Genomic DNA, 56527 nt, shown 5'->3' with positions numbered 1-56527 from the left:
CCGGCGTCGCGCAGCCATTCCTGCGTGGCGTCGTACTGGGCACGCACGAACGCTTCCACGAATGGGCGCACGCGCTCCAGGATCTCCTCCGCCATCACCAGCCTGTCGTTGTCAACGCCGTCCAGCGTCGTGCTGTCGAGGCCGAACATGTCCCGGGCCACAAGCTGAAGGGCCAACGATCTGGGTGCGACGGCATTGAACGCCCACGCGTTGACCAGGCCGGCCACCGCTTGTTCCCTGTGTATGGCGCGGTAGCGGTCGGCGTCGATGACCTCGAACTCGCTCATGTCCATCGATTGCTGGGCGTCTTCGAATTCCTCGGGAAGGATCTCCTGGTAGTGCCAGTCGGCCAGTTCGTTGGGCAGGTCCGGTGAGTTGGGCTGCTGGTGAAGCGCCACGTAAGGGGTCGGAGAGCGCACCATGACGGCCTCTCCCGATCGGAGCCGGCCGAGCGCTGCCCGGACGGGCTCGTCGAGCACGTAGCGGTCGTCAACGTGCTCGATCCGGCGGGTTAGGTCCTGGCTGATCTGCCGCTTGGCGAGCGCCCGGTTTCGCATGAACAGGTCGTGATCTCGGGCGTCCAGCTCGGTCAACTTGCGACGTCCGGCGGGATCGAGGCCGTCCCACAGCCGCTCATCCAGCGCCGCCAGGTCCGCGGCGTTCGCGGCTCGGCCTGGCTGAACCCCCCTGGGCGGGAGGCGCTCGTCGTTGCGGGGATGCGTAGGCGAGCTCACCACCTCAGCGATCTGCCTGCTGTGGACGCGAGACACATGCCCGCTGTTGTGACGGACCCGATACCAGTCGCCGACGCTATCCACGACGGTCGCCCGACCTCCACCGTGGAGTCGCACGACGCTGCCGATCCGGATCCACCTGCCGTGCCAGCCCCGCGGCTGGTCGGGGTCGAATGTCTTCACGTCCAGGACGGCGGCCTCGTACTGCACGCCGAACCGGCTCCACTGCCACACGGCCACGAGGGCAGGCTCCCGTCTTGTCGGCTGGTCAGGCGTACGTGAAGCCGCCGGTCGCGGTCGCGGCCGCAGAGTCGTTCGTCACGACCACATCCGCTGCGCCGACCGCCTTGGCAGGTGTCCGGCAGGTGATGGTGGTCTCGTTGATGACGGTGATGCTGGTCGCGGCCGTACCGCCGAAGGTGACAGTGGCGCCCGGAGTCGCGTTGGCGCACTTGATGGTGACCAAGGTGTTGCCCGCCGCTGGCCCGGCCGCCGGGGACACGCTGATGATCGTCGGTGCCGGGAAGCACGCGTTCAGCTCCGACAGGCGGATCACCTGCCCCGCCACAAACTTGAGCCGCCGCCGCACGTTCGGGAAGTTCGACCCCTCCGCCCGCACACCCTCGTAGATGCGCTCGCTGACCTTCACAAGCGGATCGGTCACCGGCACGTTGGTGACCAGGGTCGCGGCGGTCGTCTTGTTGATCTGCGTGCCATTGGCGCGGTACATCGTCACGGCATCCCCCTGATGCTGGTGGCCAGAAGCGGAGGGCCGTCGTCGAAATACATGTCTGCGGGTGGCGGTTCAGGCGCGCTGACCAGCAACAGGACCAACCCCACAATCAGCCCCATCGCGATCCCTATGGCGAGCCCGAACCGCCACCCCAACCCCCGCACGGCCATCACGATGTCGTGGCTCGGAGCGTACTGTCCTGCTCCGGTTTCGAGAGGCGGTGAAGTGATCTCTGGGGCAGCAAGCCGGAATCCGCAGCTTCACGGCTCCCTAGCCTCTTTGTCGCCCGCCTAACCCATATTGCAAGCCGCTCCCACGCCACCGGCTCTTCGGTTCACCGAGGACGCAGCCTAGATAGAGCGTTGGCTGCGAGCTATTGTTGTCTAGTGACATTAGCCGAGATTTTAACCTTGGCCGTAGCCGCATGTGGAGTACTGGCGGGAATGTGGGCAACACTTCGAGCGCGCCGCTCAGTGAACTCCCGACTCGAATTGGTTGATGTTGCGCTCACTGACCCTCACTCGATAGGTGAACTTCGAGAGGAATACGAAGCTGCGCGCAAACTCGCCAGCTGGAATGAAGGAGTCGAATACGTAGATCAAATCCTCGACGTCAAGGTCCGTAATACTGGTGGACAGCCTGCAGTAGTTAAGAGAGTGCACCTGTGCATTGACGCGGCTGCCGAATACGACGAGGATATAAGTCTTACTCCGCCCGTTTGGGAGGAGAGGGAGCGCGAGGTGTCGGCACTCCACCCTTCTCAAGCATACAAGGCGGCACTGCCTCCGGCTAAACATGCATCAGGTGTACGCCTTGCTGTGAATGTCTCCCAGGCAATAGCGGCAAACGAGGTAGACCGCTTCTTGGTGCAATTTGGGCCACCCGATTTGCGTGAAGAACGTTGGGTGCTCTATCTGCTTAGGGTCGAAGTGCACGTCAACAGGAAAAACCGTGCTTTAACCTCCCCGCGTATTGCTGTGGCGTTCCCTGACCGACATGCAGTGCACGGAGTGGACCAGTGTGAGAGGCGTATTCGTCACTTCTGGAGCAGGGTGGCGATGGGAAGAGCCGCCATAGACGCAGCATTGCGCGCCTACGCGGCACCGGCCGTCAAGTGGGATGGAGATGATCCGCCACGGTCCTTCTCTCAGATTGAAGGCGCCGAACGTATTTCCAAAGAGAAATTTGACCCCGCATCAAGAGAGGCGCGGCTATTGTCTCGTCGGCCAACTGAGATGAAGTCTCAACGTCGAGATGAGCGTTTCGACGTGATGAATCTCAATCAGAATGACTTTTTTCCAAGCTTCTGGCATCCGGAGGATGCGGTGGCACGATACCTCCACGCAGTGGAGGCTGATCTCCGCCAGCAGTCTACGCTGATGGGTTCGGCAGAAGTTCGGAGTGAACTATCGGAGCTGAATCTGCGTGGAGCGGAACAGCTCTTATCTCAAATTCCTAGGCTTCGCCAATTGCGGGGCTAAATATGTTCACTGTGTGCAGTGGCGCACAAGTTGCTGACTTCAGGAGGATCTAGGTGAGCTTGTGATATGGCACGAGACCATGCCAAATTATTCAACTTAGACTGGCTTGATACGGATGACATCGGTCAGCTCCTGAAGAGCCGTCACGACCAAGTCTGGCTCCTTCACGTCTAGCACAATCCCGGAGTGGGGCAAGCGCATTCCATTGTGAAACTCCAACAGGCGGCAAGCGCGCGCTGACCCCGACGCAGCACCGATGGACGCAGCCGCGTCCGGCGGAGCCTGGCCCACCGTGACGGCATAGTAGATACCGTCGATGTAGCCTTCCACGACGCGATCCATGGGCTATGCCTCTTCCTGGCCGGCGGCGGCCGTTTCGTCTGGGAGCGCATCGGCGTAGGTTCCCACCCACACTGCGGCCAGCGCCTGCTCATCGGCTTTGCGTGGATCGTAGGGGCACACCCCGGGTGGCGCGCCGAGCCCCGCCGCTCGCCTGGCTGAGCGCCGCGCGTCGGCCAGTTCCTCCATGGTGGGGGTGCGCCCCTGGCCAGTGCTCATCCGAAGTCCCTCCCGTTGCCCGCGGTCTGGCGCCGCTCTTGTGCTTGCCTGCGGTCGCGGGAATCGCCGAGCCATTGGGCGCGCCACTCGTTGAACGTCATCCTGCCGGTTGGCTGATCTGCCCACCATCGCTTGAGTTCCTCCGACGCGTACGCGTGTGCGTGATCGGCATTGCCTCCCCACAGTCGCGCCGGGTCAACGCCGGCCTTCCGGCCGAGAGGTGACAGCATGTAGCCGTTCGTCGCCTTCTCTGCCGCAAGGGCCTGTTCGTACACCCACTTCCGGTACATGCGGCGCACCACCTGCTCGCGCCGTTCCCCGGCGCCGCGCTCGGCGTCGATGATCGCGTTCCGCTCCTGCCTGTCCATCTCTTCCTCCGACAGGCCGTACGCCTCGGCGTACGCTTCGCGCGGATCCCAACCGTGGGCGATCAGTTCGTCCACCTGGAGCTCTTCCGGGGTTCGCTCGTCCTCGGTCGAGCGCTGCCGGTCGCGGTCGTCGAGCTCGGCGAAGATCCGCCGTACGAGCACTCCAGACCACGGATCGGAGTGGTAGAGCGGCTGGTGCCGTCCCAGCAGTTCGACGAGCTTCTCATCGCTCATCACCGCGAGGTCGAGGTCCGCGTGCGGGTTGGCGCCGGTGTCGCGTCGCCGGTCTCGCTCCTCCAACTCGGCGCTGATCTGGTCGAGCAGCGCTGTGAGCGCCGGGTCCATGCCGTACCGGCCCAGGTTCCGGCCGTACAGGGCAGCGAGGTCATCGGTGTCCATGGACAGCAGGTCGGACGCGGCCAGGTCACCGAGGTCGTCGCCGCGGCGGCGCCGCTCTGCCTCGCGCGCCTCCGTTTCGGCGATGACACGATCCTGCAAGGCCGTCTTCGCAGGATCCTCGCCGTACCCGTCCCATCCAGCCAGCAGCATCGATTCCAGCTCCGCATCCGACAGTTCGGCCAGGTCGGTCTCGTCGCTACCGGTGCGCTGCTGTTCGCGCCGGTTGAGTTCGGCGCGCAGCCTCTCCACTGCCTGCGGGTCGTCGATCCGGGCGAGGAGCGACCGCAACTGGTCATCCGACAAGGCGAGCAGGTTGATGCCGTCGAGCGGGCCCCGCTGCGCGGCGACCTCGCGGCGGCTACCTCCTTGCGGGCCGGTCGCGTCGGTGGCCAGCAGGGCGAGCACGCCGAGTCCCCAATGCCGCAGGTCGTCATCGGCGTAGTCTCCGTGCCCCGCCAGCGACTCCAGCACGTTGGCGAAGATCTCCTGGGTTCCGTCGCCGTTGACGCGGCCAGTGCGGGCGTCCGGGAAGTCTCCTGGATAGATCTCGAACGGGCGGCCGCGGTCCTCGCCGAACATGGGCTCCGGTCGCGTACGGTCGCCCACGTCGCCGTGGCTGGTGCGATCCCACAGCAGCGCCTGCCCCGCCGCTCGCAGACCGGGCACGGTCGCCTCCAGATGGTGGCCGAGCTCGTGCGCTGCCACCGTCGCCTTCGCCACTCCGCCAGGCTGCGCGGATGGCACCGGAACGCGGCCCGGCAGCCCCTCCCGGATCGCCGGGGCGATCTCGGTGTTGTCGTCGGCGGGCAGGCTGATCCGCGTGCTGCCGTCCGCCCGGACGTGCACGTGCTGGCCAGGCCCCGTCACCACCTCGACAGGCCCGGCCTCGCGCGCCGACTGGAGCCAGTCGGACGGGAGGACCTCCTCCACGTAGCGGAGTGCTGCGGCGTTCGAACCTGCCTGCCCGGTCAGGAGGCGGCCCTGCCGGTCGGTGTAGGCGAGCCCGTCGCCGCCCACCCGGCGCACCTCGGCAAGGGTGGTGGCGAGCGCCTCTCGGCGCGCCTCGGCGAGCATGCGCCGCAGTTCCTGCTCGCGCACGGCGGCCGCCTGCCAGCGCGCGGCGGCGTCGTCGCGCTGCCACAGTAGACCTCCGTCAGGGGTGCCGACGCTGTAGCGGATGCGGGAGATCTCCGCATCGACGTCGTCGGCTGCCTTCCACGCCTGCCCGCGCTCCCGCGTGACGGCGTCGAGTTCCGCGCTGAGCGCCACTTCCCGCCCGGCAAGGTGCTGCCGGAACCGGACGTCCAGGTCGGCGCCTGCCGTACGTATCACGGCGAGCTGCCTCATTGCCTCCGGGCCGGGGCCGTCGTCGTCCGCGATGTCGGGCGCCCACAGCATCGCCTGGCGCACGGCGGGAACCCGCCCGGCCTCAAGGTCCTCCAGAGTCGTCGGCTCGAAAACCGTCCGCATGACGGGCTGCTTGCCGAGATCGGCCAGGTTGTCCGGGAGCTGAGCCCGGTATGTGGCCAGGCGGCCGGGAAGGTTGGTGTCCTGCGGTACGTCGGGCATGCGCGGTGCTGGCTGGGCGGGCGTCCCGTTGATGCGGTCGCGCAGCTTGGCGAGGGACACACCGGCGGGCAGCACGCCCGGCGCGGGCGGATGGTCGCGGTACGCGGCCACGACGCGCGACAGAGCGCGCGGCCAGGTCTCGCTGCCGAGCAGGTCCGCGCCCTCCAGCGCGGCCCGGATCCGGCTGGTGGCGCGGGCCTGCGCCGCCCGGGTGACGGCGCTGGTGGCCGGGGCCATGGCAGCGGTCTGGGCGTCGTCACGGGCGCCGAGCCGGAACGCGAGCGTCGCTGCGGACAGGTCGCGCGTAGCCTCGATGCGGTCGAGATGCTCGAACGCCGCGGCAAGCGCCACCTCTCGCTCCGTGCTGGCCGGGAGTTCGCGCAGCGCCTCGGCGACGTCCGTTGCCGCCCACCGGGAGCGCACGGTCTCCAGGTTGGCGAGGAACGCGGTGAATTCCCGCTCGCGCGAGATGCGTTCCCGCTCACGCCGTACGGAGGAGATGCGCGCGGCCGCGTTGTCGTCCGCGGGAATGAGCCGCATCACGCTGGGGTCGATGTAGTCGTCCGGAGCATCGGGGTCGTCGAACACCGACACGGACCTCTGTTCGCCGCTGTCGGCCATGATTTGGACGGTGATGCCTTCGGGCACGTCGTTACTCGCCGGGTGGCGGATGACCCCGGTGACGGTGCCGGTCGCCATTGACACCGTGGCTCGGTCACCCACGCGCAGGTCGCGCCAGCCCACATACTCGGCCGTCTCCGGCTGCATGAGCGAGTCGTACGGCTGGCCGCTGGCGGCGGGCCCGCGCTCCAGTCGCTCCACCGAGGGCCAACCCCGGTCGGTGACGGTGATCGTCTGCTGATCGTCGTCCCCGTCCAGGATCGTCATCTCATACAGGCGGGTCTCGGCGAACTCGCCGCCGCGCCGCTCCACCGCCAGGACGTGGCCCACAACGGGGTCGGTGAAGTCGTTGCCGTCCCAGCGGATGGTGTCGCCGACGCCGATCCGGTCGGCGGTGACGTGCTCGCGCGTGAACTCAGCGGGCGGCGCGGGCACGTCGTCGGGCAGGTCGGGCGCCAGCCACAGGTCCACGCCGTCCGGCAGGACCCGCTGCTCCACGCTGCCGTCCTCATGCCGGACATGCACCTGGTGCAGCCCGAACCCCTTCACGGGGCGGGTCGCCGTGACGGTACCGAACCGGACGGTGCCGTCCTCGCTGGGCAAGCCGATCACGTCGCCCATGACCAGGTTGCGCGCATAGACGCGTTCGGGGGCGGGCCGGCCGGGGTCGTGTGGCGGTGGCGGGAACCCCTCCAGGCGGGCGTTCGCGGCGTCGATCCAACCCGCCGTACGGCCCAGCGCGCGCCGCCGCGCCGCTGGCGTGTTCTCGTCGCGGGCCAGCGTGCGCACGTGGGCGGCCAATGCCTGGATCTGCTCGGCGGACAGTTCCCGGCGTGTGCGCAGTCTCGCCAGGGCCTGCGCCGCCGCCGGGGATGCGCCCGAACTGGTGGCGTCCAGGTTGAGATCCAGGAGACGACGCCGCTGGTCGGTGCGGAGCCGCACTCTGCCGGTGGGTGTCCCATCCGGCAGGTCCGCTGCGGTGATGCGCTCGGGCTCCGCCGGCGGCGCGGCTGCGGCTTCGGGTTCGCGGGTCGGCGCGCCGGTGACCCGATTGAGCAGGAGCCGCTCGTCCAGTTCCACCTCCGACAGGCGGCCGTCCTGGTCGCGCACGTCGAACCGAGCCCGCCCGTGGTCCACCTCCGGCACGGACGCGACCTGCATGGGGCGGTCGTCGATGACCACCCAGTCGCCCACGGCCAGGCCGGACGCCTCGGTCTCATCTATCGAGTCCGAGTCCTGTGCGGGCGCAAGCTGGACAGGCCGCTCGGCGGCGATCAGGTGACGTTCGCGCCGGTCGTCGTCGTCGCGCACGAGCGCAGACACGAGCCTGTCGTCGAGCCGATCCACCCGCTCCACAGCCACGTCGCCGGTCGGGCCCGTGATCCGGTCGCCGTCGCGCAAGCTGGCGCCGCGCACCTGCTCAGGCGCCGGGGCGGGCTCGCTGTCGTCGAGCCGCAGCACGCGACGCGGCACGGAGAATCGCGTCCCGGACGGCGCCGGCACGGTGGTGCCATCCGCCCGGGTGATGGCGATGTCGTCAAGCACAACAGACGGCAAGCCAGGCTGGCGGCGCGAGATCTTGCCCGCCACCGTGACCTTGTCGAACCGGCCGATGCCGAGCGCTTCCCGGTCCAGGGCGGCGGGCAGGTTCGGCCCGGCGGCGCCGAACTGGATCCGGTCGCCAACCTGGGCGTTCGCCTGCGGGATGTCCTCGCCGCCCTCGACGTCGGCCGGTGTGCCGCGGATAAGGAGCGTGTCGGGGAGGCGGCTGATCCGGGTGCCGTCGTCGAACGTGAACGTGAGGCGGCCGCCCGTCTCCTGGATGTCTGTGACGCGGCGGCTGTCCCGGATGGGCTCGCTGAGCCGGGCCGGGCCCGCCGCGTTCGCGTAAGCGGCCTGGCCTTCGCGTAGTAGGCCCGCATCGGGGCCGGCCATTCGCCACTGCGCCTCCGCGAGTGTGTCGCCCACGCGGACCTGGTCGGCGTACGCCTGCCCCTCAGGGGCTGGCTCTCGGGACGGCTCGGCGTCTGGCTCAGGGCCGCGCGAGGCGGCCGCGCGCAGAGCGTCCCAGTCTCGGGCCGGCTGGCCGTCCGGGAACGCCAGCTGCCAACTCTCCGCCAGATCCATGGACCGCAGCGCACGCTCGACGTCGCCCCCAGCCTGGGCCGCTTTCGCGTCGGCAAGGAACCCCTCGATCTTCTCGGTCATGCCCTGGATGGAGTCGCGTGCGATCTGCTCGCGGGAGGCGCGGCTCCACGCCCTGCCCAGCACATCCGCCACCTGGAGGAGGCGCTCCCGTTCGGCAGCCGCCCTGTCGGTGTCGGGCGCGTCGGCCGCCGCGCGATCCAACGCAGCCCTCAAGTCTGCGCGGGCGGAGTAGAGGTTGCTCAGTGGCAGGATGTCCAGCTTTGCGAACATGCCCTGGACAGCCGCGTTCACGGCGGCCTGCCCGTCAGGGGCGAACGCGTCCGCCGCCGGGACGAGGTCATCGCGGGTGGTTTCGCGCGCTGGCGGCGCTGCCTCTTGACGAATCACGCCGTACGCCGCGACCAACTCGTTGACGCTTTCGCGTTCGGAGCGGATGTGATGGCCGTTGACGTCGGTCTCGTACGACAGGCTGAATCCGCCGCCCCTGCGTGGCTCCACCTGCCCGACCACCATCGGGCTGCTCCACTCCAGCACGAAGCCGCCGCGGATCCGCCTCGGCACGCGTACGACGTCCTCCGGCTGGATCTGACTCCACCCGGCAGGCTGGTACCCGTCTGGCATCGCCCGGCGGGCGTGCGCGGCTGGCGAGTCGTCGGTGTCGTCCAGGTGCTGCTGCCACACCGCGTCCGCCTGCGCGCTGTCGCGCTCCTTGCGCATCACCTGCGCCCGCTCACCGGACACGACCGTGATGTCGGTAGTGCCGTCCATGCGGACGAACCGGATGACGGAGCCGGTCTCACCGAACGGCTGCACCTGGCTCACCAGCACGGGCTCCGCCCAGTACTCCAGGTTGGTGGACCCGGCGAGGTGGCGCACCATGTCGCCGGGCTGCAACTCCGAGCTCAGGGTGCCGGTGTACCCCTCGGCCTCGATCTCCAGCACCCGGGCCTCGCGCGCCGCGTTCCTGCGCTCGTCGGACGCCGCAAGTTCGAGCCGTGTCTGGACCGCGAACGCGATCCTCTCTGCGGCCGCCTTGCGCGTGGCCTCCGACACGGGCGTGTAGTTCTCGTCGCCGACGACCCGCCAGTACCAGGAGGTGCGGCCGCGCTTCACGACATCGCCGAGTACCTCGCCGTCACGAACCACGTCCACGCCGCCTCTGGCGTTGGGCCGGTAGGTGAGGGGAGAGGGAGGGGTGCCGTCCGCCGTAGGGGGCTGCGCGGACTCGCTGATCGTGTTGCGGATCATGCCGAGTCGCGGATCGCCCGGGGCAAGTTGCTCGGCCTCGTCCAGCAGTCGAGAAGCCTGCTCAACGTCGCCGGCGTCATACGCTCCGCGTGCCCGCTTGGCCAGCGCGGTCACCTGCTGGCGGCTGGCGGCGCGCTCCCGCACGGCCTGGTCGCCCTCGGCCTGCTGTTGCGCTGCCTGCTCGCGGGCTGCGGCACGCTCCTCGGCTTCCTCGCGCCGCTGCCGCTGCTGAGCGCCCAGTTCGCTCTCGCCGTCTCGGTTAGGGTTGCTCTCGGGGGCTGTGAACAGCACGTGCTCGGCGTTGCGGGCGAAGATGACCCGTTCCTTCGTGCGCCGCTCGTTGTCGCCGCGCACCTTTAGCAATTGGTGGCCGTCCTCGTTCACCTCCTCGGCCGACACGACGGTGTACGGCTGGGAGAACCCGCTCACCTCTAGCCCCTGGTGAGTGAAGGCGGGCAGCCGCACGCGGTCGCCCTTCTTCGGCGCCTGCCCGGGTCGGGGCTCCCACCCCGCTGGCGGGGTCAGATCCGGGGGAGGGGTGGCGGCCTTCCCTGTGACGACCTGGTAGAGCGCTTCGGCGGCTTCCTTGCGGCTGCCGTAGTCGCCGCTGGACAGGATGGGCTTGCCATGCGCGGACATGTACCGGCCGGTGGCGGCCTCGCCGCCCTCCCTCGACCACATCCAGCGACGGCCCTTGCCGTTGGCGTTGTAGCGGGTGTCGGGCACGCGTCGGACGGAGCCGATCGGCTTGTCCTGGTCACTGGCGTGGACGTCGAAGACGCCGCCACCGGTCTGCTCGAAGGTGAGGGTGGGTGCCCCGACCGGCTGCGCTTCCGGGGCGGCCGGCGCAGGCGACGGTGTCTCCCCCTCTTCGGCGCCGCCTGGGTCGCTTCCCGGCTCCGCGGTACGGTTCTCGACGGGCTCCGCTGTACGGTCTGGGGTCGGGTCGGGCTGCGCGGGCGCTGCCTCGGCCTGGGCTTCGCGGATGATGCGGCGGATGTTGTCCCACCGCTCCTGGGTGGGTTCGAGCTCCTCGGCCTGGTCGATCAGTTCCAGCGCTCGGTCAAAGTCTCCGTCGTCGAACGCACGCTTGGCCTGGTTGGACCGGGCGGTCGCTTCCTTCTTCCGGTCCACCCGCTCCCGTTCCTGCTGGCGGGTGCGCCGGACGATCTCCTTACCCGTAAACGTCAGGACCTCGGGGTGAGCGGCGATGTAGGTGTCAACCCACTCCTTCTCTCCAGGCCGCGGTGAACCGCCCTTGCCGGCGCCCTCGGCGATGTACCGGCCGGGGTCGCCCGTCCACCGGTAGCCAGCGGCCATGCGCTCGATCGCCGCGACCAGCACCGCCCGGCGGGTATCGCTCATCCCTTCGGGGGACGGCGGGGTGCCGTCGTCGGTGGAGGGGAGCGGGGTCGGGTCTACCCACTTGTCGCGCACCTCAGCGCGCGCGGCATCCCATCCTTCGACGTCCGGGTACTCAGCGGCGATCTCGTCGATGATGGCCAGCCCGCCGTCAAGGTCGCCCTCGTCGGCCCGCTTTCCGGCCTGGTCGAGCGCCTTCAGGATCCGGTCCACGCGGCGCCGGTTCTCTCGGATGACCTCGGCGTGCGCCTTGTCCCAAGCGTCCCGCAGTTCCGTGCCGGCCCGAGTGAGCCGCTGCCCTTCCTCGTACTGGGGGCTGTTCACGCCGCCGCTGCGACCGTGCTCGTCCACTAGGTCGCGGAACTCCGACCAGGCGCGCAGCATGGCCATCTCGTCGTCCCCAACCAGCGCCTGCCGGTACGCGGCCGCCGCCGCGGTGATCCGCTCGGCGGTCGAGTCGTCGAGGACGCCTGGCCGGGGGGCGAGCTCGTCGGCCTCCGGCTCCTCTGGGGCGTCGGTGGACTCGGTGCCGCGCTGGTAGGGTTCCTCGCCGAGCATCTCGAACGCGGACATGAGGTCACGGCGTGCGTCCTCGTCCTTGTCGCCGCTACGAGAGGCAGCCCGAACTGCCCGATGCACACGCGATGCGGCGGCCCTACCTTCCGGTGACTCTTCAGCGCTGGGGCGGGCGACGACCCGCAGCACGTTCTCGGCCCAGTCCGGGATGCGGCCGCCGTCCGCGCGGAGCGCACGCCGGTACCACTTGCTGGAAGACGGGCTCCGCGTGAGCTCCGCGTGCAGAAGTTCCCGGGCGGTGTCGGTGAGCCCGAGCTCGCTGGCAAGATCGGAGACGAGGCGCTTGGTGCTCTCCTGCTGTTCCTGCTGCGCGAGCGCCCGCAACGCCTCGATGTTGCCCGGCTCGGCCGACGTTGCCGGCGTGCGGCTTTGCCCGGTCGCGGCGCGCCGCTCCCGCTCCTCCAGGCCCATCCTCAGCGCCTCGTAGTAGGCGTGGCTGTTGAGGTCCTCCCGGATCGTGGCGAGGCTGGCCATGTCGGTGAAGCCGCGTAGCTGCTCATCGTTCAGCGCCGCGAGCTGCTCGGCGAGGTTGTCCGGCACTTCCCACGAAAACGTGCCGCGGTCCATGGCTTCGCTCGCGTCGGGGTACTGCTCGTCGAGCTGCTGGAAGACGCGGGTGCCTGCGACGTAGTCCAGACTCGGCCCGGGGTAGCCGCGCCGGCGCATCTCCTGCTGTACGGCCACGGACTTGCCGATGACGCCGGAGATCCCCCACACGCTGCCCGGGTAGATCGCCGAGCTGTAGATGCCGGCGATGGCGCGGGAGGCGGCGTGGTCGAACGCGACCTGGTCCTCGACGGGAATCTCGGCGAGCTTCTCGCGTGTGCTGTCGCGGCTCTCTCGGTAGGCGGCGTCGCCTCCCGGGCCGCCGTAGTTGATCACAGAGGTGACCGCGGCCCGTCCATCGGCGCCGATGTCGCGCCCGAAGTAGGCGAGCTGGGTCTCGTCCACTGCTTCGAGCCGGGCATCAACGTCTTCGAGTTCGGCCGGCTCCGGGGCGGGGGCGGGCTGGTCGTCCTCGTCATCCAGCGCCATGAACAGGTCGCGGTTGCCGTCCTTGTCGGTGCCCATGTCGGCGAACAGGCCCTCCTGAGGGCGTGTCGTCGGCTGGACGGGGGCACCGTCCGCGCGGTGGTTCGGCGGCTCGTCTGCGGGCTGCCAGTCGCCGAGCTCCTCCTCCGCCAAGGTGCGCCGGTCACCGCGGATGGTGACGACCTCGACCTCGGCGCCGTTGAGGGTGTCCTGGATCTGCTCGACCCGCACGGGGTCGTTGAACGTGGGCGTGGTGATCCACTGACGGGCGGCCAGTTCGGGCCGCTCCCCGCCGCTCTCGGCCGGGGCGGTCGGGGTGTCGATGACCTCGACGTCGGAGGCGTGCGCGTTGACCTGGCTGCTGGAGTCAAGCCGCACGAGGAGTGCGCCATCCTCGCGCGTCTTGGCCACCGCGCCCTCGGCGCCGTTCGACAGCCGGACCCGAGAGTCCACCGCAGGGACCTCGACGGCTGGGGCGGCTTCCGGCTGCGTGGATGCTTCCGCCTCGTCGATCGCGTTGACCTGGTCGCGAATCTCGCGCGCGATCCGGTCGGCCTGCTCCTGGTCGTTCTCCCGCTCGGCCTCGACCAGGTGGGCGAAGTCCTCGTCCGGCACGACGCGCGCCATCGCGTCGTCGGTCGTATACATCGTCCAGTGCCGGTTCGTGTTGTCCACGAAGGACACCGCCCAGCCGCTGCCGGGCTTGGTGTCGGCGTCCTCGGGCGGGCCCGCCGGCGAGACGCCGGAGATGCGGCCCAAGTTGCTGGTGTTGTCGCCGAAGGAGTCCCAGCCGTGCACGTACGCGAGCTGGCCAGGCCGGAGCTCAGAGACGGGGACTCGGGTGTCCTGCCCGGACGGCGTGAACTCCTCGACGCCCTTGGACGGCTTGTCGGCACGCTGCGGCCGGGGCCGGTCCGCCGGGTTACCAGACGGCTTCTTCCCGCCGGGGGCGGCGGTGACGGTCAGGTAGTTGCGGTGGACGGAGATCTTGCGCCCGTCCGCGGTGTGCACCTCCAGGCGGCCGCCGCCCAGGTTCCGGGCTACGGTGCCGGTGCCGCCGCCCCAGATGGAGACGGACGCACCGGTCTCAATCCAGCGCCCTCTTCTGTCACGCGGCTGGTCGGGGTCGAAGGCGTTCCGCAGCCGGCGGGCTTTCTCCTCCAGGCTGGCGGTGTAGGTGACTCCGCCTATGGTCCACGTCCGCTGGTTGGTCACCCGTGCCCCCTGTTTTGCCCCGTGCTGGTGGAGGGCAGGGAACAGGGCGGGACGGCATAGTGTCCCGGTCCGCCGATCACGTCAGCGCGGTCACGCGCCGCGCTGGACGCCGACCAAGACCCAACCAGTGATACGGAGGCGGCCAGTGCGGGCTGACAACTCCCACCACCTCGTCGCCGCGGCCAAGCAGCGCAGCCGCTCGACTCGGGAGAAGGCAACGCGGGCTCTCCGGCGCCTCGACGCCACCGGCCGACCGATAACCATCGAGACAGTCGCCCGTGAAGCAGGCGTCTCCCGATCCTGGCTATACGCACGGGCCGATCTGCGGGCCGAGATCGAACGATTGCGCTCCAGCAACACCAACAACCCCGTCCAGATCCCCGTGCGCCAACGCGCATCAGACGCCCCGCTGCGCCGAAGACTCGAAGCGGTCAACGAACGCCTCCGCGATCTCACCGCGGAGAACCGCGAGCTACGCGAGCAACTCGCCGCTCTGCTCGGGGAACTCCGCTTGCAGTGATCTTTGGCAGGATCGGGCGATTCGCTCTGCTCATCTGAAGTCAACGAGTAACCTGCCGGGGCATGACAATCGAGTCTTCGGACCGGCCCGCTTCGAGGTGGAAGCGGGTCGGCTGGGCCACGATGGGGCTGGTCACTGCAGTAGTTCTGTTCTGGCCGGTCACCGACTGGCTCGCTCACCATGACGTGCCGGTCGTGCCAGGCGTGTCGGCACGGGATCAGGCCGAACAGTTGCGCCAGGCCCGTGATGCTGCTCGTGGCCGGATTCTCCAAGTCGGGGCTGGCTTGCTGGCTGCCGGCGCGCTGATCTACACCGCACGCAACTTCAGCCTGGCCCGAAACCAAAACGAGCTGAACCGCCAGAGTCTTGAGCTGTCGCGTGAGCAGGCCAATAAGCAGGCTGAGGCGAGTCGCCGCACACTGGAGCTGACCGAGCAAGGCCAGATCACGGACCGCTACATCAAGGGTATTGAGCAGCTTGGTTCTGACACCCTCGATATTCGACTGGGCGGCATTTACGCGCTGGAACGCCTCGCTCGAGACTCCGCCCGCGATCGTCCCACGATTGTCAAGGTGTTGTCCGCCTTTGCCCGCGAACATGCACATGAGCCATGGCCGCCACCTGTACCTATCAAAGCTGCGTCCCAGGGGCGGACGGCATCCAAGCCGACCGAACAAAGACAACTGCGTCCCGACGTCACGGCTGCACTTGCCATGGTCGGGCGCCGAGAGCACCGCGGCCTGGACCCGGTCGATCTCGCTGGCGCGGACTTCTCCCACGCCGACCTGCGCGGCGTGCACCTCCCCGGAGTAGTGCTGATCGATGCGAACTTCTCGCGTGCGAACCTCGCCCTTGCCAACCTCTCCGGCGCACTCCTGACCGACGCGGACCTGTCCGGCGCGGACCTGTCTGGCACGATCCTGCAGCGGGCGAACCTCTGGCGTGCGGATCTCTCCGAGGCAACCTTTCGGGTCACCAATCTCGCTGAAGCGGATCTGACAGGCGCGATCTTCGATCCCGCAACTCTTGACGCGGAACTCGATGGTGCTCGGGTCGATGCAGGCGTTCCCCTCACGTCCAGCTGGTACGTGGACGAGAAGTCGGGTTATGTGAGGCCTGTCATAGATTTCAAGGAGTAGTAAGACGGCGCCCGCGCAAGGAGCGCGTCGATCCCGTTCGCGAGAGGCCCGCCGCGTCAGCCAGGACCAACAGGTCCAGCGTCCACGATCGCCAATCGCAACGGTTTCATAACATCCCGCCGCACGCTTGGGGAGCTGCACTCCTTGCGACCTTCTTCGTCATAGACGATGGCTGCAATGTAAAGGGCCTGGTCACGGAGGTATGACCGGCTGCGGCTCCAGATAATGACGGGCTCGCACATCCAGTCCTGCGGCGCGGCCCAGTCCAGCACGGTGAGCTCGTCGTCGTAGCGGGCGAGTGCGGCGAGGTATTCCTCCGGTGTGGTCACGAACTGGTGGTAGAGGGAGAGTTCGGTGAAGGCGCCGGAGTCGATGGCGACGTGTCGGAGGGGGATGCCCGATCGCCAGAACGGCCAGCGGGGCGGGGCGGGCAGCCGCTTGTACTTGCGCAGCACGCGGTGGGAGATGAATAGGGACACGTCGATCGGCGCCGTGGTGAGCCAGGAGGCGCGGTGGGTGCCGAGATAGAAGTGCAGGTCCCGTGTGTCGTCGCAGATGAGCATGGGTGGCTTTCGGGCGTGCGTGAGGGCCGGGGCGGCGCCGGCGGGGTGCCGCCCCGGTGGGTTGGTGGAGCGTCAGGGGCAGCTCAGCGGTGGGTGGTGCGGTGGGGGTGGCCGCACCAGTGCGAGCAGGACAGGTCCTGGCTGCCGCCGCAGCGGCCGGACGTGCACGGCCGGTGGGGGCGGCCGCTGCCCGCCGCTCGGGCGTCGGCCACCGTGAGGGTTAGGCAGCGTGCTGGACGTCGAACCGCTTTACCTCGACGGCGAGCAGCTCGTCCGGGGTGAGCTGGTCCTTGAAGAGGTCCACCCAGTGCTCGGCCTGCTCGTCCGTGGTGGTACCCGGGTCGTAGGGCTGCTCTTCGAGGAAGTCGAGGTAGCGGTGGGGGATGTACGGCGTGTCGCCGTCCGTGATGAGGTCGTGCAACGTCTCGGCGGCCCGCTTGTAGGCCCGGCCAGGCGTGGCGGTGACGTGTTGGAAGCGCCGCCCGTCGCTCCAGACGACGGTGGCGAGGTAGACGTGCTTGGGAATGTCGGTCATGGGGTTTCCTTCCGGTGGGGTGCTCCCGCCCGCCGCTCGGGCGGGAGCCTGATGGGGGTCAGACGAAGGAGAGTTGGGAGGGTCCCTTCAGCGCCGCCTCCCACGCCTCGGCGAAGCTGTCGTTGACCTTGTCGATGGCCAGCGCCGGACCGGTCACGAACGCCTGCTCAGGGCACGGGTAGTAGATGTTGCGCTCGTGGATCCACACCCGCTGGTGGCGGCCGTTCTCGTAGCGGACGCCGGACGGCAGGTGGTGGGTAACCATGTAGTCGAGCAGCCGCACCATGTCGGCGCGGTCGCCGGTGGCGATCCGGGTCATGGAGCGGACGGCGTTGGCGGGCTTCATCATGTCGTCGGTCTTGGCGCGGAACGCGCGCCGAACGTCGTAGATGGCCCACGGCATGCAGTTCAGGTGCTCCTGGAAGTCGGCCAGCAGGCTGGGCCCACCCTCGAAGTCGAGTAACGCGTCAAAGAGTTGCGCTCCGCCGATCAATCCCTGGCGCGGGTTGGCGGCGACAGCGAGATACTCCATCGTGAGTGTCTTGAACGCCTCGTACGGGGAGGCGATGTACCGGGGAAGGGTGCGGGCGAGCCCGGCCCGGCTTGCGAGGGCGTATGGGCACTCCACGCACGCACTCTTGATCCACTGGACCTTGAACTTCTTCCACAGCACGTCCTCGCAGAAGGCACGGTCCCAGCCCCACTCCGTCAGCGGGTAGAAGGGGATGCGGCCGGGCAGTCCGAGCGGCATGTCGCGCATCATGCGGGTGAGCTCATCGACCTCGAACCCGATGATGTGCACGAACGATTCGCCGCCGGTCAGGTCGGCGATAAGCGTGTCGAGAGCCCAGCCCTTCGCTTTCAGCGAGCATTTGCGGATGCCGCCGGTCTGGGGGACCGTCGCGACCTCGACCATCTCGTCCGACAGGCGGTAGGCGCCCTGGATATAGCAGGTGGTGGGCCGGGTGGTGTCGTCCAGGATGACGATGCCGTCCCGCTGGCTGTTGCTGGCGCGCGCGACCTGGATGGTGCGGATGCTGTGCTGGTGGAGCAATGGGAAGATGTAGGCCTCGACCAGGTGCGCGGTCTCCAGCCACTCGTCGCCGGTCTGGGCGATGACTACGATCAGGTCCTTCAGCGCGAAGGTGCGGGAGGCCGGGTTGTCGAGCCACTCGACGAGAATCGCGGCGCTGTCCACGCCCATCCCGAAACCGAAGACGACTTTCACGATCTGACCTCGACTTGCTCCAGCGTGATGATCGGGTACCAGACCTCTACGCCGAATCGGTCCACCCAGGCTTTGGTCTGCTCGGGGGTGGCGGCGTCGGGGTCGTATGGGTGGGCCGTGACGAAGTCGTCGTACGCCTCCTGGTCGCCGCCGGGCTCCAGGGAATCCCGGGCATGCTGACGGAGGTAGCGAGCCGTGTGCGCGTATGCGGTGGGTTCGTCAGGGGCGGCCATGATCACGGACTCGAATGCGCTGAGCGATCCCCAGTCGAGGTGGATGACGTGCACACACATGTTGCTGGTCATGCGGAGGTGTTCCTTCCGGCAGTCCCATGTGGCGCCCGCCGCTCGGACGGCACACGGAACCTGGAGAGATGAGCTAACGTCCCGCCCCGATGCGGGCAGGACCGAAGAGGTGGACGCCGCCAGGGCTGTGGATGGAGGGGGCTGAGGCTGGCCCGGTGCGGCGCTTGTGCGCTTGGCGCTGACTAGTCCCGCGCCCAACTCTCTAGCGGGCCAACCCAGCCATCGGCCACGAGGTCGGCGCGCCGGGCCTGCCAGGAGTCGATCGCTCGCCGGTAGGCGGGCCCATCGTAGAAGCGTGAGAGACCGTGATGGCGGGCGTGATACCGCCAGGAGGCGCGCACGCTCTCGTACGCCTCCGCCGAGTAGTCGTGCCCGCTTGCCGGGTCAATGTCCTGCTCGGCGATGCCCAGCGCCAGGCACAGCGCGGTGCGTGCGTCGTTCATCGACGTGCGCCGGTCGGCCTCCATCACCGGGTCGAGGTCGCGATACGCGTAGCGGCTCATCACCCGTCTAGCCTGCAAACGGATTGCCCGCTTCTCATCGACTACACCGCGCAGCGTGATGTTGCTTCCCATGGTGTTCCTTCCGGTGGGTTCCGTGTGCCGCCCGCCGCTCGGGCGGCACACGGAACCTGAAAAGGTGAGCTAAGGTCTCTCCCGGTGCCGGGGCGAGACCGAAAAGAGAGGCGTCAGTCCCGGTTCTCATCGAGAGCGTGGATCATGTTGAACGCCTCGTCCTCCGTGAACCGGAACGCGTCACCGGGAAAACCCGGGCTGCCGGGGAGGGAGTCGGGCAGGGTCCACTCCTGCGAGTGGTTGGCATGCCGCCCGCCGGGTCGGGTGATAATCCACGTGTCGCTGCCGATGAGCCGCATGATGATGGCCTCGGGGCTGTAGCAGTGGCCATCGTCCCGGGGATCGCAGGGCCCATCACAGTCGTGCGTGTAGAGCTTGTTGGCGAAGGTGTACTCCGTGGCGTTCTCTGCGTACTGGTGCCGGTAACTGCCGTTGGCCAGGACCGCGGCGGGGATCGTGAACTCCCTCAGCAGGGTGTCGGCGCGCTCTTTCGCCTGGTCCGAGGTCTCGAAGTACGGCTCCCGGTCGGCCCGGTAGCCCGGGTTCGGGAGTGGGTTGTCCAGCCGGTAGGCCACGCCGCCCACGATGGGGACGATGCGGAACTGCCAGGCGACCGAGGCCGACCAGAAGAAGCCGGTCCAGCCGTCCCTGTCGTTCCCGCTCCAGGAGAGGCGTTTCTCGCTCATCGCATGCCCTCCGGCGCGTCGATGTCCATGTGGCTCTTGGCTCCGACCGCTGCCAGTCCAGTCGCCACCTGGAGCGCGAAGGCGGTCTCGGCGTCGTAGTCGAGGTAGAAAACGGCGTCCACCAGGTGGCCGCCGACCATGACCTTGCCCTGCACCCTGAACTTGACCTTGTCGCGGACGTGGATGACCTGGGCTGTGCTGCCGTCCTCGGCCGTGTAGATGCCGAAGTCCCGACGCGAGGCGCCGGTGATGGGGATGACGTCGGCGATCTTGCCGTTGTGCATGGGTTTCCTTCCGGATACACCGGCGGCACCGCTCGGCGCCGGTTAACACTTATAATATTAGCAAGCTTCTTTAGTGGTGTCTATATGGGAAGTTCTATGGTGGCAGCAGTTGCCCAATCCGACAGGTCCACCTCGCGCACCGCCTGCACGATCTCCTCCATCGGCGCGCCTGCCTGGTCCAACTCCTCCACGGCGCCGCGAACGGCCTCGACCACCCGGCCGAACTCTTCCCCGACCGCCGCAGCAGCTGTCATCGCGGTGTCATGCGCCTCCATGCCGCCTCCAGCCATGGCCGCAGCCGCCACCGCGAGCACCGGGAGAACCACCTGCTCGGCCTCGGCCTGCCACGCCTGCACGGGCATGATCCGCGCAACGTCCAGCGCATTCGTACCGACGCGGGTGTCTACCTTGTACTGGGCGACGAAGTGGCGGGTGCCCTTGCGGTGCTTCGGTGACTCCAGCCGGGCCACCGTCCGGCCGACGAACCTCCCTCCGAGTTGGAGGAGCGCCTCCACCAGCTCGGAGGGAGTGGCGCCCAGGGAACCCTTTGTCTGCCGCCGCCCCCGCGGGCGCTTCGCTTCCACCTGGACGCCCTCGTCCTCGGACTGGTCCCCGGCGGCCGTGGGGCCGGCGTCCGCCGCCTCCGCGCTGTTCTCTTCTTCACCGGTGTCGCTGAATAGGTTCCGCAGGCGCGTCAGCGCGTTCTCCTCGGCGCCGTCGTCGTCGCCCGCTGCGGCCGCACTGCGTCCAGTCGGCGGCCGCTCGCCGAGCTCTCCCTCCGGAATTCCGCCCGCCGCCGGGTCCTCCGGCGGGGCGATGCCGAGCGCAACCGCGTCCTCGTCACGCGTCGGGATCGGGGTCTTGCCCTGCGCCACGTACAGCGCCCTGGTGTGCGGCAGATCCACGGGGTCGTATCCGGCGATGGCCCGGTACTCGTCCAGTGAGATGAGCCCGGCATCGACCTCCTCCCGCGCCTCCTCACGACGCTGTTTCTTCGCGCGCTGGAGCACCTCGATCGAGTCGGTGTTGAATTCGTAGACCGCGTTGTCTTCGTGGTCGGTATCCCAGCCGGTCGCCAGCAGCGACAGGTGCGGCAGCATGGTGTGCGTCCAGAACTGGTGCTCTTCCTGGGCCGCGTTGTCGAATGTCCGGCCGGAAGCGTTGCCCAGGATGCTCTCTGGCACGCCGAACGCTGCGAGGATCTCCTCCTTGGAGATGCGTGCCAGGTCGGCGTACGCCATGTCGCGTGGTTTTGCGGCCAAGTCGATGAACGACAGGTCGCCCTGGAGCACGGTCAGCTTGCCGGCCTCATGCGCGCCCTTGCCGAAGATGCCCTGGATGCGCTCCATCTCTTCGTCTTCGACTTCGCCATCAATACCGATCACGCCGCCTGGCCTGCCGTCGTTCCTCAGGAACGTCGCGTTGTAGAGGCGGGCGAGGAAGTCCAAGTCCACGCTGAGTCCGGCGGCCTCCATGGGGGTGATGCCGCGGAACGGGTCCAAGGGATGGGGGTCGCGAAACCAGATGACCTTCTCGGGGTCGATCGTGCGGCGCCGGCCGTCCGGGGTGATTGTTTCGAAGTGCGACAAGAGGTTGCCGCCGAACCCTGGCACTGGGCGGGTACGGCCCGGGGGAAGCAGATCCAGCCCGATTGGGTGCCCGCGTCGGCTGGTGCTCACCTCGACGAACGTCCCGGCCGGGGACAGCAGCACCTGGCCAGACAGCCGCTTTCGTAACTGTGGGCCCTTCTCCAGCTTGTTGGCCACGCCCACGTTGAGCAGCCTGGCCAGAGGGTCGTCCGCGATGACTTCGCGCTCACCGTCCGACTGGATGAGCACCCTCTCGATCGGCAGCCGTGACGCGTGCCCAGCGATGGCGTTCACGCTCTTGAACACCCATACGACGCGCTCCATCCCCTCCAGGACGGCCCGTTCTACGGGCCATGCGCGGCGCGGGTCGCGCAGCCGGGCGAGCATGCCCGACCACGAGGTGTGGCCGGCGTCGAGCTCAAGCGACTTCGTCTCCAGCGGAGCCGACTTCGCCGTAAGTCCGAGGGCGCCCCGCAGGGCGGGGAGGAAGGCCACCGCGCCTACTTCCCGCGGCCCAGCAGCACGCCCCCGATAAAGGCTGAGGCGGATAGGCCAAGCCAGAACAGCAGCGGACTGACCTGGTAGGCGACGGTGAGCGTGCCAGCGATCCCGGCAGCTATCAGGAGGAGGGCGATGAGGTCGCGGCGCAGACGTGCCTCACGCGCGTACGGGTCTTGAGGGTTCAACCTGCTTCTCCTGCCTGCCCGGGACGACGACGGTCGCCGGGCAGGCTAGGAAGAGGCGTTGGTTTGTGTACGGCTCCAGCTACTCGGCCGGTTCAGCCGTACAGGTCGCCGAGGCTGGAGCGCTGGCGCAGGGCGACCTCTTCGGCGCTGGTGCCGGGGGCTGGCCTCTTGCGCTTGCGTCGTACGGCGGGGCCGTTGCCGCCCTGGAGGAGTTCGGTGTGTGGTCCCGAGCACGGCACAGTGATGGCGTCGGCCCAGCGCAACTTGCATTGGTCGCAGTAGGTGTCCTGGCCTACTACCCAAGTTTTTTCATGCAGCATGAAGTTGCGGCGGCTTGTCTCTATGCGGCGAGCCTGCTCCGAGGTGACTGGCACAGTGACTGCCGAAACGAACTCGTGGATGCCGGTGCCGGTATCGGTTGTTTCTGTTTCGTCTTGGGTGGTCTCGGAGACTTCTGTCGTCATACGATCTATCAACCCCTTTGGCGACGTGGGGGTGCCCTAGCAGCCAACCGGCGGGTACAGTTCCGGCAGGTCGATCCCCCGTAACTGATGTGACTTCAGTGGCACACGTGGCCTTAGCCAGCGGAGAGACCATAACTATCGAGACCGGCTCACGTAAATGGCCAGAGGGCCTTTTGGGGCAGCTTGTTTTCCGTCGTTCCGGACAGAATCTTTGTAACGATCCGTGGGTCCTGTAAACCGATCCAAACCCCTGAGCGTCGATCGGTGCATTTCGGTGGTCACGCTGCGTTAACCCGAGATGAGGCGGCCACGCTTCTTCGCCTGCTTCACCGCCGGTTCGTATGGAGCCAGGAGCAACGCCTCAGCCTGGTCGGGACTGTTGACCCCGCGCTTGAGCATGTCCTTCTTCGACTCCACGTACGTGAATCCCTGGCTGTTGTCGAACTTCTTCGGCGCGCTGAGCTGCCCCCTCGTGCGACTGCTGACGCGCAACCGCAGCCGCGTCACCCCTTCAGCGTTGGGCCGGAGCAGGGTCCTCCCAGCGATCCACAGCTCGTCCCGCTTCCGGTACGGCCGCAGCACCTCCGAATCGGCCGGCCGGTCCGTGGCCTCGGCCACGTTCACCGGCACGATCTCCGCCTGGTGCTTCTTCTCCTTGCCCCATCGCTGAAGAAGACCAACGACGCCCCATCCGACCCCGATCGTGTCTATCTTGACGCGCACTCTGGCCTTGGTGCCGAGACGACGTCGCAACAGCTCGGCGCGCCGGATCTCTTCGAGAATGCGATTCGCCACGGCGACTGCGTCGCTGTTCTCGGCGCCCGAACTGGTGTGCTCGATCGTCGCCAGGTCCTCCACCACCCTGCTGATCACAAATTCATCGCCACCGTCCGCTGCGATGTCCACGCCGAGCCGCACCCAGCCGCCGAGCCGCACCATCCACTCGTCGGTCTCGTCATCCAGGTCCAGGTCGCACAGCCGTATCCAGCCTGGCCCGTCCGGCTCCTCCTGCTCCGCGGCCGCGTCCACCCAATCGGAGGGGATGATCTGGTCCTTGGTGCCCTTCGGGAACCTCGCGTGCACCTTGGCGATGACGTATGGCGATTTCTCGCCGTGGTCACGGACCGCCTCCTCGATCCACTCCTTGTTGACCAGGTGGGAGGACACCATGTGGCCAGGGTCACCAGCCGGGCAGGCACACGCCTTGTCCGCGGTGCGCTCGCCGGTCACGGCCGGCGAGTCGGTCGCGGCGAGCTTGATGGTGGTCGTCTGCGGATAGTGGTCGCTGTAGCCGTCATTGCAGAGCTTCTCGAACCACGACCGCTCCGTGTCGGTGGGCGGGTTGCCGATGGCGATCATCCGCGCGTTGGAGCCGGTCAGCAGGTTGCGGGTAGAGCGGCCGATCACGGGGCCGATGCCCCCGGCCTCGTCCACGATCAACAGGAGGTTGCTCGCGTGGATACCCTGCATGCCGGATTCGTCATGCTCAGTCGCCGTGAACCCGTAGGCGACCACCACGGAGACGCCGGCGGAGTCGGTCATCTTCCACTGCACCTGGTCGCACTCGCCGGGCAGGGCGCCGTGCGCGACCGCGTGCCGGATATGTGGCCACATCTGCCGATGCACCTGCCGCATACGCGTCGCCGTGGTGATCGACAAGGCGGTCCCGACCGGATAGACGCACGCCCAGTACGCCACAGCGCGCGCAGAAAGGTGGGTCTTGCCGAGCCCGAACCCGGCGGGGACGGCCACGTTCTTGTGCGTTGTGATCGCGCTCAAGATCTGTCGCTGCTTCGACCAGAGCGATTCACCGAGGACTTGTTCGACGAAGCCCACCGGGTCGCCCAGCCAGACGCCGTACGGGGTGCCGAGTTCGCGTCCTGCGACCGCCAGAATCTGGACCAGGTCAGGTGGGGCGAGCATGCCGAGGGTGCGGCGCCGTAGGGCTGGCGCGAGCGCCATCAAGTCCGACAGCATCCCGGACGCGATCCGGGAGTCGCCGCGGGGTAGGTCGTGAGGACGGGGGACGGCGAGCGCCGTCATCCGTCACACCCGTACAGCAGGTGCAGCCGCAGCGCTTCGGCCGCCTCGTCGTCGTCCTGTGCGCTCAGCAGTATGACGCGCGTGCAGAGCGGGCAGGTCTCCGCCCGCTGGAACATCGCCGCGTACTCCACGGCGGGAACGATGCCGGAGCAGGGCAGTTAGCGTCTTACCTTCGTGGCTACGACGCCTTCATGAAGATCGCGCACAGACAGTAACGACATGCTAAGGTGATCGCAGGCCACACGTGCTGGCCCGACTCCGAGTCGTTTGCGCCCATGCCGCAAACGACACAGAGGACAAGTGGCTCGGCCACGCGCGACCCGACGCTCGATGTGCGCGACATCTGATCGTTCACGGCGAGGTGGCATGGGGACTTCGCTGGAAGGATCTGACTTGTCCAGCAAGCGCAAGCGCAACATTCGTAGGATCATGGCTTCGACCGGCCTCAACTACACGCGGGCTGCCGAGATCGATCGGCAGAACCGAGTCAACCTCAGGCGCCGCCGGAACCTCACCATCGGCGAAATCATCGAAGCAATCTCACCCGGCTGGTACGACAGTCTGATGCCGCGGGTGCGCGTCGCCAACCTGATGAAGGACCTCGTCCCGGCCATGCCGGACTACTCCAAGCTTCTGGGGCAGGCCGTGGCCGATCAGATGAAGGCCGCCATGCCGCAGGTGCGCGTCGCCAACCTGATGAAGGACCTCGTCCCGGCCATGCCGGACTACTCCAAGCTTCTGGGGCAGGCCGTGGCCGATCAGATGAAGGCCGCCATGCCGCAGGTGCGCGTCGCCAACCTGATGAACGACCTCGTCCCGGCCATGCCGGACTACCCCAAGCTCCTTGGGCACGATCCTCAGGTCTAACTCAAGGTGTCGCCAAACCGGATGGCTGCCCACCGTCGGTTGGGGGCAGCCATTCGCAACGCATTAGATCCGGCTACAGCCCGAGCGACTTCAGCCAATTCAGGCCAGCCTGCTTGTTGAACCGGCCGCTGTCGAGCCGGACGCCCTCGGGAAGGGTGCCCGCTTCCTCGGCCTTGCGCACCTGGTAGCGAACCTGGTCCACTTTGAGCCCGGCTGTCTCAGCGAGGTCCTTCATGGTGGTGCCGGCGCTCGCCACCGCCTCGGGTGAGGTCTTCCTCCGCCACCACGCGAGTAGAAGATCCTCGTCGTAGCGGCGGTCGCTGACCTTGGCCTCCTTCAGGAGTTCGCCCGCCTCCTCTGCTTCGTGGACCGCGGTGCGGAACGTCTTCTCGTTCACGCCGACCTTCTCGGCCGCGTCAACGAGTGTGGTGCCGGCCGTCAGCCGTTCCTTCCGCTCCCTCCACCACGCGACGAAGCGGTCCTCGTTGACCGCGCCGTTCGCGTAGACGATGTCAGGCGGAAGGGTTCCAGCCTCGGCCGCCGCCGTGATCGCACTCTTGACAGTCGGGTACGGCTCGCCCACCAGCGCCGCGGCTCGATGGAGACTCAACCCGGTGGGCGCTGCCGCCATCGCGGGAAGCCTCTCGAACCACGGCTTCACCTTGCCCGGCCAGTACTTGCCCTCCCCAGCGACTGCCTCGGAAGGAAACGCGTTCGGCTTCTCGGCTCGGGCTGGGTCGCTCCAGTATCGGACGCAGGCCTGAAGGTAGAGGCGGGACGTGCCAAGCATCCTGGCGATGGGGCCCAGTCCCGTGGGCTGATCGCTGGCCTCGCTGGCCACCTTGCGTCGCTGCGATGGCCGCAGGGTGACCCCCACTGCCTTGATGTCGCCCGCCACCATGGTCAGGTCGAGTTCGAACTCGGCTCCGATCTCGGAGATCTCCCACTGCCTGCCGTCGAGGTGCCCCTGATACAGGGCGGCGATGTCCGTCCGGCGGATCTCCCGAGCGCCGTCTGCGAAGGCGCGGTGCTTCGCGAGGTCGGCTGCGGCCGCGTCCCGCGCGGTCAGAGCCGCTCCGACCTCCCAAACAGGAAGCAGTTCAAGGATCTGGTCCTCGCTGGGTGCGACTGGTGAGCCGGTTGGGAACAAGGACGTGGCACCGACGCCGGTGCCCTTGGACGCCTTCTGCTTGCTCCAACCCTTGTCCCGATGCCGATAGTGGAGCGTCCAAGCCGCCGTCGCGAGCGCCTCGCGGGCCGTCTTCGCGCTGTCGTTGGCGGCCGCGGCTGCGGCCGCGGCCGCGCGGATGCGGTCCGGTCCAGCTGGCATGGCGCGCAATTCGTCCAGGGTCGGTACGGGAGTGGAGCTCATCGCCCTATCCTTGCGGTTGTTGGGGGTGCCCTCCTTCATGTGTCGGCTGGTGGGCACACGGGTCGGTCTACCCGGTGTTCAAAAGATTACCTTGAGTTCTGTGATGTAGCACAGGCGCCCGAGGGGCAAAACGGTGTGATGTTGGTCTGATCATGCCGTACGGCCGGCGCCTCGGAGGAGTTCGTCGCGGATCAGACCAGAGAACCAGTCCTCGTTCGTCCACACCTTGGCATCGAGTCCGGCCACGCCGAACGCGTCGAGCCACGCCTGCTGGGCTTCGGTCGGCTGGTACTGCTTGGCGCTGCTGCGCCGCCTCTTTAGTTCGCGGATGATGACGGCGCCGGTGACGGGGTGGAGCAGGAACACGTCGGGGTAGCCCGCCGGACTGTGCTTGCTGTTGTGGGTCCAGTAGACGAGGTACCCGAGGATCTTGGCCAGCGGCACGATGTGGCTGTCGCGGAGCTCCGCCTCCTTCATCGTTGTGATGAGCTTCTGCTTGGTGGCCTCGTCTAGGCGGTCTAGGCGGTCGATCATGGAGTGGAGCAGGTTCACGGGTTCCTCCGGGAGTTGGAACGCCCAGGGCGGCGGGCCTCGTGCACCGCGCCGCCTTGGGCGGGATCGGGGGCTGCTGCTATCGAGGGGCAGCGGCGTCGCAGGTGGGGCACCAGTCGCCGGACTCGTCGCACCGCCACCGCTCGCGGCGCAGGCTGACCCGGGCCACCTCAAACCGGTCCTGCCCCGTCGCCGAGGCACGCTGGTAGACGGTCATGGGACCGTCAGTCATGCCTGGCCAGCCTCGTTGTCGTAGGCGCGGATCTCGTACACAGGCTCTCCTTCGTGGGGCGAATAGGCGGGCGTGGCCGTCTCCTGGCGGAGGGCCAAGAGACGGGGTTCAGCGTCAGGACAGGACGGCGCGGGCGCGGGCGGCGACCCAGTGAGCGACGTTGACAGGGACGGCGTTGCCGATCTGGACGCGTTGCTCGGCGATGTTGCCGAATATGCGGTAGTCGCGACGGAACCGCTGGACCTGCTTGGTCTCGTCCGGGCCGAGCATCCGCAATTCGGAGTTGTCCACGGACAGCGCGGGTGCGATGAGCGCGTGGTGCGGATGGGTGGCCACAGTGGTGAGCGGCTGGTCGGTAGTGCGGGCGGCGCTGTCGCGGCCGATGTGGGCGATCAGCGCGAAGTGGTTGCCGCCAGCGGTGACGGTGGGCAGCGGCGCATCGAGCCCCTGCACGGTGAGGTTCTTGCGCAGGAGCGCCATGAACGGCTCGTTGCCGAACTGCTCCAGCCCGATGCCCACCTTGACGCGCGTGCTCTCGGCGTACGGCCTGAACTTCTTGCCCTTCTTGCCATCACCGATCCGCCGCATGGGCAGGTCCCAGTCGATGACCGGGGCGACCGGCCACACGACGGGCTCGACGATGAGGTGGCCGCACCGCCGGTTCGGGCAGACGTAGTCGTACTGCTCACCATGCTTGCCGACCCGTAGAACGCGCGGCCGGGGGTCGCGCCAGCGCTGCACGCCTTGGACGGGCCCACACTCAGGGCACATGGCGTCGGGGCGCGGCCGCAGGTCGGGCTGCCTAATGTCCTTCCTCGTAAAGACGAAGACGAGCCGGTGGCGGTGCTGCGGCGCGGGCTGGTTGCCGAGGCCGGAGATGTGGGCGGCATCAACAGACACGAGTTGCACCTGGTAGCCGAGGACCCGCCAGCAGCGCAGCCACTCCGGGAACAGCATCCAGCGGGTGGCGAACTCGGGCACGTTCTCGCCGATCACCATGTCGTAGCGGTGTGCTTCGGCGGCGCGGAGCAGGCACCAGGCGGTGACGCGGGTCCGCTCCCATGTGGACTTGGCGACGTGCCCTTCGTCCTCGAACAGTGCTGTCTGCGCTTTTGGGGCGGTGCTGCCGCCCGCTTGGGCGATCTCGGTGCAGATGGGAGAGCCCACCAGCACCTGGCTGGGCTTCAGGGACGACATGTTGTAGTGGTCGAGGTTCACGCAGCGTGGATCTACGTGCTTGTAGTGGTAGGAGACGGTCTCGATCGACTTCTCGTCGTGGTTGGCCATTTCCACGGGCTGGAACCCGGCCTCGTAGAAGCCGCGCACGTCGCCACCTGCGCCGCAGAACAGGTGCGTGGTGGTGGGCCCGTCCCCGGGCATGATGCTGGGCTGAAGGGCCGTCCGCATGTCGGCCTGGTCGATAGTTAGCATGCGAAGTCCGCCTCATCTGCGCACGAGCCGTACAGGGCGTCGCGGTCGAACCCTTCGAGTAACCGCTCGGTTTCCTCGTCGGTCTGGATGCGGTCGAGTTCGGCGGCGACTACGCCGGGCTGCTCGGGGAGATGGCGCATCGGGGCGTCGCCCTCTTTCGGGTGGGTTGGCGCGGAAGGGTCGCCGAGTCGGCGCACGGCGGTGTGGACCTCGCGCAGCGCGGATGTGCGGTCGGCCGAATCGCCGTGGTCGGCCAGGTTGACGATGAGGGCAGCGATCTCGCGAAGGATGGTGTGCTCGGCGTGCTGCTTGCCGAGCTGGTAGGCACACGCGGTGTGATGGCGCTCGCAGTTACGCCAGTGCGGCCCGCCCTGAGGAAGGGCGGGGTCGGCGGGCGGCAGAAAGCTTGTGAGGCTGCCGGGAATCATGCGGCTCTCTGCTTGCGCTTGCGGTTGCGCTGGTAGATCCGCTCGCCGAGCTTGCACGCGTCGTCGAGTTCCTCACCTCGCGCCTTGTGTCGGTTGAACGCGGTGTGTGTGCCGCACGCTGCGAGCCCGCGGCGGCGCCGATTGGCGCGCTTGCGGGTGTCGGCAACGAGCCGGACCTGACCGTGCGGAGATAGCGAGACACCGGTGTGCCAGGCGAGCAGGTCCCCCACGGACAGGTCCACGGGGATCATGGCGGCCATGATGATGGGCAGCGTGTCGCGGTCCTCGGTGCTCAAGGTGGCGAGGAGCCTGGCGGCCGCGTCGGGCCCGTCGTCGCGTACAGCGCAGGCGAGTTCGCAGGCGATCTCGACGAGCGTGTCGGCGTAGGTGTCGTTGTTACGCATCGTTTGCCTGGCGGTTGAGCAGGGAGCGTGCGCGCCTGGTGTAGGCATCGTGCTGGGCCTGGGTGACGGCGACGCGCTGCGACGCGACCTTGATCACCTCGTCGGCCACGCGGAGCCGGTCGTCGTCCTCTCGGGTGGCGCGCAGTGCGGCGAGCACGAGGTGTTCGCTCCATGGGCAGCCGATCAGCTCTGCGGTGATCTGCTCGATGCGCCAGTCCGGGCGCATTTCAGCGATGAGCGCGATCAGCCCGACGAAGGCGGGCTGGCGCTGTTCGCGCTGCTCCTTCGGGGTTTCGTTCATGGTGTCCTTCCGGTTGGCCATCCGCCCAATGCCGCTCATCGGCCAGTAGCTCATTAGAGAATAATGCAAACTCTTTAACAGTGTCTAGCGAGCCGGATGGTGGTCGCATCGAGTGAGTGATCACGCGAAGGGGGACGGTAGAGATTGGCCATCGCTTGTGTCCTGCTTCGCCGGAGTGCGGCCCTGCGCCCGCCCCCGTGATGCAGTTCTCGGTCACCCCTCCTCAAGCCCTGACCGCGTCGCTAAAGTGATCAAGCTCGGGGAGGTGGAACGATCGAAACCGGGAGAATGCATGCATCGCGTCGCCGTACTGCCCGCCGCGCTACTCGCTCTGGCCTGTCTCGCCGCGCCCGCGGGAGCAACCGCCAACCATCGGCCCACGGCGCTGGAGCCGGCCGCCTCCGCAGCCGCGCCGAAACTGCTCAGGTTCGGCCAAGCCGTCCGGGTCAAAGGAGACAAGGGAGGCATGCTGAGGATCGCCCCTGTCGGCATCTACTATCACCGGCCAACATGGGGGCCTGCGACGAAGCCGCGCAACAAGTTCTTCGTGGCCCTCGCCATCCGGGTCACCGCGGTCTCCAAGTCAGACCAGATGCCCCTTCCCTACGGAAGCCAGTGGCGCATCAAGCAAGGGGCGAAGGTCTTCACGACCTCATCCGGCAAGGCCGGCGATGCACCTTGGGTGGGGCGGGCGCAGGGCGCACACGTCACGGTCCATCGCGGATCACCCGAGGTGGTCTACGAGGCGTTCGACGTGCCCGCCACGGGAGGCGTCCTTGAATGGTCCGACCCGAGTGGCCTCTACCGCTGGCGGATCCCGACGAGCAACGCAGGCAAGTCCACCCACGAAGCTGTCCTCGACGCCATCGCGGACTACGAAGGCAGATGACCGGCGGCCGGCCTGTTCCGGCCGGCCATGGCGTCAGGCGTGGTTTCCTGGGGGGTTGCCGAGGCCGAGCATCTCCCGCAGTACGGCGGTGGGCACGAGCTTGCGCCGGCCGAACGAGAGTGTAGGTATCTCTCCTCGGGCGGCCGCCTCGTATGCGGTGCATCGTGCGAGCCCAAGGAACGTTCCCGCCTCGGGAATCGTCATCGTGGGCTGCTCGTCGGGATTGGGCAGCGGCTTCCGGAGGCGTCGTGGTGGCCTTAGTGCGGTTCTCTGCGCTCTGGTCATGACGCGGATGCTGCTGTCTGGGCCTGCTTAGCGTCAGTGTCCGATTGGTGGCGAGCCTTCCGGCTCTCCGTCAAGATCGTGTGTGCCCCCAGTGGGGACACCGGGTGGTCTGTTGCGTGATCTTGCGTACGGTTGCGTCTGGTCTAGTACGGGCTTAACTGCCACTATGGGTAAAACCGCAGGTGAGAGCATGTGGAAGGGCGGGTTCGATTCCCGCCACCTCCACAAGCATGGTCTTGCCCTCTGCGCCCTTCGGGCGTGGGGGGCAAGGCTGTTTTCTGGGGTTACGAGCATGGTGCTTCGCTTCGCTCCGCGCGTTCTTCCAGTCGGGGCGCGGCCCCGACCCCTGGTCGTGCTTCGCGCGCTCTTTTTGGGCCCGCCCGTTGCCCGGTTGGGTGGTTGGGCGGTTGGAGCCCGCCCCTGATCATCGGTCCTCGCTTCGCTCGGGCGTCTTGATCGTGCGCGCCTTCGGCGCGCGGCTTGCGCGTGGGGTGAGGGGATCAGGTGGAGCAGGTCCAGGCAGGCGTGTCGTCACTGGAGGCCGGTTCTTCACGTCACCCGCGTCCAGCGTCGACCGGTCGACCTTGAAGAGGTGGTGGTGTGTGGGATGCGCGGGAGGTCGTCTACACCCTCATCGCGTCGAAATCGGGGACCCTGGATCATCAGTGGGGTGTCCTGAACTTCACAGTCTTCAGACGAGCGTAGGTGCATGCTCTGAGGTACATGCCGTACAGGGTGTGGGCCGCGTATATGTCCAGGCGTCCAGCCGGGTCAAGAGCTCGTCCTGAAAGCCGAAGTGATCGTCGATTCGAGCGCGATCATTACCGCGGAGCCTGACGCGGCTGTCTTCGCTGAGGCGATAGCGGGTGCGCGCTCGGCTCGTATGTCGGCGGCCAGCTGGCTGGAGGCTTCGATGGTGGCCGACGGGCGGGGAGATCCGGTGGTTCGTCGCGAGTTCGACGAACTCATCACGCACGCTGACATCGTGGTGGAGGCGGTGTCGGTTGAGCAGGCCCGTATCGCCCGCGAGGCGTATCGTGATTTCGGCCGAGGCAGTGGTCACCCGGCGAAGCTTAACTTCGGGGACTGCTTTGCCTATGCGCCGGCGAAGGACGCCGGAGAACCGCTGCTGTACAAGCAGTAGGGACTTTCCCCACACGGACGTGCGGTCTGTTCTCTAGGCAGACTTCCTGTTTCCGGCGTGTCTCAAGCACTTGATCGTATCGCCGCCTGCGGTGCAGTGTTCGAGTGGGCAGCGATGAGGTCCACAAGCATGGTGCTTCGCGTGTTCTGCCAATCAGGGCGTGGCCCCGACTCCTGTTCGTGCTTCGCGCGCTCTCTGGGCCGGCACGTTGCCCGGTTGGGTGGTTGGAGCTCGCTCTGATCATCGGTTCGGTGCGGATGCCTTCAGCGGCCTGAAGGCATCCGGATCATCGGGAGCTCCGTGCGCCCGCGACGTCCGAACGACATCCCGGTGTCTGTTCGAGGGACTCCATGCGCCGACCGAACCCGGACGCCGGCTGGTCACCCACACGGTGCTCCCAAGCGCTTCCGGGCCGCCGGGAGACCGCGCCCGCCGGGTATGGCACGGCCAGTGCGGCGAATCAGGTCCGGGCGTCGGCCCCGGCCGTCCTGCTGCTGCCGAACCCGCCGGCGTGTGGTGGACCGGCAGTGGCCATCCTCACGCCTGCGGGCGGACGCGGCATACGGCGACTCAGAGGGGGTCGGCGGCCTTCACGCGATGGAGGTGGATCAGCGCGTCGTAGGCCTTGCCCAGGGCCAGAGGCTTGGTGAACATCTCCGGCAGGTATGTGGCCGGGATCGTGTAGGTGGGCCGGGGGGTGTCGAGCCAGGTGCGTACCGCCGGGTTCCGGCCGGCCTGGCGGAGGTTCACGAGGTAGTCGCGGTGGCCGACCTGGTCGAGGGTGTGCTCGCTGCTGCCGGTGCTCGGGGTGCCGGTGTCGAAGACTCCGACCTTGCCGGTCTTCGGATCCATGGCGCGGAACCGGCCGGAGTGGATGGTGGTGGCGATGGCGACGTAGGACTTGCCGGCCATCGCGCGCAGGTGGGCGCCCTGCGTGACCGGGTACGTCTCCGGCCAGGCCGAGACGTAGCCGATGTGGCCGTTGTGAGCGGCCGCCACCGTCTTCAGGCCGGTCTGCCGGTTCCACCACCACGTGTTCTGCGCCATGGCCTTGTCGCGGTGGCCGTGCAGGGCGGGGCCGTCCAAGGCGTACATCGTGGTCATTTGCGCGATGACCCGCGCTTCCTGGGCCACGATCGGGGTGGCGTTCTCAACCAGGCGGTAGGCGGCCTCGGCATTCTCGGCCAGGGTCTTGCGCCGCTCCGGTGGGAGGGCGGCGATGGCGCTCATGCGCTCCGCCGTACCGGCGGGAAGGGCGAGCAGATCGGCGTAGTGACGGCGGAGGCCGGGCACGATCGCGGGCTTGTTCTTCTCGGCCCAGGCGATCACTCGCCGGTACTGGTCCGGATGGACGTCGCCGATGTCGAAGCCCATGACACGGAGTTTGTGGCGGGCCGTGCGGTTGTACTCGCGCATCCAGGTGTAGAGCTCCAGCCACTCCTTGGTCTGCCAGGAGCTGTAGGCCTGCTGGAAGTCCTCGCGCAGGATGGTGCGCAGGTCGCCCTTTCCGGTGCGGACGTACTCGTCGAGCCGGACGCCCGCCGACCAGGGCGCCTCAAGGGCGATCGTGGTGAAGCCCTGCTTGCTGACCAGGTGCCGGAACATCCGATTGCGTACGGTGAACAGCTCCTTTGACCCGTGGGTCACTTCGCCGATGCCCACGATCGAGGCGTCGCGGGTCATCTTGGACAGCGCGTCCAGGTCGCTCAGCGGGCGGGCGTACCGGTCGAGTCCGGCCACGACGCCCTTGTCGGCGGCGGCGTGGGCCGGAGCGGCCAGAATCGGCGCGGCCAGCGCCGCGACCAGGCCGAACGTCAGTAGGGAGAGCTTGTTCATGCGTTCAACCGTAGGGATCGGTCCTCGCCGTCTCGATCCCGCGAACTGCCCTCTCGCCGGTACGGCTGGCACTACCCCGGGCCGGCGTCCCGGCATCGGCTTCCAGTGCATGAGAGGTCTCTCATGGCGGTGCCAGCGGCGTCTCATCGGTCGCCGGGAGGCTGCTGGCAGCGGACAAAAGACGAGGAGACCGGACATGGGCAAGATCAAGCTGGTTCTGATGGGTTCGGTGCTCGGGCTCGGGATGGGGGCCGTGGCGCTGGCCGGGCCCGCGCTGGCGGAGGAGCGGACGTGCCGCGGTTCGGTCGGGGCGAGCACGCTCGACAACGTACGGGTGCCGCAGGGCGCGACGTGCACGCTCACCGGGACGCGGGTGAAGGGCACGGTCAAGGTGGAGCGGGACGCGGTGCTCGTGGCGCGCGGGGTGCATGTGATCGGCAACGTCCAGGCTGAGGGCGCGCGGGGCGTCACCGTCACCGGTGGTTCCAAGGTGGGCGGGAGCGTGCAGGTCAAGCAGGGCGGGGCGGCGACGGTCCGTTCGTCGCGGGTCAGCGGTGACATCCAGTACGACGCCAACCGGGGCCGGCTCCAGGCGGCCGGCAACCGGGTCGGCGGGAGCATCCAGATCGTCGGCAACCGCGGACGGGCGCTGGTGGAGCGCAACACGGTCAAGGGCAATCTGCAGTGCAAGGAGAACAGCCCGGCGCCGGAGGGCGGCGGCAACGTGGTCGGCGGCAACAAGGAGGACCAGTGCCGCCGCCTCTGACCACGTGACTGGGCGGCAACAGCCCGTCCGCGGCGGGCTCGGGTAGTGACCGGCTGGTCGCGACCACATGGGCCGCGACCGTAGGCGATGCGCTACTTCCTGGTGGTCAGTGGGAGTTTGATCGAGGTGCCGCCCAGGTCGACGGTGATCTTGGCGCCGGTGCCGGGCTCGGCGTCGTCGCCGCCGCCGGAACCGCTCGGGTCGAGGTTGGAGTCGTCGTTGCTGCCGGTCAGGATCAGGCCGAGCCGGTGTCCTGCCTTGAACTCGTAGTCCTGCGGCTGCAGTTTCCAGCTGATCTGGTACGCCTTGCCGGGCGCCAGCGGCGTCGAGCGGCTCAGTGACCTGTGGTTCTGCGCGTCGATGATGCCGCGGCTGACGACGTTGAAGGCGGAGGTCGCCGTGTTGTCGGCGGCCCTCAGGTAGCAGCCGTCGTCATCGTTCGTGCTCGCGCCGACGCAGTCTTCGCCGCCGATGAACTTGAGCCCCTGCCCGCGGTCCGGGCCTGTTTCGCGGTAGTCGATGCGGGTGTCGGTGCCGTAGTCGACGAGCAGGACGCCGAGGTTGGCGGCTGGTTTGTCCAGCTTGACCCGCATGCTCACCGACGGAGTTCCGGACAACCGCGTGGCGGCCTTCAGCGGCGGGGTCAGGAAGGCCAGGCGGTTGGGGTTGGCGGTGGCGGGGTTCTCGGACATCGCGGTCTCGGTCTTGGCGATGTCGATGTAGTCGCCGGTGCCGGTGGACGGTGTCGTGGCGAGCGAGCCGTCCCGCTGGGGCCGCAGGGTGACGGCCTTGGACGGTGCCGGCCAGGCGGCTTGGGCGAGCCAGCGGCCGGGGCCGTGCTGCACGTCGATGCGGGGCCGGCGCATGATGTCGTTGTCGACGCCCATCAGCTCGTGGTCGAACCACTGGTGCAGCGTGTTGACCCAGACGTCGCGGCGTGCCCAGAAGGGGTCGAGGTGACCGTACTGTGTCACCCAGGCCTTGCGCTCCACGGTACGCGGCAGCTTGGCCCACCACTCGGAGAACTGGCTGCCCACCACGTTCCGGTCCTGGAATCCCATCACCGCGAAGACGCTGGCGCGCACGTTGCTCGCTTTGAACTGCGGTCCGTTGAGGTAGTCGCGCTCGTGCCAGAACGCGTTGTAGTCGCCGGTGGCGTCGTCGGAGTCCTCCTGCATCCGCTGCCGTAGGGCCCCGCACTTCTCGTCCGGGTCCTTGTCGACCCGCTTGGACTGCCAGGCCGCCCCGCCCTTGAACCAGGTGAGGGTGCCGTTCGCGCGCCACATCTCGTAGCCTCTGCTGAACGACGCCAGCGGCACGATCGTCTCCAGGCCCCGCACGCCGGTGCCGGCGATGCCGACGGCGAGCGATCCCTCGTAGGAGTGACCGATCATCCCGGTACGCCCGGTGGTCCAGGTGGCCTTGACCGGATCGCCCTTGGCGTCGTAGGCGGTCGCCCGGCCGTTGAGCCAGTCGACGACCGCCTTGCCGCCCAGCACGTCCGACGGACCATAGCTGGCCGGGCAGCCGTCGGACAGCCTGGTGCCGATCATGTCGACGGACACGAACGCGTACCCGCGCGGCACGAAGTAGTTGTCGTAGTACATCGGGAACTTCGTGACGTTGCCGTTCGCGTCGTACTTCTTCTTCTCGATCTCGAAGCCGACGCCGGGCTCGTCGTAGTACGGACTTTCCTGCATGATCACCGGGACCTTGAGCCCGGAGGCGGACTCCTTCGGCCGGATGATGTCGACCCGGACCAGGTCCTTCTTGCCGTCACCGTCGCTGTCGACGGTCGACTCGACGCGGACGTGCTCGCGGATCGCGTCTTCGTAGGAGTAGGTGGGCTGGGTGAGGCCGTCTGGGACCTCCATCGTCGGGGACACGAGAGCGCTCGCGAGTAACGCGATCACTGTGTACGTCATGGCGCCAACGGTCGCCGACCGTCCTGACACCGGACCGTCGCGGCGCTGACACGCTCAGGACGGTGGTTCCAGCATGGGTACGAGGAACCGGCGGGCCACCGCGGCCAGTTGCTCGTCGTCGTCCAGGTCGATGATCGTGCTGGGGATCGTCAGGAAAGAGGTGGAGATGCGCACCATCATCTCGGCCACGAGGTCGACGTCGAGGCGGCCCGACACGTTGCCCGCGCGTTGCTCGCTGCGGAGCTGGCCGGCGACGAAATGCCGGACCGTGGCCAGGGTCTGACCGCCGTCGGCCGTCATGGAGGGGACCAGCAGGTCCGGTTCCGTGGCGATGAGGCCGCCGATCAGCGGGTTGCCGCGAATGGCCCGCAACGAGCTGACGAAGCCCAGAACCACTCTGTCGGCGGCGGTGCCGGCTTGTTCGATGTCGATGAGGAATCGGTCGAAGTAGCGGCGGAACTCCCGGCGTACCACGTGTTCGACCAGGGTGTCCTTGCTGTCGAAGCGCCGGTAGACCGTGATCCGCGACACCTTCGCGAGGCGGGCGACGTCCTCCATGGTGGAGCGCCTGATGCCCATCCGGCAGAACTGCTCGTACGCGGCGTCGAGGATGCGCGTCCTCAGCTCGTCGGTGTCGTCGACGCGTTCGACGGCGTCGACGTAGGCGCGCTCCAGCAATCCGGACAGCACGGATTCCACGACCACCTCCTGTAGGGGATTCTGCCTCAATCGCGGTCTTGTGATGCTCGTCACCCTGTGCTCTGATGATGATACACAGATTCAAAGCTTGTTTCTTCGTATCATCCCTTTCTCGCATGCCCTGAAAGGAGTGCGAGCATGGCAGAGCTGAGCAGGCGCGAGGCACTGATCTCGGGCGCCGCACTGGGAGCGCTCGGCGCGTTAGGCGTGTCCTCCCCGGCCCAGGCGGACTCCCTGGCCGGCGACTGGACCTGGCCGGCCAGTGGCTCGATCGCGGGTTCCGGCACCGGCGCGGACCCCCGCTGGGTGTGGGACGAGGTGGCCGATCCGATGCTCGCCTCACTGTTCGAGCGCGGGCTCATCCCCGAGGTCAACCGGCTGCTGTACGACTGGAACCGCAACGACCAGCCCCTGCCCGCCGGACTGCCGGAGGATCTGCGGGCCTTCATCGAGCAGGCGCGGCAGCTGCCGTCGTGGGCCGACCCCGCCAAGCTGGACGCCGGGGCGCGCTTCCACGCGCTCAAGGGGAACTACATCGTCGTCCTCACCATCGTCGGCGCCGGAATGCTGGCCACCGCCATCCCCAAGGAGGCCCGCGCGGTCTACTACTCCGCGGGCGGCGCGGATCTGAAGGACCGGATCGCCAAGACGAACATCCTGGCCTACGCGGTCCGGCCCCAGAACGCCTGGGGCGCCGGCGGCACGGCCGTCGTCGAGGCGGTGAAGACCCGGCTGGTGCACGCGGCGGTACGGCACCTGCTCAAGTCGTCCCCCCACTGGCCGGGTCCCATCCCGATCAGCCAGGAGGACATGCTCGTCACGTGGCACACCCTGGCGACGTACTCCATGCGCGGCCTGCGGGAGTGGAAGGTGCGCATGTCCGCCACCGAGGTCGAGGGATACCTGCACTCGGTGCAGATGCTGGGCCACATGCTCGGCATCAGGGACGAGTTTCTCCCCGCCACCTGGGAAACCTCCTACACCCAGTCGGACCTGGTCCTGCCCAGGAACATGGGGCCGACCCGGGAGGGAGTGGAACTCAACGCCATCCTGCGGGACATGCTCGCGGAGCTGACCAGCCCGGGTGGCATCGACAAGCCGCTGGTCAACGCGTTCTCCAGATACCTCACCGGCAACCAGGTCGCCGACTGGAACGGCATCCGGCGCGAGCCGCTGTGGGACCCGGTCGTCAAGACCGCCTGGCCGCTGCTGGTGCGGTTCCGGGAGGGACTGATCGGGCTGCCGCTGGTGCCCGCCGCCGCCTGGCTGCTCGACGAGATGGTCAAGAAGTGGACCACGTACTACCTCACCCGTGGGGCACAGACCAAGATCGTGATCCCGACGGGCAACCGGCCCGGCTAGGGGCGGGCTTCCTCGGGATACTCGGGCAGCTCTCGCAGAGCGGGTGAGCTCTCCCAGTCCGTCACGTCGCGAGAGGCGTGCGCCACGAACTGGGCGAGCAGCAGCCCGCTGTTCTCCAGCTTCGCCTGGAAGTCCGGCCGTGACAGGCCGGGACGGATCTCGTCGATCGCGTCGAGGGCAGCCTGGGCGCTGGCTGTCACGTCGTTCTCGCCGGCGACGATCTGCGCACGGAAGAGGGCGTGCAGCGCGACTCCCTGGGCCTGGTCGCTCGCCGCGCGCGCCTCGTGGTAGGCGGATCCTCCGGAATCGTCCTGCCGTCGGTACCACCGCGTGGTCCGTGCCTGCCGGAGGGTGGTCGCCGCCGCGGCGAAGGCGCCGTAGGCCTCGATCCGCTCCTGCCGTAGCTGGGAGCTTCGGAGTCGCTTCTCACCATGATCGGACGCACGTCGTTGTAACCAGTACGTGACGATGGAACCCAGGAGAGTTCCTACAACGGCAACGGCTCCGGCCAGCACGGTCTCCATGGCCTCATCGCACCACATGCACCGCCCTCGCGGGGCCGTCGCGGACGACGTCGCGTACGGCCGCCGGCCGTACACCAGGGTCGAAATCCGCCAGCCACCACGTCGCGCCGGCCTTCGCGTACGGCGCGGGATCGACGCCGGGCGACAGGCCGACGGCGATGTCGTAGGGGGCCGTCGTGTCGTCGCGCAGTTCGGCGAGAGTGGCGGCGACCTCGGCGAGCTGGTCGGGGTGTTCGAGGTTGGCCGGGAAGAAGCCGTCGAGCCGGGCGGCCCGGCGGATCGGCTTGATGTTGCCCGGGAATCCCGCGGCCCATACCGGGACGCCGGGCCGCTGAACCGGTCGTGGGAGGAACGTGAGGTCGTCGACGGTGTAGTGCTCGCCTTGATGGCGCACCGGCTCGCCGGACCAGGCGGCGGACAGGATCGTCAGCGACTCGTCGAGCATCCGCCCGCGCCGCCGGTCGTCGAGTTGCTCGCCGGTCCTGGACAGTTCGCCGCCGTACCGGTCGCTGCCGAGGCCGACGCCGAGGGTGAGGCGGCCGCCGCTGAGCCGATCCAGCGTCGCGGTCTCCCGCGCCAGTTTGGCCGGGCGGCGGCGGGCGAGCGGTGTCACCATCGGGCCGAGCCGCAGCCGTTCGGTCGCGGTCGCGATCGCCGCCAGCGTGATCCACGGGTCGGCGAGCGAGCGGACCGGAGCCCGCCAGGACAGCTGATCCCACACGAAGCAGCCGTCCCATCCGGCTTCCTCCGCCTCGGCGGCGAGGCGCGCGATCACCAGGGGGTCGGCGAGTTCGTCGAAGAGCGGCAGCCAGAGCGCCGACCGCAGCCGGTGGTTTGTCATGTCTGCCACGTTAGGCAGGCATCTCAATCGTGAAAAGCGATGATTCTCGATTGATTCAATCGCTAGGGACTATGATGGGGACGTGTCCGACATCGAGTTGCGCCACCTGGCGGCGATGGCCGCCATCGCCGAGGAGGGTTCGTTCGGCCGGGCGGCCGCCCGGCTCGGCTACACCCAGTCCACGGTGAGCCAGCAGGTCGCCGCGCTGGAGAGGGCCGTCGGCGGCCTGGTGTTCGACCGGCCGGGCGGCCCCAAGCCCGTACGCCTCACCCCGCTCGGCGTCGTGGTCCTCGATCACGCTCGCGGCCTGCTGGCGAAGGCCGACGCGCTGAACGACGCCGTGGACCGGTTCAAGGCGGGCGACGGCCGGATCGACATCGGCACGTTCCAGAGCGTGTCCAACGTGATCCTCCCCTCGGTGGTACGGCGCCTGCGCGCCGAGCACCCCGGCTGCGACATCAGGCTGTCCGAGGAGGAGCCGGACCAGCCGCAGCTCGGCGACCTCGACCTGCTGTTCTACGACGGCCTCATCGACGGCGACAGCGATCACCTCAAGCTGCTCGACGATCCGTACCTGCTGGTGGCGGGCGCCGGCGCCTTCCCCGACGGGCCGGTCGCGCTGGAGCGGCTGGACGGAGTCCCGATGGTGGCCTGGCCCCTGACCTGCGACCAGCCCTTGATGGAACAGGCCCTCGCCCGCAACGGCGCCCGCCCGCAGTTCGTGTTCCGCAGCGCGGTCAACGACACCCTGCTCTCGATGGTGCGAGCGGGTCTGGGTTCGGCGGTGCTGCCGTGGCTCGCCATCCGCGGAGCCGACCTCTCATCCGACGACCGGCTCCGCGTCCACGAGCTGCGGCCCTCCTTGCCACCGCGGCAGATCTACCTGCACTGGCGGGCCGGCCGTACCCACTCACCGCTCGCCGGCCGCGCCATCGAGATCGCGGTCGAGGTCGCGACCGAACTCGCGCCGCCGGCCGGTGCTTGACGCGTGCGGAACCCGGGCCGGGGTGAAGTGGATGGCGATGAGGAGGTTGGGGACCCAGCACAGCCAGGCGATCGCCACGTAGGCCGTGGTGAAGTCGAGGGTGATGAGCTCGGCCGAGGCCAGCCCGCCGTACACGAGGAGCATGAGGCGCAGCGTGACGGCGGAGAAGGTGAGGGCGAAGCTGCGGATCATCCAGCGGCGGTGGTCGGCCACGCGGCCGGTGAGGATCATGCGGAGACCGATGGCACCGGTCACCAGCCAGCTGACGGCCAGGCCGGCGAAGCCCAGGCCGGCGATGGGGCCGCCGTGGGCGGTGGGGGCCAGGAGGAGGCCGCCGATTCCGCCGGCCAGGCAGCCCAGGAGGTAGAGGACTCCGATCGCGCGGTGGAGGCGGGGCAGGCGGCGCCGTATCGCTCCCACGAACTGCAGGGGTCCGATCGCAAGGGCGACGATCGCACCGGAGATGTGCAGTCCGAGGGCGAGGACACGTTCGACGTAGATCTCGCGTTGCTGCTCGAAGTACACCGCCGGGTCGAAGGTCAGATATTTGGCGGCGACGGAGACGATGAACAGGGATAGCACAGTCATGAGGGCCCAACCGGCCCAGCTGATCCGCATGTGCACAGCATGATCCGGGCGCGATCGGCCGGGCATCGGGTGCGCCCCTGAGTACTGCCCTGGGGTCACCCCTGCCTCATCTCAGGGGGCGGTTGGAGGAGGGCGCCCAGCATGGTCGAGCATGGAAGCATGTCGCTAGAGGCCGATTTCTTCGAGAGCTTCAGAGGTCGCCTGGAGGCGATCGCCTACCGGCTGCTGGGGTCGGCCAGTGACGCCGAGGACGTGGTGCAGGACACCTTCCTGCGGTGGCACGCGGCGGACCGGGAGCTGATCGAGACGCCCGAAGCCTGGCTCACGAAGGTGCTCACCAACCTCTGCCTCAGCCAGCTCGGCTCGGCGCGGGTCCGGCGGGAGACCTATGTGGGGCAGTGGCTGCCGGAGCCGGTTCTGGCCGGGGACCGCATGCTCGGCCCGGCCGACACCGCTGAGCAGCGGGAGTCGGTGTCCATGGCGATGCTCACCCTCATGGAACGGCTCTCGCCCAACGAGCGCGTGGTGTACGTGCTGCGCGAGGCGTTCGGCTACCCCCATCGCGAGATCGCGGAGATCCTCGACCTGACCGAGGTGAACTGCCAGCAGATCTACCGGCGGGCCAGGCAGCACCTGGCCGCCGGGCGCTCCCGGGGCGAGGTCGACGCCGGGGTGGCGGAGAAGATCGTCCGAGGATTTCTGGCCGCGGCGCTCAGCGGCGACACCGAGCCGCTGGTCCGGCTGCTCACCGATGACGCGGTCAGCGTGGCCGACGGCGGTGGCCGGGTTCCGGCCCGCAGGGGCCCGATCGTCGGCGCGCCGGGTATCGCGCGGTACCTGGAGCACGTGTTCCGGCCGACCGACGCCAAGCGGGCCATGCTCGACGGCGACAATCTCACCTTCCACGCCGCCGTCGTCAACGGCGGTCCCGCCCTACTGGTCCAGGCCGGTGAGCGGGTCTTCGGCGTCTTCTGCCTCGACGTGGGTCCCGGCGGGGTCGCGGCGATCCACCTTCAGGTCAACCCCGGCAAGCTTGAGCGCATCACCCGGCAGTGGGCGGCCGCCGGGCCGCGGCAGCCCATCATGAGCGGGTGGTGAGTCACGTCACGTTCCTTCACTGTCAGGAATCGTGCGGCTGTCCGGTTCAGGAGGTGAACGCAGCCGACAGCGAAGGAACGGGAAGACATCATGAGCAAGGTTTGGTTCGTCACCGGGTCGTCGCGCGGGCTTGGCCGTAACTTCGCCGAGGCGGCCCTCTCGCGCGGTGACCGGGTGGCGGCTACCGCCCGGAACGCCGGAAGCCTTGATGGGCTGGTCGCCGCCTATGGCGACGCGGTGCTTCCGCTGGAGCTGGACGTGACCGACAAGGCCGCGGTCTTCGAGAGCGTGAAGCTGGCCAAGGAGCACTTCGGGCGGCTCGACGTCGTGGTGAACAATGCCGGATACGCCCAGATCGGCGCGATCGAGGAGCTGACCGAGCGGGAACTGCGCGACCAGTTCGAGACGAACCTGTTCGGGGCGGTCTGGGTTCTCCAGGCGGCGCTGCCCCACCTGCGCGAGCAGGGTTCGGGGCACATCGTCCAGCTGTCCTCGGTGGCCGGGCTCGTCGCCATGCCGCTCGGAGGCGCCTACCAGGCCTCCAAGTGGGCTCTCGAAGCGCTCAACGAGACCCTGGCCCGTGAGGTCGCGGGATTCGGGATCAAGGTGACCGTGATCGAGCCCGCCGGGTTCGCCACCAGGGAGGGGAAGAATCCCGATCCGCTGGACAACGGGTTCATGGCGGAGCTCAACCCGGCCTATGACGCTCTGCGGCAGAGCCTGGCCGGGGTGATGAAGGACCAGCCCGCCGGGGATCCGGCCGCCGCCGCTCAGACGCTGCTCACGATCGTCGACTCGGACAATCCGCCCCTGCGGGTGCTCTTCGGGCAGGGCTTCTATCCGATGATCCAGCAGGTCTATGCCGACCGGCTCAAGACCTGGGCCGACGGGCAGGACCTTTCGGCGGCGTCCCACGGCTGACTACTCCCGCCGGCGTAGTCGGGCCCGCCACTGGTGCCGGGGCGGTAGCGGCAATTGACTTCACGGGTACGACGCCCCTGAACTGCGGCTCGACCACGATTGCGGGCATGACGATATCGGTCCGCACACGCACGGGGTCCACGCTGGCGACAGTGGCGGTCGTGCAGTTCATGGTGTCGCTGGACCTGTCGGTGGTCAACGTCGGACTCCCGCAGATCGCGGCCGGCCTCGGCTTCAGCGCGGTGGGACTGACCTGGGTGATCCACGCCTACGCGCTCACCTTCGGCGGGCTGCTCCTGCTCGGTGGCAAGGCGGCCGACCGGTATGGCCGCAAACAGGTCCTTCTGCTGGGGCTCGGCCTGTTCGGCCTCGCCTCGCTCATCGGCGGCTTCGCCCAGGAACCCGCCCATCTGATCGCCGCCCGAGCCGCCCAGGGCATCGGAGCCGCCGCGCTGGCTCCGGCCGCGTTGTCGCTGCTGGCCACGACGTTTCCGGGGGGCAGGGAGCGGGTGCGTGCCTTCGGCATATGGAGCGCCACCAACGCCGCGGGCGGCGCGCTCGGCGTGCTGATCGGAGGTCTGCTCACCGAGTACGCGAGCTGGCGCTGGGTGATGTTCGTGAACGTGCCGATGGCCGCAGGCGCGCTGGCCCTGGCCTGGAGAGGTGTCGCCGCGGGCCCGGCGCCGGTTCGCGGCGGCCGTCCGGACGTGCTCGGAGCCGTCCTGGCCACGGCGGGCGTGACCCTGCTGGTGTTCGGCGTCGTGCGTACCGAACACCATGCGTGGACCTCGCCGATCACCGTGACGACGCTCGCGGTCGCGATCGCGCTGCTGGTCGCGTTCGTGCGGGTCGAGCTGACCACCCGGCGCGAGCCGCTGATCCGGCTCGGCCTGCTCGCCAACCGGTCGGTACTCGGCGCGAACCTGTTCAGCATGCTGGTCGGCGGAGCCATGGCCGCGTCCTTCTACTTCGCCTCCCTCTACCTCCAGCGTGTGCTCGGGACGGGGCCGGCGCTGACCGGACTCATGTTCCTGCCGATGGCGCTCGCGGTGGTCGCCGGGTCCGTGCTCGCGGTCAAGCTCGGCTACCGGGCCGCGCCGCGCACACTGCTGATCGCCGGCGGGCTGCTGACCGGGGCCGGATTCATCTGGTTCGGGATGATCAGCCCGGACGGTACCTTCCTCACCCACGTCCTGGCGCCGTCGGTCGTGATCGGCGTCGGGTTCGGGCTCTGCCTCGGGCCGATCGTCTCCACGGCCACCACCGGCGTCGCGGCCCACGAGAGCGGCACCGCCTCGGGCCTGCTCAACAGCTCACGCCAGCTCGGCGCCTCGCTCGGGCTGGCCGCCCTCGGCACCGTGGCACACCACCGCACCGGCCAGGTCCTCACGCCGCAGACCCTCACCGACGGCTACGCGCTCAGCCTGACCGTCTGCGCCGCGCTCCTGACCGTCGCCGCCCTCATCGCCCTCACCGTCCTGCGCAGGAAGGTCGTCCCGGCATGACCATCACCCCGATCGATCTGTTCGCCTCCCCCCTCCATCTCCACCAGGACGGCCAGGTCAAGGCCGGAACCCCCGGCCAGGACGGCTGGCGGCTGACCGCCTTCCACGCGAAGACCGGCGCCGACGTCCACGCCGACCACTGGGAGATCCACCCCGAGGCCGACGAGCTCGTGTCCTGTCTCATCGGGAAGATCCGCCTCTACCTGCGTCCGGAACGGCCCGGCCGGCCGGAGGAGGAGATCAGGCTGATCGCCGGAACCGCGGCCGTCGTCCCGCGCGGGCGCTGGCACCGCATCGAGCTCGACATCCCCAGCAACATCATGGCCGTCACCCTGCCGCGCGGCAGCCGCATGGAGAAGCGATGAACGTCACCGAGTCACCGGGCATGGCGCGGTTGCTGCGCCCCCATGCCCTGAGTTTCGCCGCCGTGGTCGCCCTTCAGGTGATCGGCGCCGTCGCGGGGCTCGCACCGCTGCTCGCGGTCGTCGAGCTGGGCCGCACGCTGCTGTCGCCCGGCCCGCCCGACCACGGCCACGTCTGGACCGTCGTGATCGCGGGAGCGGCCGGGTTGTTCGCCCGGCTGCTGTTCACGGCCGCGTCGTCCGGGATCGGGCACCTGGTCGACGGCCAGGTGCAGCTGATGTTCCGCAGGCAGCTCGCGGCGCGGCTGGGACGGGTGCCGATCGGCTGGTTCTCCCGGCGCCACAGCGGCGAGCTGGCCAAGGTGGTCGGCGACGACGTGAGCGCCGTGCACCCGTTCATCGCCCACACGCCGGGCGAGCTCGTCTCCGCGTTCGTGGTGCCGCTCGTGTCGCTCGTCTACCTGTTCACCGTCGACTGGCGGCTCACGCTGATCACGCTCATCCCGGTCGTGCTGGCCCTGGCGCTGGTGCCCTTGATGATGACCCCGGCCAGGCTGCGCGAGCAGAAGGCGTTCGACGCGGCCATGGGACGGATCACGAGCTCGGTCGTCGAGTTCGTGCAGGGGATCTCGGTGGTGAAGGCGTTCGGCGGATCCGGGCGGGCCCACCGCAGGTTCGTGACGGCGGTGGACGAGTTCGTCGGCATCTTCTCCCGGCTGATCTACGGCATCTCCGGGATCGGCGCGGGCATGCAGGTGGCGTTGTCGCCGCCGTTCGTGCTGCTGGTGGTGCTGGTCGGCGGCACGGTCCTGATCACGTCCGGGGGTCTCGCCCCCGCCGACCTGCTGCCGTTCCTGCTGCTCGGGCTGGGGCTGACCGCACCGGTGGCGGCTCTCGGCCACGGCTTCGACGAGATGCAGGCGGCCGGGCGCGCGGTCGGGCGGATCAAGGACGTGCTCGCGGTGCCGTCCCTGCGCGAGCCCGCCCACCCGGTCGCGCCGCGGGGGCACCGGGTGGAGCTGCGCGGCGTCCGGTTCGGCTACGACGACGATCACGAGGTGCTGCGCGGGATCGACCTGGTCCTGGAGCCGGGCACGGTCACCGCCGTCGTCGGCCCGTCGGGCGGCGGCAAGTCCACGCTGGTCCAGCTGCTGCCGCGGTTCTTCGACCCGAGCCACGGGTCGGTCCTGCTGGGCGGCGTCGATCTGCGCGAGCTCGGCAGCCGGGAGCTCTACCGGTCGGTCTCCTTCGTCTTCCAGGACGTGCGCCTGCTGCGCGCCTCGGTCGCGGACAACATCGCGCTGGCCGTACCGCACGCCGACCTCGACGACGTGGTACGCGCCGCGCGCATGGCCAACATCCACGAGCGTGTGCTCGAACTGCCACGGGGCTACGACACCGTGATCGGCGAGGACGTGAGGTTGTCGGGCGGCGAGGCACAGCGGATCTCGCTGGCCCGCGCGCTGCTCGCCGACGCGCCCGTCCTCGTGCTCGACGAGGCGACCTCCTTCGCCGACCCGCACACCGAACAGGCGGTACGCCAGGCCCTGGCCCGGCTGGCGGGTGAGCGCACGATCCTGGTCATCGCCCATCGCCTGGAGACGGTCGCCGACGCCGACACCGTCGTCCTGCTGGAGGACGGCGAGATCGTCGAGCGCGGCGGGCCCGCCGAGTTGCTGGCGCGAGGCGGCAGGTTCGCCGCGTTCTGGCAGTCCCACCGATCACCGCAGGGAGACGAACTCTGATGATCCGCATGCTGCTTCGTGTGCTGGGCGACGAGTACGCCCGGCCGTTGCGCCGCACCGTGGCCCTGATGACCGCGACCGCGGTGGCCGAGGGGTTGTCCTACGCGCTGCTGTTCCCGGTGCTGCGGGCGCTGTTCGGGGGCACGCCGGGGGAGGCCGTGCCCTGGCTGGTCGCGTTCGGGGTCGCGGTCGCGCTCTACGCCGGGCTGCGCTACTTCAGTGATCTGTCCGGATTCCGGATGGGGATCTCGCTGTTGCGCGGCATGTACCACCGGCTCGGCGGGCATCTGGCCCGGCTACCCATCGGCTGGTACGACGCCCGGCGCGTCGGGCAGGTGTCGGTCCTGGCCGGTGAGGGCGTGCTGCAGGCGATGAGCGTGATCGCGCACCTGCTGTCGCCGTTCATCGCGGCCGGGGTGACTCCGCTGACGATCGTGGCCGTGATGCTCGCCTTCAACTGGCAGCTGGGGCTGGCCGCGCTGGTCGCCGTGCCGGTCGTGGCGGCGATCCAGGCCTGGTCGGGACGCTCGATGGCCGCCGCCGACGCGCGGACCGCGGAGCGCGGACACGAGGCGACCGGGCGGGTCATCGAATATTTGCAGGCCCAGCCGGTGCTGCGCGCCGGTGGCCGGACCCACGAGCGGTTCCGGCTGCTCGACGACTCGCTGAGCGAACTCCAGCGGGCCTCCCGCCGTACCGTGCTGTCGGCGCTGTCCGGCGTGGTGGCCACGACGATCACCGTGCAGGCGGTGTTCACCGCGCTGCTGGTCCTGGGCGCCTACCTCGCGCTCGGCGGGGGCGTCGGAGTGGCGGAGATGCTGGCGATCCTGGTGCTGGCCGCCCGCAGCGCCGACCCGCTGCTGTCGCTGTCGGACATCGGCGGCAAGGTACGCGGCGCGCGGGCCGAGCTGGCCAGGCTCGACGCGGTGCTGCGTACCGAACCGCTGCCGGAACCCCGCGACCCGGTCCTGCCGCGCGGCCACGACCTGGAGTTCGAGGCCGTCACCTTCCGGCACGGCGAGCGCACGGTGCTCGACGAGGTGTCGCTGTCCGTGCCGCAGGGACAGCGGCTGGCCGTGGTCGGGCCGTCCGGCTCGGGCAAGAGCACGCTGCTGCAACTGCTCGCGCGCTTCTACGACGTGGACGCGGGCACCGTCCGGGTGGGCGGCGTGGACGTGCGCGCGATGAGCTCAGAGGCGCTGATGGAGCGGATCTCCATCGTCTTCCAGGACGTCTACCTCTTCGACGGCACGATCGAGGAGAACGTACGGCTCGGACGCCCCGGCGCCGACGACGCCGACGTACGGGCCGCCGCCACCGCCGCCCGGCTGGACGAGGTGATCGAGCGGCTGCCCGGCGGCTGGGCGACGAACGTCGGCGAGGGCGGCGCGCTGCTGTCGGGCGGCGAGCGCCAGCGTGTCTCGATCGCGCGGGCACTGCTGAAGGACGCGCCCATCGTGCTGCTGGACGAGGTCACCTCCGCCCTGGACCCGGTGAACGAGGCGGCCGTCCACGAGGGGATCGAACATCTGATGGCCGGCCGTACCGTGGTGATGGTGGCGCATCGGATGCGGACCGTCCGCCGCGCCGACCGCATCGTCTTCCTCGACGACGGCGGGATCGTGGAGGAGGGCGGCCACGACGAGCTGCTGCGCCGCGGCGGCCGCTACGCCGGCTTCTGGAACGTCTCGCTGAACAGCTCCTGAGTCAGGCGCGGTCCTGGGTCGCGAGCCGGGCCAGCACCGAGGGTTCGATCCTGGCGACGGTCTCCAGCAGCAGGCCCGGCCGGACCCTGGCCGAGGCCCAGGCGATCAGCCGGCGGGCCCGTGAAGGGTCCGCCCGCGCGATGGCCCAGAGCCCCTCGACGGCCGTCTCCAGGTCGGGGATGTCGCGGATGATCTCCTCGGCCTCGTCGAGCAGGCCCGCGGCGGCCAAGCCCTTCACCGTCTCGGTGAGGGCGCGGGTCTGGACCTCGGGCACCGGGATCGTGCGGGCGGTGTTCCTGGCCTCTGGCAGCCGGTCGGCCTCGATGAGCGCGGTCGTGAGCGCGGCGAGCGCCTGGCTCTGGGCGTAGGGGTCGTCGACGGAACGGGCGGCGGACTCGGCCCGGGACCACTGGCCGGCGCTGCCGAGGACGGAGACGAGCCGGGCCAGCGCCCTCGTCTGCGCGTCCAGGTCGACGATGGATCCGACGGCGCTCTCGGCGTCCGCGGCCACCGCGGCCGCCCGCTCGCCGTCCTCGCCCCCGGCCAGCTTCGCGAGCAGCGAGATCAGGACGCCGGCCCGTACCCGGGGATCGGTGATGTCCTCGGCGAGCGACCGGGCCCTGTCGAGCGCGCCCGCCGCGAGGAGGTCCGCGGTCAGCCGCGCGAACGCGTGGTGACGTACCTCAGGCAGGGGTACGGCGACCGCCGCCTCCACAGCCAGGTCCAGGTGACCGACCGCGGCCAGCTGATCGGCCAGGCCGACCAGGGCATGGGAGCGCTCCTGGGATTCCGGCACCCCGCGGGCGACCGACATCGCCTGGCCGGCCACCAGACCGATCCGCTCGTTCTGGCCCGATGCGGCGAGGGCGGCGATCAGTTCCAGGTGGGTCTGCATCTCGATGCCGGGATGGGTGATGGAGCGGGCGACGGCCTCCACGCCGTGCGCCACCTCCCGCGCGTGGTCCTGGTGTCCCGCCTTGGTCAGCGCCGCCAGCAGGTTCATGCGGGCGCCGACCTGGGCGTGCGGGTCGCCGATGGATTCGGCCTCGGTGTCGGCCTGACGGGCCAGGCGCCGGGCGTGCTCGCTGTCGCCGCTCGCCTGGGTCGCTATGACCAGGACCGCCAGCGTGTTCACCCGGTCGCCCGGCGCGGACATGCGCCGCACCATGCCTTCGGCCTCCGCCAGCTCACCCGCCATGGCCAGGGCCATCGCCTGCCGGGATCGGGCGAGCGAGCGCGTCTCCTCATGGGTGATGCGATGGACGAAGGCGGCGGCCTCCCAGAACTTCCCCGCCTTCGACAGGCCGCCCGCCATGGCGAGGAACGCCTTGTTCCGCGCGTCCGCCGCGGGCTCGCCCTCCTCCGGCCGGATCATGGTCAGCATCGCTTCTGCCGGCCTGAACAACCCCGCTTCGGCCAGCGCGGACACCAGGGCGCCCAGCTGGTCACCGTTCTGCGCCTTCGCCCTGGCCCTGTCGGCCAGGGCGCTCGCGCGGCCGCCCAGGCCCACCTTGGCGTAGATCTTGATCAGCTCTGCCAGCGTCTCGGGGAACTCGTCCGCGAAGCGCCGCTCCGCATCCGCCTCCGCGCCCTCCAGCAGCTCACCGGCCGCCTTCGGCTCGTCCGCCGCGGCCAGCGCGCGGGCCAGGGCGACGAACGCGGGGGCCATGCCCTCCTCGCCGCGGACGGTGCGGGCCAAAGCCGTGGCCTTCGCCGCCGTCCGCTGGGCCGCGTCGTGCCGGCCCGCGGCGACGAGCGCCCTGATCAGGTCCGCGTACGCCAGGATGCGCGGGTCCGGCGCGCCGATGGATTCCGCCGTCCGCTCGGCGTCGTCGAGGCGGCCCGTCGCGATCCGCGCGTCGACCAGCCGGGCGTGCGTGGACCACCGCGAGGCGGCCGCCTGCGCGCCGATGCGCTCCTCGACGTCCCGGGCCACGTCGAGTGCCTGGTCGTGGTAGCTCGCTCTGGTCAGGTGCTCCGACAGGGAGATCAGGTACTTGATCTGGCTGTCGGCGTTCGTGAGGGCCTCCGCCGCGCTTCTCGCGTGCTCGGCGGCGAGCAGGGCGTGCTCGTGCCGTTTCGTGGCCGCCAGCACCTTCATCAGCCCGACCAGCGCGCGCGTCTGGCGTTCCGGGTTGGTGATGCCGCGCGCCAGAGCCTCCCCGCGGGTCGGGTTGCCGAGTTCGGCCCACACCGCGGGCAACTGGCTGGGGATGTACGCGTTGCGGCCGGCCAGCCGTTCCCGGATGCGCGCCAGCGTCAGCACCGCGTACAGGTCGGGTTCCGGCTGGGCGCGGATGACCGCCTGGCAGGTGAGAACCTCGGCCAGGGCCGTGGCGTCGCCGCCGCTGATGTCGAGCATGCGGTCGAGCCTGGTCTGGTCGGTGGCGTGGGCCACCATGCGCGGCAGGTCCGACGCTTCCTGAAGCAGCCGGTGGTATCCGCGCAGCAGGTACTCGGGGGTGCCGGCCGGCCAGCCGCGCTCGCGGTAGCCGTCGGCCCACGCGTGCAGATCCCTGCGGTGCCCGTCCAGCGCGGCCTCGCCCAGCGTGGCCGCCGCCGTCTTCTGCAACTCCTCGTGGGCCAGGACGAAGACCTTGGCGCCGTCTCTGGGCTGCCAATGGCTGTCGCGGCTGCTGAAGGTACGGCCGGACACCGCGCGCAGCCGTTTGTCCACCGAGCTGACCGTCATACCGGTGAGCTCGGCGAGATCCCGGCTGCTCAGGCCGCCACCGGCGGCGACCAGCAGACCCAGCAGGCGGTGCGCGGCGGTGTCGCCGGACAGCAGCACGTCCAGTTCGCGCTCGGCGTCGTCCCTGACGATCTGGGCCTCGGCCGACGGGCTCAGCGCCCGGATGACGCCGCGGTCGCGCAGCGGGTGGTGGGCGGGAACGTTCGCCGGCACCGGCGGATCGGGCCGCCCGGCCACGATGATCCGCATGCCGTACGGCGGCGCGGCGGGCAGGAGGGCGGCGATGCTCTGCGCGCCCGATCCGCTCGCTCCTCGATCCTCGTCCAGCCCATCCACCAGCAGGACCAGACGCTCGCCCGCCTGCCGGCAGGCCAGCGCCGCGTCCTTCAGCAGGCGGGCGAACCACGCGGTCCGCGTGCTCTCCAGCAGCAGTGCCGGCATGGGCTGGTGCAGCAGTTCGGCGAGCTGTTCCATGACCACGTCCAGGAACGCCTGCCAGTCGCTCTGGCCCGCGTAACGCGCGGTGACGAAGAACGAGACGACGCGGACACCCGGCGGCGGATGGAGCACGAACGTCGCCATCAGCGCGGACTTCCCCGCCCAGGGCGGCCCCTGCCACCACGCGTACGCGGCCTTGTGCTCACCCGTGCAGAAGGCGGCCAGCTCGGCCAGCTCGTACTCCCGGTCCACGAGATCCCACGGGAAGATCTGCTCGACCTGCTCCCGGTACGCCGACTGCGCGACCGGGGCCGCGCCCGCCAGGTAGACGTCGCCGTAGTGGCCGCCGGTGTTGACGTAGCTCTGGTCGCCGGCCGTGGCGGCGCCGGTCCGCCTGATGTCGTTCCTCGACCACCGCGCCATCAGCCGAGCCTGACGCCGGTGTTGGCGTCACCGCCGTCGGCGTCGCCGGTCTTGTCCACGCGAACCGGCCCGGCCTGGGTGCGACCGGTCAGACCCGTGTTGGCGGAACCGCCGTTCCCGGCCGTGGCCCTGCCCGTGCGGGAGACCCGTACCCCGGTCCCGGCGGGCAGCGCGGCCCACACCGCGACTCCGACGGCGGCCACGCCCGCGAGCGCGGACAACAGCGAGGCGAGCCGGTTCGCGGTGTCCCATCCCAGGACGGCGAACAGGATCGCCAGAACGGCCACCAGCACGGCCGTTCCCACGAGCACCCAGCGCCGGGTCGTCATACCGGAATTGTCCACGGAGGCGAGCCACGATCCCATGGGATCGGGCACATTGACGTTGCTCCGTGACCGCCTATGCTCCCGGCGACGTTCGAACGACCCATGGCGGCCGATGGGGGGCTGCCCGGGGCTCGGCTGGTGATCGCTTAGTTGGGGGCCGGGACGTAGGAGAGGTTCAGGACGCCGCTGTCGAAGGTCACGGAGTTGGTGAGCTTCAGCGGGTGGGTCGGGGTGTCCTCGAACAACCGCCGGCCATGGCCGACGACGATGGGGTGGACGAGCAGGTTCAGCTGGTCCAGGAGCCCTTGGGCCAGGAGCCAGCGGACCGTCGTCGCGGAGCCGGACATCTGGATGTCGCCCTCGGTCTGCTCCTTGAGGTCGCGGATCTTGGCGGCGACGTCGCCGGAGATGATCGTGGTGTTGTTCCAGTCGGCCTTTTCGAGGCTGTTGGACACGACCCACTTGCGGCTCTCGTTGAGGGACCTGCCGGCCTCCGGGTCGGCCTCGGCGGTCGGCCAGTAGGAGGACCACTCGTCGTACAGCGTGCGGCCCATGAGGAAGCCGGCGGCGCTGCCCATGCCCTCCATGATCACGGCGCCCATCTCATCGCTCCAGTACGGGAAGTGCCACTTGTCGGGCGACTCGACGACGCCGTCCAGGGAGATGAAGAAACTGGAGATGATCTTCGCCATCGCGGTGCTCCTTAGGTCGTTCGATACGAGTGGGAGGGTAGGCCGGAACGGCCGGTCAGGTCTTGTACAGAAGCGACAGCGGTTCCGGCTGCGGCGGGCCGGCCAGTTGCGTGGCGGTCCGGCCGATGAACCGGGTCAGCGAGCGGGCCAGGTGGGGCTGGTCGAAGTAGCCGAGCCGGTGGACCACCTCCTGGGCCGGGCGGCCGTCCCGCAGAAGGATCGCCGCGTGCCTCGCCCGGTCGATCTGGCGTACGGCCCCGCGGGTGAGGCCGGTGGCCGCCAGGAACCGTCGTTGGAGCGTGCGGTCCGAGACCTCCGGGCGGGTGCCGTCGAGCGCGGCGGCGACGATCGGGTCGCGGGCCAGGACGTCCTCGCGGACGAGCCGCCGGACGAACGCCTCGGCGTCGTCGTAGCCGGGCAGGCGCCAGGTCGAGCCCTTCAGCCAGAACGAGCTGCCGGTGGTGCCGGGGATCGTCGCGGAGTTGTCGACGAGCCGGTCGATGGGCAGGTGGGGCATCGCGGTGCCGAGGGAGAAGGTGATGCCGAAGAACGTCGCGTCCTCGGGGACGGGCGCGGCGCGCGCCCGCGTCTCGGGCCCCTGTACGGCGGCGCAGACCTGGCCCCGGTGCTCCCAGAAGACGAGGTCCCAGCGGGCCGCCGCGATGGACATCATCTGGGCGATGTCGGAGCTCCGGCTGCGCCATACCCGATCGATGTAGGGCGAGTCGGAGGCCCGGCTTTCCACGTGCAAGCCCATAGCTGTCCCTCCTGGCCGCCGAGCAGGCATTCTGGCACGTGCGGAGCGTCCGGCAAAGGCGGTATCTGGCTAATGTGTGTCCTGCGATGAACGGTACGGAACGGGTGGTGGGCGGGTACACGCTGCGGCGGTTGCTCGGGCGGGGCGGCATGGGCGAGGTCTACCTGGCCACCGGGCCCACGGGCGGCATGGCGGCGGTGAAGGTGATCCATCCGCAGCTGGCCAGGGAAGCGGCGTTCCGGCGGCGGTTCGAGCGGGAGGTCGCCGCGGCGCGCAGGGTCGCCCGGTTCTGCACCGCCCCGGTCATCGACGCGGGGCTGGACGGGGAGACGGCCTACCTGGTCACCGAGTACGTGAAAGGCCCCGATCTGGCCGCCGCCGTACGCGACCAGGGGGCGTTCGGCGGCTCGAACCTGGAGGCGCTCGCGGTCGGCATCGCGACGGCCCTGGGCGCGATCCACGGGGCCGGAGTCGTGCACCGCGACCTCAAGCCGTCCAACGTGCTGCTGTCGCCGCTCGGGCCCAGGGTGATCGACTTCGGCATCGCCCAGCTCGTGGACGCGCAGAGCCTGGTCAGCCAGGCCGTTCTGGGGACGCCCGCGTTCATGGCGCCCGAGCAGGTACGGGCCGAGCCGGTGACGCCCGCCGCCGACGTCTACGCGTGGGGCGGCGTGATCGCCTTCGCCGGGACGGGGCGGCTGCCGTTCGGCGGCGGGGTGCCGCACGAGGTGCTGTACCGGATCGTCAACGAGGGGCCGAACCTCGACGGGCTCGACGAGCGCATGCGCGGGCTCGTGGAGTGGGCGCTGGCCAAGGACCCCACCGCGCGGCCCACGGCCCAGCAGCTGCTGGACGCGCTGGTCGGGACGCGGAGCTCGGCTCCGGCCGAGGCCAGCCAGGTGGTGGAGCGCACATGGACGGTTCGGGAGCCGCCGGCCCGTCGCGGGCGGTGGAAGTGGTGGCTGGCCGGTGGGCTGGCGGTGCTGGTCGCGGGTGGGGCGGCGGTGGCCGTACCGGCTGTGCTGGGGGAGAAGTGGCCCTATCAGGCGGGCTTCGGTGAGGCCTGGGAGGTGGGGGCGTCGCAGGGCGGCGAGGCGCGCGTGGACGGCGCGGCGTACGTGCTGACGGCCAGGCCGGGGTGGCGGCTGTGGAAGTCGGCGCCCAGGGAGGAGCCCGAGCGAGGTGTGACGGTCAGCGCGCGGGCGAAGGTCGAGGAGGGCGCGGGCGAGTTCGGCGTGTGGTGCCACGGGACGGAGCGGGCGGGCGACCGCTACGAGTTCTCGGTGAGCGCGGCGGGGCAGGCCACGATCGTCAAGCGCCGCGCGGGAGCCGAACCCGCCATCCTGTACGGCCCCGCCCGCGTCAGGACCACCGCCGAGACCCGTGTCACTGCCCGGTGCACCCGGGAGAGCGGCAAGGCCGCCCTGGGCATGTGGGTCAACGACCGCAAGGTCGGCGAGGTGAGCGACACGAACCAGGCGTATCTGAACAGGGTGGCGGGCGTGCACGCGGCGCCGTCCGGTGAACGGGCGATGCGGGTGCGGTTCAGCGCGTTCACGCTGGAGCCGGTCGAGCCGTGAGCGACGCCGTGGCCTTCGGGGTGCTGGGGCCGCTCATGCTGCCGGACGGCGCGCCGCCGCCCGGTCCGGCCAAGCATCGTGCGCTGCTGGCCGCGTTGCTGCTGTCGCCCGGCCGGATGGTGCCGATCGAGCGGCTCATGGCGCTCGTGTGGGACGGCGAGCCGCCCGCGTCGGCCGAGTCGGTGCTGCG

Annotated in this window: 49 protein-coding genes (2 of these 49 only partly in view); 17 read left to right on the top strand and 32 right to left on the bottom strand. The window is 69.2% G+C overall.

From position 1 onward, the window contains the following. Both ACIBHY_RS29570 and ACIBHY_RS29565 read right to left on the bottom strand, forming a co-directional pair. Window positions 1-974 carry the 5' portion of a hypothetical protein gene (locus ACIBHY_RS29570; RefSeq protein ID WP_397308337.1) on the bottom strand. The gene continues 703 nt to the left of window position 1, outside the view, so 974 of the gene's 1677 nt are visible here — the first part of the coding sequence; it begins with the start codon at window positions 972-974; the stop codon falls past the left edge of the window. A 28-nt stretch (window positions 975-1002) separates the two neighbouring features. Then, on the bottom strand, window positions 1003-1464 hold the full coding sequence (locus ACIBHY_RS29565) for an IPT/TIG domain-containing protein (protein WP_397308431.1): 462 nt from the start codon (window positions 1462-1464) through the stop codon (window positions 1003-1005). Window positions 1465-1853: 389 nt separating this feature from the next. Between ACIBHY_RS29565 and ACIBHY_RS29560 the strand changes: the two genes are divergently transcribed. Next, the gene (locus ACIBHY_RS29560) at window positions 1854-2948 is read left to right on the top strand and encodes a hypothetical protein (protein ID WP_397308336.1); all 1095 of its coding nucleotides are present in this window, start codon (window positions 1854-1856) and stop codon (window positions 2946-2948) included. Between the two features lie 96 nt (window positions 2949-3044). Here ACIBHY_RS29560 and ACIBHY_RS29555 read toward each other — a convergent pair whose 3' ends face one another. The 3 genes from ACIBHY_RS29555 to ACIBHY_RS29545 are packed head-to-tail and all read right to left on the bottom strand — an operon-like array spanning window position 3045 to window position 14044. Continuing rightward, on the bottom strand, window positions 3045-3278 hold the full coding sequence (locus tag ACIBHY_RS29555; RefSeq protein WP_397308335.1) for a hypothetical protein: 234 nt from the start codon (window positions 3276-3278) through the stop codon (window positions 3045-3047). A gap of 15 nt (window positions 3279-3293) precedes the next feature. After that, entirely contained in the window at window positions 3294-3506 is a 213-nt protein-coding gene (locus ACIBHY_RS29550) for a hypothetical protein (RefSeq protein ID WP_397308334.1), read from the bottom strand. Continuing rightward, window positions 3503-14044 (bottom strand): hypothetical protein, encoded by a 10542-nt coding sequence (locus ACIBHY_RS29545; RefSeq protein WP_397308333.1) that lies wholly within the window; start codon window positions 14042-14044, stop codon window positions 3503-3505. Before ACIBHY_RS29545 ends, ACIBHY_RS29550 begins: the two co-directional genes overlap by 4 nt. A gap of 145 nt (window positions 14045-14189) precedes the next feature. Here ACIBHY_RS29545 and ACIBHY_RS29540 point away from each other — a divergent pair, with 145 nt between their 5' ends. Together ACIBHY_RS29540 and ACIBHY_RS29535 are read left to right on the top strand one after the other, a co-directional pair. Continuing rightward, window positions 14190-14564 carry a DUF6262 family protein gene (locus ACIBHY_RS29540; protein WP_397308332.1) on the top strand — a complete coding sequence of 125 codons (375 nt, stop codon included), beginning with the start codon at window positions 14190-14192 and terminating at the stop codon, window positions 14562-14564. Window positions 14565-14626: 62 nt separating this feature from the next. Beyond that, window positions 14627-15703 carry a pentapeptide repeat-containing protein gene (locus ACIBHY_RS29535; protein ID WP_397308331.1) on the top strand — a complete coding sequence of 359 codons (1077 nt, stop codon included), beginning with the start codon at window positions 14627-14629 and terminating at the stop codon, window positions 15701-15703. A gap of 56 nt (window positions 15704-15759) precedes the next feature. On the opposite strand, the gene ACIBHY_RS29530 is transcribed toward ACIBHY_RS29535, so the two are convergent. The 10 genes from ACIBHY_RS29530 to ACIBHY_RS29485 form a co-directional block, all read right to left on the bottom strand. Next, a complete protein-coding gene (locus ACIBHY_RS29530) occupies window positions 15760-16266 on the bottom strand; it encodes a hypothetical protein (protein ID WP_397308330.1) in 507 nt (168 codons plus the stop codon). 220 nt (window positions 16267-16486) lie between these two features. Continuing rightward, window positions 16487-16801 (bottom strand): hypothetical protein, encoded by a 315-nt coding sequence (locus ACIBHY_RS29525; RefSeq protein WP_397308329.1) that lies wholly within the window; start codon window positions 16799-16801, stop codon window positions 16487-16489. A 58-nt stretch (window positions 16802-16859) separates the two neighbouring features. Continuing rightward, on the bottom strand, window positions 16860-18029 hold the full coding sequence (locus ACIBHY_RS29520) for a hypothetical protein (RefSeq protein ID WP_397308328.1): 1170 nt from the start codon (window positions 18027-18029) through the stop codon (window positions 16860-16862). Then, complete coding sequence (locus tag ACIBHY_RS29515; protein ID WP_397094164.1) at window positions 18026-18334, bottom strand: hypothetical protein; 309 nt, start codon at window positions 18332-18334, stop codon at window positions 18026-18028. Before ACIBHY_RS29515 ends, ACIBHY_RS29520 begins: the two co-directional genes overlap by 4 nt. Window positions 18335-18516: 182 nt before the next feature. Further along, complete coding sequence (locus ACIBHY_RS29510) at window positions 18517-18909, bottom strand: hypothetical protein (protein WP_397308327.1); 393 nt, start codon at window positions 18907-18909, stop codon at window positions 18517-18519. 113 nt (window positions 18910-19022) lie between these two features. After that, a complete protein-coding gene (locus tag ACIBHY_RS29505; protein ID WP_397094167.1) occupies window positions 19023-19595 on the bottom strand; it encodes a hypothetical protein in 573 nt (190 codons plus the stop codon). After that, on the bottom strand, window positions 19592-19879 hold the full coding sequence (locus ACIBHY_RS29500) for a hypothetical protein (RefSeq protein WP_397308326.1): 288 nt from the start codon (window positions 19877-19879) through the stop codon (window positions 19592-19594). Before ACIBHY_RS29500 ends, ACIBHY_RS29505 begins: the two co-directional genes overlap by 4 nt. Before the next feature lie 80 nt (window positions 19880-19959). Further along, window positions 19960-21963, bottom strand: a complete 2004-nt coding sequence (locus ACIBHY_RS29495; protein WP_397308325.1) for a phage portal protein — start codon at window positions 21961-21963, stop codon at window positions 19960-19962. 283 nt (window positions 21964-22246) lie between these two features. After that, the gene (locus ACIBHY_RS29490) at window positions 22247-22618 is read right to left on the bottom strand and encodes a hypothetical protein (RefSeq protein ID WP_397308324.1); all 372 of its coding nucleotides are present in this window, start codon (window positions 22616-22618) and stop codon (window positions 22247-22249) included. A gap of 288 nt (window positions 22619-22906) precedes the next feature. Then, the gene (locus ACIBHY_RS29485) at window positions 22907-24661 is read right to left on the bottom strand and encodes a hypothetical protein (RefSeq protein ID WP_397308323.1); all 1755 of its coding nucleotides are present in this window, start codon (window positions 24659-24661) and stop codon (window positions 22907-22909) included. A gap of 393 nt (window positions 24662-25054) precedes the next feature. Here ACIBHY_RS29485 and ACIBHY_RS29480 point away from each other — a divergent pair, with 393 nt between their 5' ends. After that, entirely contained in the window at window positions 25055-25528 is a 474-nt protein-coding gene (locus ACIBHY_RS29480) for a hypothetical protein (RefSeq protein WP_397308322.1), read from the top strand. Window positions 25529-25601: 73 nt separating this feature from the next. Here ACIBHY_RS29480 and ACIBHY_RS29475 read toward each other — a convergent pair whose 3' ends face one another. From ACIBHY_RS29475 to ACIBHY_RS29445, 7 genes are all read right to left on the bottom strand, one after another. Then, the gene (locus tag ACIBHY_RS29475; RefSeq protein WP_397308321.1) at window positions 25602-26900 is read right to left on the bottom strand and encodes a hypothetical protein; all 1299 of its coding nucleotides are present in this window, start codon (window positions 26898-26900) and stop codon (window positions 25602-25604) included. Window positions 26901-27050: 150 nt separating this feature from the next. After that, window positions 27051-27434 (bottom strand): hypothetical protein, encoded by a 384-nt coding sequence (locus ACIBHY_RS29470; RefSeq protein WP_397094179.1) that lies wholly within the window; start codon window positions 27432-27434, stop codon window positions 27051-27053. Between the two features lie 97 nt (window positions 27435-27531). Next, a complete protein-coding gene (locus ACIBHY_RS29465) occupies window positions 27532-27684 on the bottom strand; it encodes a hypothetical protein (protein ID WP_397308320.1) in 153 nt (50 codons plus the stop codon). Between the two features lie 114 nt (window positions 27685-27798). Beyond that, on the bottom strand, window positions 27799-29115 hold the full coding sequence (locus tag ACIBHY_RS29460; protein ID WP_397308319.1) for a DNA cytosine methyltransferase: 1317 nt from the start codon (window positions 29113-29115) through the stop codon (window positions 27799-27801). After that, the gene (locus ACIBHY_RS29455) at window positions 29109-29543 is read right to left on the bottom strand and encodes a hypothetical protein (RefSeq protein ID WP_397308318.1); all 435 of its coding nucleotides are present in this window, start codon (window positions 29541-29543) and stop codon (window positions 29109-29111) included. Before ACIBHY_RS29455 ends, ACIBHY_RS29460 begins: the two co-directional genes overlap by 7 nt. Next, entirely contained in the window at window positions 29540-29947 is a 408-nt protein-coding gene (locus ACIBHY_RS29450; protein ID WP_397094187.1) for a hypothetical protein, read from the bottom strand. The genes ACIBHY_RS29455 and ACIBHY_RS29450 overlap by 4 nt, the downstream gene beginning before the upstream one ends. After that, window positions 29940-30302 (bottom strand): hypothetical protein, encoded by a 363-nt coding sequence (locus ACIBHY_RS29445; protein WP_397308317.1) that lies wholly within the window; start codon window positions 30300-30302, stop codon window positions 29940-29942. The genes ACIBHY_RS29450 and ACIBHY_RS29445 overlap by 8 nt, the downstream gene beginning before the upstream one ends. 238 nt (window positions 30303-30540) lie before the next feature. On the opposite strand from ACIBHY_RS29445, the gene ACIBHY_RS29440 reads away from it, so the two are divergent. Together ACIBHY_RS29440 and ACIBHY_RS29435 are read left to right on the top strand one after the other, a co-directional pair. Next, a complete protein-coding gene (locus ACIBHY_RS29440) occupies window positions 30541-31137 on the top strand; it encodes a hypothetical protein (RefSeq protein WP_397308316.1) in 597 nt (198 codons plus the stop codon). Between the two features lie 1081 nt (window positions 31138-32218). After that, entirely contained in the window at window positions 32219-32566 is a 348-nt protein-coding gene (locus ACIBHY_RS29435) for a type II toxin-antitoxin system VapC family toxin (RefSeq protein WP_397252049.1), read from the top strand. A 570-nt stretch (window positions 32567-33136) separates the two neighbouring features. Here ACIBHY_RS29435 and ACIBHY_RS29430 read toward each other — a convergent pair. Continuing rightward, a complete protein-coding gene (locus ACIBHY_RS29430) occupies window positions 33137-34402 on the bottom strand; it encodes an erythromycin esterase family protein (protein ID WP_397308315.1) in 1266 nt (421 codons plus the stop codon). A gap of 196 nt (window positions 34403-34598) precedes the next feature. Between ACIBHY_RS29430 and ACIBHY_RS29425 the strand changes: the two genes are divergently transcribed. Continuing rightward, window positions 34599-35168 (top strand): hypothetical protein, encoded by a 570-nt coding sequence (locus ACIBHY_RS29425; protein WP_397308314.1) that lies wholly within the window; start codon window positions 34599-34601, stop codon window positions 35166-35168. A gap of 92 nt (window positions 35169-35260) precedes the next feature. Here the strand turns inward: ACIBHY_RS29425 and ACIBHY_RS29420 are convergent, their stop codons facing one another. Both ACIBHY_RS29420 and ACIBHY_RS29415 read right to left on the bottom strand, forming a co-directional pair. After that, window positions 35261-37093: a CocE/NonD family hydrolase gene (locus ACIBHY_RS29420; protein ID WP_397308313.1), complete on the bottom strand. Its 1833-nt coding sequence runs from the start codon at window positions 37091-37093 to the stop codon at window positions 35261-35263. A gap of 54 nt (window positions 37094-37147) precedes the next feature. Beyond that, entirely contained in the window at window positions 37148-37792 is a 645-nt protein-coding gene (locus tag ACIBHY_RS29415; protein ID WP_397308312.1) for a TetR/AcrR family transcriptional regulator, read from the bottom strand. A 138-nt stretch (window positions 37793-37930) separates the two neighbouring features. Here ACIBHY_RS29415 and ACIBHY_RS29410 point away from each other — a divergent pair, with 138 nt between their 5' ends. After that, window positions 37931-39154 (top strand): oxygenase MpaB family protein, encoded by a 1224-nt coding sequence (locus ACIBHY_RS29410; RefSeq protein WP_397308311.1) that lies wholly within the window; start codon window positions 37931-37933, stop codon window positions 39152-39154. Here the strand turns inward: ACIBHY_RS29410 and ACIBHY_RS29405 are convergent. Then, window positions 39151-39678, bottom strand: a complete 528-nt coding sequence (locus ACIBHY_RS29405) for a hypothetical protein (RefSeq protein WP_397252043.1) — start codon at window positions 39676-39678, stop codon at window positions 39151-39153. The genes ACIBHY_RS29410 and ACIBHY_RS29405 overlap by 4 nt on opposite strands. Window positions 39679-39682: 4 nt before the next feature. Beyond that, the gene (locus ACIBHY_RS29400; protein ID WP_397308310.1) at window positions 39683-40519 is read right to left on the bottom strand and encodes an LLM class flavin-dependent oxidoreductase; all 837 of its coding nucleotides are present in this window, start codon (window positions 40517-40519) and stop codon (window positions 39683-39685) included. An 82-nt stretch (window positions 40520-40601) separates the two neighbouring features. On the opposite strand from ACIBHY_RS29400, the gene ACIBHY_RS29395 reads away from it, so the two are divergent. Beyond that, window positions 40602-41504, top strand: a complete 903-nt coding sequence (locus ACIBHY_RS29395) for a LysR family transcriptional regulator (RefSeq protein ID WP_397252041.1) — start codon at window positions 40602-40604, stop codon at window positions 41502-41504. Here ACIBHY_RS29395 and ACIBHY_RS29390 read toward each other — a convergent pair. Further along, window positions 41430-42092 (bottom strand): DUF2306 domain-containing protein, encoded by a 663-nt coding sequence (locus tag ACIBHY_RS29390; RefSeq protein ID WP_397308309.1) that lies wholly within the window; start codon window positions 42090-42092, stop codon window positions 41430-41432. The genes ACIBHY_RS29395 and ACIBHY_RS29390 overlap by 75 nt on opposite strands. 159 nt (window positions 42093-42251) lie before the next feature. Here ACIBHY_RS29390 and sigJ point away from each other — a divergent pair, with 159 nt between their 5' ends. From sigJ to ACIBHY_RS29360, 6 genes are all read left to right on the top strand, one after another. After that, window positions 42252-43190, top strand: a complete 939-nt coding sequence (gene sigJ / locus ACIBHY_RS29385) for an RNA polymerase sigma factor SigJ (protein WP_397252039.1) — start codon at window positions 42252-42254, stop codon at window positions 43188-43190. A 90-nt stretch (window positions 43191-43280) separates the two neighbouring features. Then, window positions 43281-44111, top strand: a complete 831-nt coding sequence (locus ACIBHY_RS29380) for an SDR family NAD(P)-dependent oxidoreductase (protein ID WP_397252038.1) — start codon at window positions 43281-43283, stop codon at window positions 44109-44111. A gap of 107 nt (window positions 44112-44218) precedes the next feature. Further along, window positions 44219-45616: an MFS transporter gene (locus ACIBHY_RS29375; protein WP_397252037.1), complete on the top strand. Its 1398-nt coding sequence runs from the start codon at window positions 44219-44221 to the stop codon at window positions 45614-45616. Next, a complete protein-coding gene (locus ACIBHY_RS29370) occupies window positions 45613-45981 on the top strand; it encodes a cupin (RefSeq protein WP_397252036.1) in 369 nt (122 codons plus the stop codon). Before ACIBHY_RS29375 ends, ACIBHY_RS29370 begins: the two co-directional genes overlap by 4 nt. Next, the gene (locus ACIBHY_RS29365) at window positions 45978-47723 is read left to right on the top strand and encodes an ABC transporter ATP-binding protein (RefSeq protein WP_397308308.1); all 1746 of its coding nucleotides are present in this window, start codon (window positions 45978-45980) and stop codon (window positions 47721-47723) included. The genes ACIBHY_RS29370 and ACIBHY_RS29365 overlap by 4 nt, the downstream gene beginning before the upstream one ends. A gap of 8 nt (window positions 47724-47731) precedes the next feature. Beyond that, entirely contained in the window at window positions 47732-49429 is a 1698-nt protein-coding gene (locus ACIBHY_RS29360) for an ABC transporter ATP-binding protein (RefSeq protein ID WP_397252034.1), read from the top strand. A 1-nt stretch (window position 49430) separates the two neighbouring features. Here ACIBHY_RS29360 and ACIBHY_RS29355 read toward each other — a convergent pair whose 3' ends face one another. The 4 genes from ACIBHY_RS29355 to ACIBHY_RS29340 form a co-directional block, all read right to left on the bottom strand. After that, window positions 49431-52982, bottom strand: coding sequence for a hypothetical protein (locus ACIBHY_RS29355; RefSeq protein WP_397308307.1), 3552 nt, complete (start codon window positions 52980-52982; stop codon window positions 49431-49433). Beyond that, window positions 52982-53311: a hypothetical protein gene (locus ACIBHY_RS29350; protein WP_397308306.1), complete on the bottom strand. Its 330-nt coding sequence runs from the start codon at window positions 53309-53311 to the stop codon at window positions 52982-52984. Before ACIBHY_RS29350 ends, ACIBHY_RS29355 begins: the two co-directional genes overlap by 1 nt. Window positions 53312-53454: 143 nt before the next feature. After that, on the bottom strand, window positions 53455-54000 hold the full coding sequence (locus ACIBHY_RS29345; RefSeq protein ID WP_397308305.1) for a dihydrofolate reductase family protein: 546 nt from the start codon (window positions 53998-54000) through the stop codon (window positions 53455-53457). A gap of 55 nt (window positions 54001-54055) precedes the next feature. Then, window positions 54056-54757, bottom strand: coding sequence for a helix-turn-helix domain-containing protein (locus ACIBHY_RS29340; protein ID WP_397252030.1), 702 nt, complete (start codon window positions 54755-54757; stop codon window positions 54056-54058). An 86-nt stretch (window positions 54758-54843) separates the two neighbouring features. Here ACIBHY_RS29340 and ACIBHY_RS29335 point away from each other — a divergent pair, with 86 nt between their 5' ends. Then, the gene (locus tag ACIBHY_RS29335; protein WP_397308304.1) at window positions 54844-56337 is read left to right on the top strand and encodes a serine/threonine-protein kinase; all 1494 of its coding nucleotides are present in this window, start codon (window positions 54844-54846) and stop codon (window positions 56335-56337) included. Continuing rightward, window positions 56334-56527, top strand: the 5' end (the start) of a protein-coding gene (locus tag ACIBHY_RS29330) for a BTAD domain-containing putative transcriptional regulator (protein ID WP_397308303.1). The gene runs 2563 nt beyond the window's last position; only the first 194 of its 2757 coding nucleotides appear in the window; its start codon is at window positions 56334-56336; the stop codon falls past the right edge of the window. The genes ACIBHY_RS29335 and ACIBHY_RS29330 overlap by 4 nt, the downstream gene beginning before the upstream one ends.

The sequence above is a fragment of the Nonomuraea sp. NPDC050547 genome (genome assembly GCF_044457345.1).
Classification (GTDB): domain Bacteria; phylum Actinomycetota; class Actinomycetes; order Streptosporangiales; family Streptosporangiaceae; genus Nonomuraea.
Note: the sequence above shows the minus strand (reverse complement) of the source record. Positions and strands in the feature narration are given on the sequence as shown.

What these genes read in the sequence shown, in the direction of transcription:
- ACIBHY_RS29550 (WP_397308334.1), bottom strand. Translation starts at nt 3,506, where the DNA reads ATGAGCACTGGCCAGGGGCGCACCCCCACCATGGAGGAACTGGCCGAC.
- sigJ (WP_397252039.1), top strand. Translation starts at nt 42,252, where the DNA reads ATGTCGCTAGAGGCCGATTTCTTCGAGAGCTTCAGAGGTCGCCTGGAG.
- ACIBHY_RS29370 (WP_397252036.1), top strand. Translation starts at nt 45,613, where the DNA reads ATGACCATCACCCCGATCGATCTGTTCGCCTCCCCCCTCCATCTCCAC.
- ACIBHY_RS29335 (WP_397308304.1), top strand. Translation starts at nt 54,844, where the DNA reads ATGAACGGTACGGAACGGGTGGTGGGCGGGTACACGCTGCGGCGGTTG.
- ACIBHY_RS29515 (WP_397094164.1), bottom strand. Translation starts at nt 18,334, where the DNA reads ATGACCAGCAACATGTGTGTGCACGTCATCCACCTCGACTGGGGATCG.
- ACIBHY_RS29360 (WP_397252034.1), top strand. Translation starts at nt 47,732, where the DNA reads ATGCTGCTTCGTGTGCTGGGCGACGAGTACGCCCGGCCGTTGCGCCGC.
- ACIBHY_RS29565 (WP_397308431.1), bottom strand. Translation starts at nt 1,464, where the DNA reads ATGTACCGCGCCAATGGCACGCAGATCAACAAGACGACCGCCGCGACC.
- ACIBHY_RS29485 (WP_397308323.1), bottom strand. Translation starts at nt 24,661, where the DNA reads ATGACGGCGCTCGCCGTCCCCCGTCCTCACGACCTACCCCGCGGCGAC.
- ACIBHY_RS29410 (WP_397308311.1), top strand. Translation starts at nt 37,931, where the DNA reads ATGGCAGAGCTGAGCAGGCGCGAGGCACTGATCTCGGGCGCCGCACTG.
- ACIBHY_RS29460 (WP_397308319.1), bottom strand. Translation starts at nt 29,115, where the DNA reads ATGCTAACTATCGACCAGGCCGACATGCGGACGGCCCTTCAGCCCAGC.
- ACIBHY_RS29380 (WP_397252038.1), top strand. Translation starts at nt 43,281, where the DNA reads ATGAGCAAGGTTTGGTTCGTCACCGGGTCGTCGCGCGGGCTTGGCCGT.
- ACIBHY_RS29445 (WP_397308317.1), bottom strand. Translation starts at nt 30,302, where the DNA reads ATGAGCTACTGGCCGATGAGCGGCATTGGGCGGATGGCCAACCGGAAG.
- ACIBHY_RS29530 (WP_397308330.1), bottom strand. Translation starts at nt 16,266, where the DNA reads ATGCTCATCTGCGACGACACACGGGACCTGCACTTCTATCTCGGCACC.
- ACIBHY_RS29375 (WP_397252037.1), top strand. Translation starts at nt 44,219, where the DNA reads ATGACGATATCGGTCCGCACACGCACGGGGTCCACGCTGGCGACAGTG.
- ACIBHY_RS29345 (WP_397308305.1), bottom strand. Translation starts at nt 54,000, where the DNA reads ATGGCGAAGATCATCTCCAGTTTCTTCATCTCCCTGGACGGCGTCGTC.
- ACIBHY_RS29500 (WP_397308326.1), bottom strand. Translation starts at nt 19,879, where the DNA reads ATGCACAACGGCAAGATCGCCGACGTCATCCCCATCACCGGCGCCTCG.
- ACIBHY_RS29525 (WP_397308329.1), bottom strand. Translation starts at nt 16,801, where the DNA reads ATGACCGACATTCCCAAGCACGTCTACCTCGCCACCGTCGTCTGGAGC.
- ACIBHY_RS29455 (WP_397308318.1), bottom strand. Translation starts at nt 29,543, where the DNA reads ATGATTCCCGGCAGCCTCACAAGCTTTCTGCCGCCCGCCGACCCCGCC.
- ACIBHY_RS29475 (WP_397308321.1), bottom strand. Translation starts at nt 26,900, where the DNA reads ATGAGCTCCACTCCCGTACCGACCCTGGACGAATTGCGCGCCATGCCA.
- ACIBHY_RS29340 (WP_397252030.1), bottom strand. Translation starts at nt 54,757, where the DNA reads ATGGGCTTGCACGTGGAAAGCCGGGCCTCCGACTCGCCCTACATCGAT.
- ACIBHY_RS29350 (WP_397308306.1), bottom strand. Translation starts at nt 53,311, where the DNA reads ATGACGACCCGGCGCTGGGTGCTCGTGGGAACGGCCGTGCTGGTGGCC.
- ACIBHY_RS29365 (WP_397308308.1), top strand. Translation starts at nt 45,978, where the DNA reads ATGAACGTCACCGAGTCACCGGGCATGGCGCGGTTGCTGCGCCCCCAT.
- ACIBHY_RS29425 (WP_397308314.1), top strand. Translation starts at nt 34,599, where the DNA reads ATGGGCAAGATCAAGCTGGTTCTGATGGGTTCGGTGCTCGGGCTCGGG.
- ACIBHY_RS29510 (WP_397308327.1), bottom strand. Translation starts at nt 18,909, where the DNA reads ATGGGAAGCAACATCACGCTGCGCGGTGTAGTCGATGAGAAGCGGGCA.
- ACIBHY_RS29465 (WP_397308320.1), bottom strand. Translation starts at nt 27,684, where the DNA reads ATGACTGACGGTCCCATGACCGTCTACCAGCGTGCCTCGGCGACGGGG.
- ACIBHY_RS29355 (WP_397308307.1), bottom strand. Translation starts at nt 52,982, where the DNA reads ATGGCGCGGTGGTCGAGGAACGACATCAGGCGGACCGGCGCCGCCACG.
- ACIBHY_RS29405 (WP_397252043.1), bottom strand. Translation starts at nt 39,678, where the DNA reads ATGGAGACCGTGCTGGCCGGAGCCGTTGCCGTTGTAGGAACTCTCCTG.
- ACIBHY_RS29400 (WP_397308310.1), bottom strand. Translation starts at nt 40,519, where the DNA reads ATGACAAACCACCGGCTGCGGTCGGCGCTCTGGCTGCCGCTCTTCGAC.
- ACIBHY_RS29390 (WP_397308309.1), bottom strand. Translation starts at nt 42,092, where the DNA reads ATGACTGTGCTATCCCTGTTCATCGTCTCCGTCGCCGCCAAATATCTG.
- ACIBHY_RS29470 (WP_397094179.1), bottom strand. Translation starts at nt 27,434, where the DNA reads ATGATCGACCGCCTAGACCGCCTAGACGAGGCCACCAAGCAGAAGCTC.
- ACIBHY_RS29440 (WP_397308316.1), top strand. Translation starts at nt 30,541, where the DNA reads ATGCATCGCGTCGCCGTACTGCCCGCCGCGCTACTCGCTCTGGCCTGT.
- ACIBHY_RS29535 (WP_397308331.1), top strand. Translation starts at nt 14,627, where the DNA reads ATGACAATCGAGTCTTCGGACCGGCCCGCTTCGAGGTGGAAGCGGGTC.
- ACIBHY_RS29450 (WP_397094187.1), bottom strand. Translation starts at nt 29,947, where the DNA reads ATGCGTAACAACGACACCTACGCCGACACGCTCGTCGAGATCGCCTGC.
- ACIBHY_RS29430 (WP_397308315.1), bottom strand. Translation starts at nt 34,402, where the DNA reads ATGAACAAGCTCTCCCTACTGACGTTCGGCCTGGTCGCGGCGCTGGCC.
- ACIBHY_RS29505 (WP_397094167.1), bottom strand. Translation starts at nt 19,595, where the DNA reads ATGAGCGAGAAACGCCTCTCCTGGAGCGGGAACGACAGGGACGGCTGG.
- ACIBHY_RS29490 (WP_397308324.1), bottom strand. Translation starts at nt 22,618, where the DNA reads ATGACGACAGAAGTCTCCGAGACCACCCAAGACGAAACAGAAACAACC.
- ACIBHY_RS29420 (WP_397308313.1), bottom strand. Translation starts at nt 37,093, where the DNA reads ATGACGTACACAGTGATCGCGTTACTCGCGAGCGCTCTCGTGTCCCCG.